This is a genomic window from Cereibacter sediminicola, from assembly GCF_007668225.1.
Taxonomy (GTDB): domain Bacteria; phylum Pseudomonadota; class Alphaproteobacteria; order Rhodobacterales; family Rhodobacteraceae; genus Cereibacter_A; species Cereibacter_A azotoformans.
Genome location: NZ_VDEK01000030.1, coordinates 1 through 51,500 on the forward strand (window position 1 = coordinate 1; position 51,500 = coordinate 51,500).

Annotated in this window: 44 protein-coding genes and 1 pseudogene; 9 read left to right on the plus strand and 36 right to left on the minus strand. The window is 70.8% G+C overall.

The features are described 5' to 3' along the window. Nucleotides 1–252 precede the first annotated feature (252 nt). The 3 genes from FG154_RS16205 to FG154_RS16215 are packed head-to-tail and all read right to left on the minus strand — an operon-like array spanning nucleotide 253 to nucleotide 3,959. On the minus strand, nucleotides 253–1,248 hold the full coding sequence (locus FG154_RS16205) for a glycosyltransferase family 2 protein (protein WP_145110151.1): 996 nt from the start codon (nucleotides 1,246–1,248) through the stop codon (nucleotides 253–255). Beyond that, nucleotides 1,245–2,693 (minus strand): O-antigen ligase family protein, encoded by a 1,449-nt coding sequence (locus FG154_RS16210; RefSeq protein ID WP_145110154.1) that lies wholly within the window; start codon nucleotides 2,691–2,693, stop codon nucleotides 1,245–1,247. The genes FG154_RS16205 and FG154_RS16210 overlap by 4 nt, the downstream gene beginning before the upstream one ends. 21 nt (nucleotides 2,694–2,714) lie before the next feature. Continuing rightward, nucleotides 2,715–3,959: a right-handed parallel beta-helix repeat-containing protein gene (locus tag FG154_RS16215; protein WP_186312404.1), complete on the minus strand. Its 1,245-nt coding sequence runs from the start codon at nucleotides 3,957–3,959 to the stop codon at nucleotides 2,715–2,717. 141 nt (nucleotides 3,960–4,100) lie between these two features. On the opposite strand from FG154_RS16215, the gene FG154_RS16220 reads away from it, so the two are divergent. Continuing rightward, nucleotides 4,101–4,607 (plus strand): acyltransferase, encoded by a 507-nt coding sequence (locus FG154_RS16220; protein WP_145110160.1) that lies wholly within the window; start codon nucleotides 4,101–4,103, stop codon nucleotides 4,605–4,607. After that, nucleotides 4,579–5,331 carry an SGNH/GDSL hydrolase family protein gene (locus tag FG154_RS16225; protein WP_145110163.1) on the plus strand — a complete coding sequence of 251 codons (753 nt, stop codon included), beginning with the start codon at nucleotides 4,579–4,581 and terminating at the stop codon, nucleotides 5,329–5,331. Before FG154_RS16220 ends, FG154_RS16225 begins: the two co-directional genes overlap by 29 nt. Here FG154_RS16225 and FG154_RS16230 read toward each other — a convergent pair. The 5 genes and pseudogenes from FG154_RS16230 to FG154_RS16250 all read right to left on the minus strand — a co-directional run bounded on the left by FG154_RS16230 (nucleotide 5,252) and on the right by FG154_RS16250 (nucleotide 10,051). Continuing rightward, nucleotides 5,252–6,562, minus strand: a complete 1,311-nt coding sequence (locus tag FG154_RS16230; protein WP_145110167.1) for a glycosyltransferase family 4 protein — start codon at nucleotides 6,560–6,562, stop codon at nucleotides 5,252–5,254. The genes FG154_RS16225 and FG154_RS16230 overlap by 80 nt on opposite strands. Continuing rightward, the gene (locus FG154_RS16235) at nucleotides 6,559–7,848 is read right to left on the minus strand and encodes a nucleotide sugar dehydrogenase (protein ID WP_145110170.1); all 1,290 of its coding nucleotides are present in this window, start codon (nucleotides 7,846–7,848) and stop codon (nucleotides 6,559–6,561) included. The genes FG154_RS16230 and FG154_RS16235 overlap by 4 nt, the downstream gene beginning before the upstream one ends. Before the next feature lie 234 nt (nucleotides 7,849–8,082). Then, nucleotides 8,083–8,502: pseudogene (locus FG154_RS16240) on the minus strand (sulfate ABC transporter substrate-binding protein); the annotation flags it as partial. 138 nt (nucleotides 8,503–8,640) lie between these two features. Beyond that, nucleotides 8,641–8,883, minus strand: a complete 243-nt coding sequence (locus FG154_RS16245) for a hypothetical protein (protein WP_117345208.1) — start codon at nucleotides 8,881–8,883, stop codon at nucleotides 8,641–8,643. A 226-nt stretch (nucleotides 8,884–9,109) separates the two neighbouring features. Beyond that, the gene (locus tag FG154_RS16250) at nucleotides 9,110–10,051 is read right to left on the minus strand and encodes a calcium-binding protein (protein ID WP_145110173.1); all 942 of its coding nucleotides are present in this window, start codon (nucleotides 10,049–10,051) and stop codon (nucleotides 9,110–9,112) included. Between the two features lie 350 nt (nucleotides 10,052–10,401). On the opposite strand from FG154_RS16250, the gene FG154_RS16255 reads away from it, so the two are divergent. Beyond that, nucleotides 10,402–10,743 (plus strand): carboxymuconolactone decarboxylase family protein, encoded by a 342-nt coding sequence (locus tag FG154_RS16255; RefSeq protein WP_108221915.1) that lies wholly within the window; start codon nucleotides 10,402–10,404, stop codon nucleotides 10,741–10,743. A 149-nt stretch (nucleotides 10,744–10,892) separates the two neighbouring features. On the opposite strand, the gene FG154_RS16260 is transcribed toward FG154_RS16255, so the two are convergent. The 3 genes from FG154_RS16260 to FG154_RS16270 all read right to left on the minus strand — a co-directional run bounded on the left by FG154_RS16260 (nucleotide 10,893) and on the right by FG154_RS16270 (nucleotide 12,836). Next, the gene (locus FG154_RS16260; RefSeq protein ID WP_145110176.1) at nucleotides 10,893–11,480 is read right to left on the minus strand and encodes an exopolysaccharide biosynthesis protein; all 588 of its coding nucleotides are present in this window, start codon (nucleotides 11,478–11,480) and stop codon (nucleotides 10,893–10,895) included. Between the two features lie 162 nt (nucleotides 11,481–11,642). Beyond that, nucleotides 11,643–12,509, minus strand: coding sequence for a glycoside hydrolase family 16 protein (locus tag FG154_RS16265; RefSeq protein ID WP_145110179.1), 867 nt, complete (start codon nucleotides 12,507–12,509; stop codon nucleotides 11,643–11,645). Between the two features lie 66 nt (nucleotides 12,510–12,575). Then, a complete protein-coding gene (locus FG154_RS16270; protein WP_145110182.1) occupies nucleotides 12,576–12,836 on the minus strand; it encodes a spike base protein, RCAP_Rcc01079 family in 261 nt (86 codons plus the stop codon). Nucleotides 12,837–13,191: 355 nt separating this feature from the next. Here FG154_RS16270 and FG154_RS16275 point away from each other — a divergent pair, with 355 nt between their 5' ends. Genes FG154_RS16275 through FG154_RS16290 form a run of 4 tightly spaced genes read left to right on the plus strand, consistent with a single transcriptional unit; the run spans nucleotide 13,192 to nucleotide 15,672 of the window. Continuing rightward, complete coding sequence (locus FG154_RS16275) at nucleotides 13,192–14,034, plus strand: flagellin N-terminal helical domain-containing protein (protein ID WP_145110185.1); 843 nt, start codon at nucleotides 13,192–13,194, stop codon at nucleotides 14,032–14,034. A 59-nt stretch (nucleotides 14,035–14,093) separates the two neighbouring features. Then, nucleotides 14,094–14,486: a flagellar biosynthesis regulator FlaF gene (flaF, locus tag FG154_RS16280; RefSeq protein ID WP_425456855.1), complete on the plus strand. Its 393-nt coding sequence runs from the start codon at nucleotides 14,094–14,096 to the stop codon at nucleotides 14,484–14,486. Beyond that, complete coding sequence (gene flbT, locus FG154_RS16285) at nucleotides 14,483–14,890, plus strand: flagellar biosynthesis repressor FlbT (RefSeq protein ID WP_145110187.1); 408 nt, start codon at nucleotides 14,483–14,485, stop codon at nucleotides 14,888–14,890. Before flaF ends, flbT begins: the two co-directional genes overlap by 4 nt. Continuing rightward, nucleotides 14,887–15,672: a DUF1217 domain-containing protein gene (locus FG154_RS16290; RefSeq protein ID WP_145110190.1), complete on the plus strand. Its 786-nt coding sequence runs from the start codon at nucleotides 14,887–14,889 to the stop codon at nucleotides 15,670–15,672. The genes flbT and FG154_RS16290 overlap by 4 nt, the downstream gene beginning before the upstream one ends. A gap of 187 nt (nucleotides 15,673–15,859) precedes the next feature. On the opposite strand, the gene FG154_RS16295 is transcribed toward FG154_RS16290, so the two are convergent. The 5 genes from FG154_RS16295 to FG154_RS16315 all read right to left on the minus strand — a co-directional run bounded on the left by FG154_RS16295 (nucleotide 15,860) and on the right by FG154_RS16315 (nucleotide 21,166). Beyond that, nucleotides 15,860–16,114, minus strand: coding sequence for a hypothetical protein (locus FG154_RS16295; RefSeq protein ID WP_145110193.1), 255 nt, complete (start codon nucleotides 16,112–16,114; stop codon nucleotides 15,860–15,862). Nucleotides 16,115–16,243: 129 nt separating this feature from the next. Then, nucleotides 16,244–18,475, minus strand: a complete 2,232-nt coding sequence (locus FG154_RS16300; RefSeq protein ID WP_145110196.1) for a nitric oxide reductase activation protein NorD — start codon at nucleotides 18,473–18,475, stop codon at nucleotides 16,244–16,246. Nucleotides 18,476–18,484: 9 nt separating this feature from the next. Next, entirely contained in the window at nucleotides 18,485–19,288 is an 804-nt protein-coding gene (locus FG154_RS16305; RefSeq protein ID WP_145110199.1) for a CbbQ/NirQ/NorQ/GpvN family protein, read from the minus strand. Nucleotides 19,289–19,372: 84 nt separating this feature from the next. Beyond that, entirely contained in the window at nucleotides 19,373–19,726 is a 354-nt protein-coding gene (locus tag FG154_RS16310; RefSeq protein WP_145110201.1) for a ribulose bisphosphate carboxylase small subunit, read from the minus strand. An 18-nt stretch (nucleotides 19,727–19,744) separates the two neighbouring features. Then, on the minus strand, nucleotides 19,745–21,166 hold the full coding sequence (locus FG154_RS16315) for a form I ribulose bisphosphate carboxylase large subunit (RefSeq protein ID WP_145110204.1): 1,422 nt from the start codon (nucleotides 21,164–21,166) through the stop codon (nucleotides 19,745–19,747). Nucleotides 21,167–21,265: 99 nt separating this feature from the next. Here FG154_RS16315 and FG154_RS16320 point away from each other — a divergent pair, with 99 nt between their 5' ends. Beyond that, complete coding sequence (locus FG154_RS16320) at nucleotides 21,266–22,174, plus strand: LysR family transcriptional regulator (protein WP_145110207.1); 909 nt, start codon at nucleotides 21,266–21,268, stop codon at nucleotides 22,172–22,174. On the opposite strand, the gene FG154_RS16325 is transcribed toward FG154_RS16320, so the two are convergent. After that, nucleotides 22,153–23,115: a sodium-dependent bicarbonate transport family permease gene (locus FG154_RS16325; protein WP_145110210.1), complete on the minus strand. Its 963-nt coding sequence runs from the start codon at nucleotides 23,113–23,115 to the stop codon at nucleotides 22,153–22,155. The genes FG154_RS16320 and FG154_RS16325 overlap by 22 nt on opposite strands. Before the next feature lie 96 nt (nucleotides 23,116–23,211). Here FG154_RS16325 and FG154_RS16330 point away from each other — a divergent pair, with 96 nt between their 5' ends. Further along, entirely contained in the window at nucleotides 23,212–24,141 is a 930-nt protein-coding gene (locus FG154_RS16330; RefSeq protein ID WP_186312407.1) for a hydrogen peroxide-inducible genes activator, read from the plus strand. Between the two features lie 36 nt (nucleotides 24,142–24,177). Here FG154_RS16330 and FG154_RS16335 read toward each other — a convergent pair whose 3' ends face one another. From FG154_RS16335 to FG154_RS16425, 19 genes are all read right to left on the minus strand, one after another. Further along, entirely contained in the window at nucleotides 24,178–24,651 is a 474-nt protein-coding gene (locus FG154_RS16335) for a GNAT family N-acetyltransferase (RefSeq protein WP_145110216.1), read from the minus strand. Nucleotides 24,652–24,870: 219 nt separating this feature from the next. Then, nucleotides 24,871–26,532: a formylglycine-generating enzyme family protein gene (locus FG154_RS16340; protein WP_145110219.1), complete on the minus strand. Its 1,662-nt coding sequence runs from the start codon at nucleotides 26,530–26,532 to the stop codon at nucleotides 24,871–24,873. Continuing rightward, entirely contained in the window at nucleotides 26,529–27,728 is a 1,200-nt protein-coding gene (locus FG154_RS16345; protein WP_145110222.1) for an ABC transporter permease family protein, read from the minus strand. The genes FG154_RS16340 and FG154_RS16345 overlap by 4 nt, the downstream gene beginning before the upstream one ends. Then, a complete protein-coding gene (locus FG154_RS16350; RefSeq protein ID WP_145110225.1) occupies nucleotides 27,725–28,459 on the minus strand; it encodes an ATP-binding cassette domain-containing protein in 735 nt (244 codons plus the stop codon). The genes FG154_RS16345 and FG154_RS16350 overlap by 4 nt, the downstream gene beginning before the upstream one ends. A 4-nt stretch (nucleotides 28,460–28,463) precedes the next feature. After that, nucleotides 28,464–30,368: a vWA domain-containing protein gene (locus FG154_RS16355; RefSeq protein WP_145110228.1), complete on the minus strand. Its 1,905-nt coding sequence runs from the start codon at nucleotides 30,366–30,368 to the stop codon at nucleotides 28,464–28,466. Beyond that, entirely contained in the window at nucleotides 30,365–31,426 is a 1,062-nt protein-coding gene (locus FG154_RS16360) for a hypothetical protein (protein WP_145110230.1), read from the minus strand. Before FG154_RS16360 ends, FG154_RS16355 begins: the two co-directional genes overlap by 4 nt. After that, nucleotides 31,423–34,095 carry a virulence factor SrfC family protein gene (locus FG154_RS16365; RefSeq protein WP_145110233.1) on the minus strand — a complete coding sequence of 891 codons (2,673 nt, stop codon included), beginning with the start codon at nucleotides 34,093–34,095 and terminating at the stop codon, nucleotides 31,423–31,425. Before FG154_RS16365 ends, FG154_RS16360 begins: the two co-directional genes overlap by 4 nt. A gap of 13 nt (nucleotides 34,096–34,108) precedes the next feature. Beyond that, the gene (locus FG154_RS16370) at nucleotides 34,109–37,195 is read right to left on the minus strand and encodes a virulence factor SrfB (RefSeq protein WP_145110236.1); all 3,087 of its coding nucleotides are present in this window, start codon (nucleotides 37,193–37,195) and stop codon (nucleotides 34,109–34,111) included. Further along, complete coding sequence (locus FG154_RS16375; RefSeq protein ID WP_145110240.1) at nucleotides 37,192–38,466, minus strand: hypothetical protein; 1,275 nt, start codon at nucleotides 38,464–38,466, stop codon at nucleotides 37,192–37,194. The genes FG154_RS16370 and FG154_RS16375 overlap by 4 nt, the downstream gene beginning before the upstream one ends. 8 nt (nucleotides 38,467–38,474) lie before the next feature. Then, nucleotides 38,475–40,370 carry a S1 family peptidase gene (locus FG154_RS16380; protein WP_145110243.1) on the minus strand — a complete coding sequence of 632 codons (1,896 nt, stop codon included), beginning with the start codon at nucleotides 40,368–40,370 and terminating at the stop codon, nucleotides 38,475–38,477. 1 nt (nucleotide 40,371) lies between these two features. After that, nucleotides 40,372–41,073: a hypothetical protein gene (locus FG154_RS16385; protein WP_145110246.1), complete on the minus strand. Its 702-nt coding sequence runs from the start codon at nucleotides 41,071–41,073 to the stop codon at nucleotides 40,372–40,374. A gap of 215 nt (nucleotides 41,074–41,288) precedes the next feature. After that, nucleotides 41,289–42,725 carry a peptidoglycan-binding domain-containing protein gene (locus tag FG154_RS16390; RefSeq protein ID WP_145110249.1) on the minus strand — a complete coding sequence of 479 codons (1,437 nt, stop codon included), beginning with the start codon at nucleotides 42,723–42,725 and terminating at the stop codon, nucleotides 41,289–41,291. Nucleotides 42,726–42,977: 252 nt separating this feature from the next. Further along, nucleotides 42,978–45,449 carry a glycosyltransferase family 2 protein gene (locus FG154_RS16395; protein WP_246100350.1) on the minus strand — a complete coding sequence of 824 codons (2,472 nt, stop codon included), beginning with the start codon at nucleotides 45,447–45,449 and terminating at the stop codon, nucleotides 42,978–42,980. 57 nt (nucleotides 45,450–45,506) lie between these two features. Next, the gene (locus FG154_RS16400; RefSeq protein WP_145110253.1) at nucleotides 45,507–45,971 is read right to left on the minus strand and encodes a GtrA family protein; all 465 of its coding nucleotides are present in this window, start codon (nucleotides 45,969–45,971) and stop codon (nucleotides 45,507–45,509) included. Then, nucleotides 45,971–47,140 carry an FAD-dependent oxidoreductase gene (locus FG154_RS16405; protein WP_145110255.1) on the minus strand — a complete coding sequence of 390 codons (1,170 nt, stop codon included), beginning with the start codon at nucleotides 47,138–47,140 and terminating at the stop codon, nucleotides 45,971–45,973. The genes FG154_RS16400 and FG154_RS16405 overlap by 1 nt, the downstream gene beginning before the upstream one ends. Further along, nucleotides 47,137–48,156 (minus strand): hypothetical protein, encoded by a 1,020-nt coding sequence (locus FG154_RS16410; RefSeq protein WP_145110257.1) that lies wholly within the window; start codon nucleotides 48,154–48,156, stop codon nucleotides 47,137–47,139. Before FG154_RS16410 ends, FG154_RS16405 begins: the two co-directional genes overlap by 4 nt. Continuing rightward, entirely contained in the window at nucleotides 48,153–49,007 is an 855-nt protein-coding gene (locus FG154_RS16415; RefSeq protein WP_145110259.1) for a sugar phosphate isomerase/epimerase family protein, read from the minus strand. The genes FG154_RS16410 and FG154_RS16415 overlap by 4 nt, the downstream gene beginning before the upstream one ends. Beyond that, the gene (locus FG154_RS16420) at nucleotides 49,004–49,957 is read right to left on the minus strand and encodes an SDR family oxidoreductase (RefSeq protein ID WP_145110261.1); all 954 of its coding nucleotides are present in this window, start codon (nucleotides 49,955–49,957) and stop codon (nucleotides 49,004–49,006) included. Before FG154_RS16420 ends, FG154_RS16415 begins: the two co-directional genes overlap by 4 nt. A gap of 55 nt (nucleotides 49,958–50,012) precedes the next feature. After that, on the minus strand, nucleotides 50,013–50,861 hold the full coding sequence (locus FG154_RS16425) for a hypothetical protein (RefSeq protein WP_186312409.1): 849 nt from the start codon (nucleotides 50,859–50,861) through the stop codon (nucleotides 50,013–50,015). Nucleotides 50,862–51,500: the final 639 nt, after the last annotated feature.

The window sequence follows — 51,500 nt, forward strand, 5'->3', positions numbered from 1 at the left end:
CGTAGCATAAGGAAACGACCTCACCCCGGGCAGGCGGCCACAACCGGGTGGTTACGATCGTTCTGCTCGGGCGGACGGGGACGGTGCTTCATGCAGCGGGCCGAAATGGCAGGGTTCCGGGCCGAGTCCTACGAAATCCTGCAGGCCATGGCGACTGAAACCTCGGGTTTATCGCCTTGGATCAACCGCTTCGCCGTTGTTCAGGCCGGACGGTGTAGGCGATACCGCAAGCCGCGCCGCCCGATGAGCGCGTCACCCGGATTCAGCCATGGCTCGGGGCGGATCCTTGTATCCCTCGAGGAAATCATGACGCTGCGACCAGACCTCGGCCCAATGGGCGGCTCGGGCGCGCTGGCGCCCGGTCAGGCGCGCCACGATGCCGAAGACCAGCGCCCGGCTGCCGGCCCAGAAGGCGAGCATGGCGCGGCCGAAGGGCACCTGCCAGGCTGGCCAGTGCTGCTCCATCAGCGTCATGCGCCCCTTCGCGCTCAGGACGTACTTGTGCGCCCGGGTTCGCGAGGCGGCGCCGACGAGGTGCATGATCTCGGCATCCGGGGTGATCATCGGCCGGTATCCAAGCTTCCGCGCCCGCAGGCAGAGGTCCGCCTCCTCGCCGTACATGAAATATTTCGGATCGAAGCCGCCCAGTTCCTCCCAGAGCGTCCGGCGGATCATCAGGAAGGAACCTTGCACGATATCGACCTCGCGCACGCTGTCGCGCTTCCAGTCCGCCATGGCCTCGGGGTTGAACAGGGTGCCGCCGGCAAAGACACCGGACAGGCCGGTTCCCTTGCAGAAGGCCGACCAGGGCGTGATGCGCCGCCAGCAGGAGGCGATGTTGAGCGAGCCGTCGGGAAACACCGTCCGCCCGCCGGTAATCCCGGCCCGGGGATTGGCCTTCGAGAAGGCCAGCAGGTTGTCGATGGCCCCGGCGTGGCATTCGGTATCGGGGTTGAGCAGCAGCAGCCATTCGGTGCGGGCTGCGGCGGCCACGACATTGTTGGCCTTGGCAAAGCCGAGGTTCTCGCGCGAGGCGATCACCTCGACCTGGGGGAAGGCGCGGATGATGGCCTCCGCGGACCCGTCGGAGGAAGCGTTGTCGAGCACCACGGTGCGGAAGCGGGTGGCGCGTGTCGTGTCGTGGAGCGTCTCGATGGCCTTCAGCGTCAGCTCGCGCGTGTTGTAGCTGACAATGATGACGGTCAGTTCGGGGGTGTCCGGTGCGAGGGGAAGGCTGCCTGCGGTCACGTGTCTGTCCTCGTGTGGCTGATCGGCCGGACCGGGCCGGTCCTGAGGGGATCGTCCGTTCGCAATCGGGTGTAGGCCGTCGCGCGCCGCCCCGGTTCCGCGCGGGGCGTTCCGGGTGGGAAGCGGGTGAAACGGAGGCTCCGGTCGGGGACCTCCGGCTCCGGGGAGGCTCCGGCGTCGGCCGCCGTGTCGGCCAGCCAGAAACCCGCCCCGAGCAGCAACAGGACGAACATCTGCAATTCGCCCCAGAGCGCCACGGTCGAGGCGCTCATGCACAGGCCGATGAGCGACAGCGTCCAGGCCAGGCGCATGCGGTCGAGTTCCCGATCACCGCAAAGCCCGGGCCGGTTCACGGCGAGGAAGGCGTAGAGGATGGCGCCGACCATCAGGAACAGCGCGGGCAGGCCGTGGACCATGGTCATGTAGAGCCAGTGGTTGTCGATGCTGGCCGTCATCCAGGGCAGGCGCGGCCAGTAGTTGTAGCCGTTGCCGAAGATCGGCGTCCGCATGATCTGTGCGCTGCCATAGTCCCAGATCAGCGTGCGGTAGTAGGCCGTCTGGGCGTTGAACGCGAGCCGTCCGCTGATCGCGGCGAAGGCGTTCTTGGTGGAGGCCAGTTCCAGCGCGATGTACAACAGGCCGCCCGAGGCCAGCAGGACGCGCCAGGGAGGCCCGACCTTCTGCGCGATCCGGTACCATGCGAGCACCCCCAGCTGCAAAAGCACGGCGAGCACGGCCCCGCTGGAGACGGACAGGAAGGTGGCAAGCCCGATCAGACCGGTGCCGACGACCCGCGCGGCCCCTCCCAGCCTCGGCCCGACACCCAACGCATAGGGCACGATGATCAGGGCCCCCATGAGCCCGTAGTGGATCGGGTGCGAAAAGACGAACTGGGCCCGGAACAGGCCCATGCGGGCCTCGTAGTCGTTGGCCTCGAAGGTGGTGAAGGGCGTGTGTTCGGCCACCATCCTGAGGAGGATCGGATCGTCCCGGAGGGCCTCGTACAGCGCGAAGGGAACGCTGATCATCGACATCAGCGCCCAGAACTTCACGAAGGAGACAAAGTCCTCGCGGTCGAGGATGAAGAGACGCCCGGCCAGGTAGCCCGCCAGCGTCAGCAGGGTCTGCTGGCCGGTGAAGGCCACGAAACGTTCCGGGTTGTTGATCAGGATCGACAGCCCCTGCCAGACGATGAACAGGAAGAAGAACAGGTCCGGCATCCGCCAGGGCACGACGCGCGTGAAGAACTGCTGCAGCAGGGCCGGGAACAGGAGCATCATCAGGATCAGCGAGGGCGTGAGCCGGATGCTGGCGACCTCGAAGGAGATGGGGATCAGCAGCGCGACGATGATGAGCCTGACGAGGAATTTTCGCCGGGCGGGGGCAAAGGCCTTGCCCGGCGCAAGGCCCGGCCTTTCGGAACGTGTCTCGGGGATGCTGTTCATGATCGCGGGAAACCGGCGGCGCTACGGGGTACGGGACAATTGCGGCGCGCCGATCCCCGTGCCGTCGAGCGGGCCGCCGGCGCGGTAGCGGAAGGCCGCGAGGTTCGACGGGTCCCGCGTCAGCCCGTCCTCGAAGACCTCGGCATAGACCCCCGGCTTCGTGCGGGTCTCGTCCTGGATGACGAGGTTGCCGGTCACGGCCCAGTCCGGCTTCCGGGCGGCGGGAAATCCATGGGCCGCGTTGCGCTCGATCGTGACCTCGCGGCTGCGGGAGGCGACGGTGATCCGCGGCGAAGCCAGGATGTCCGAGAACCCCTTCCCCTCGGAGACGCGATTGCGGATCAGGGTGTTGTTGCGGATCGTCAGCCCGTCGCTTTCGCCGATGGTGATGCCATGCAGGTGGCCGTTGATGATCACGTTGTTCTCGATCAGCACATCTCTGAAAAACATTTCCTCTCCCGCCTTGCCGAGGTCGACCGGATCGTTGCGGAAGAAGATGCTCTGGGTGTGGTGCCCGTGCCCCGCGTTGAGGATGTTGTCGCGGATCGTCACGCCCACCGAGGGTTTCGTGGTGTTGGTCGAGAACAGCTGGATGAAATCGGCATGGTCCCCCGAGTCCACCGACCTGTCGAAATCATGGAAGTGATTGTTCTCGATCCGCACATCACGGACCTGCGCGAGGTTCATGCCGTCCTTGCGCAGACCGTGTATCCTGTTCCCGGCGAACAGGATGTTGTCGCTGCGGAAGATCGACACCCCGACCCAGAACCTGCGGATATCGCTGTTGCGGATGGTGAGCCCCGTCATGTCCTCGGCGATCAGCGCCTGCCCGCCGGGAAAACCGTCGTCGATCGGCGAGGCGCTGCGATAGAGGTCGCCGTCGAAGATGACCTGGTCCAGCACCACGTTGCGCGAGCGGTAGAGGCGGAAGGGAGCGATCCAGAGCGGCGCGTCATCGCCGCGAAAGACATGGTCGAAGACCAGATGTTCCAGCGTCACGTCGGCGCTGTCGGCAATGGTCGCCGCCCGGAAGCGCGGCGGATCCGTCTCGTCCGCGGCCATGATCCGCAACGGTCGGTCGTGCCTGACCACCTGGAGCCGGTCATAGACCCCGGCGGCCAGACGGATCGTCGGGATGCCGGAGGCGATGGCCTGGTCCAGTTCCGCCTGTGAGCCGACCCTCCCGTCCGGGCCCGCCCATGCCATTCCGGACAGGCCGACCATCAGGATCTTGCCCGGAAGCGTGCGGATCAAGGGCCTCGACATCCGGCGGATCATGATGCCGCCCGTGGCGGGACTGGCGCGGCGAAGGCAAGGTCTTGCGAAATCGGCGACTTGCTTTAAGCACATTGTCGAGTTTCTGCACCCGCAAAATTCCGTGTCATTGATAGTTGAAGCAGAGTCGCCATGCCAGATGAAGTTGCAGCGGGGCTGAAGAAAGCCCGGCGCAGGGGGCTCAATCGCTTTGCCGGCCTGCGAAACGGGCTCGTCGCGCTCCGGCGGGTGTTCCTGACGCGGGTCTGGAAGATGGATCTGCATCCGACCATGCAGATGTCCCTGTCGGCCAGGTTCGACCGGACCTTTCCCATCGGTGTGCATGTCGGGGCCCATTCCTACGTCGCCTTCGAGGCGCGCATCCTGACGCACGACCGGACGCGGGGCCTCTACCTGCACACGCGCATCGGCGAGAACTGCTTCATCGGGGGGCGGTCGATGATCCTTCCGGGGATCGAGATCGGGGACAATTCCATCGTGGCCGCGGGCGCCATCGTCACCAAGTCCGTGCCGCCGCGCAGCATCGTGGCGGGCAACCCGGCGGTGATCGTGCGCTCCGGCATCGAGGTCGGCCCCTATGGCCGCTTCCTGACGGCCGACGCCACCGAAGATGCGCTGGCGTCCTCGGGCCGGACGTGACGTCCTGCGGACCGGCGCCGTCCTTCTGGCGCTCGTCGCCGGCGGTCTTGCCGCCTGGAGCCTGGTCCCCGGACGTCCGGCCCCCGCCCCGCAGGATCGCCTGATCGCGCTGCATCTGCCTGCGGACCGCCCGTTGCGGCTGACCATCCTCGGCACCAGCCTGTCGCACGGCGAGCCCTGGACGGAACGGCTCGGGACGGCGCTCGCCGCCTGCCGCGGGCAAGGCGCCGACATCGCGGTCATCGCCCGGCCGGGGTCCGGCGTGGACTGGGGCCTGACGCAGGTTGCCGCCGTCGCGGCCACCCGCCCCGACGTCCTGCTGATCGAGTTTGCCATCAATGACGCCGACCTGTGGGACGGGACGGGGCTTGCGGCGTCGCGGGCGCGACATGCGGCGCTGCTGCGGCAGCTGCGCACGGCCTCGCCCGGCACCGCGGTCTTCCTGATGACGATGAGCCCCGCCCAGGGGCTGCGCGGGGCCCTGCGGCCGCGGCTCGGGGCGCATTACCGCCAGTATGTCCGCATGGCCGAAGAGATGGGCGCCGGGGTCATCGACCTCCATCCCCGCTGGCTTGCCCGGCCGCGCGCCGAACGTGGTCTCGGCGCGGACGGGCTGCACCCGGATCCGCAGGTGGCGGCACAGGTCATCGTGCCGGCGGTGGCCGGACTGCTGACCCGGGCCGCGGGGCTGCCCGGGTGCCCCCCTGCGCCTGTTTCTCCATGACGCGGACATAGGCCGCGATCAGCGCCTCCACCTGAAAGGCCCAGCTCAGTTCCGTCTCGATCCGCTCGCGGCCGATGCGGCCCATCTCGGCGCAGCGGGCGGGATCGTCGATCAGCGACAGGATCTTCCCGGCCATGTCCGACGTGTCGTTGGGCCGCGCATAAAGCGAGGCCCCTTGAGCCGAATAGCGCCCCTCGGTCACGTCGAACTGCACGATCGGCTTGGAAAACGCCATGTATTCCAGGATCTTGTTCATGGTTGACTTGTCGTTCATCGGGTTCACCCGATCCGGGTTCACACAGACATCCGCCGAGGAAAGCACCGAGAACAGCTCCTCGTCGGGCGCCCGTCCGGTGAAGGTCACATGATCCGACAGCCCCAGGTCGGCGGTCATCCGCTTGAGCTCCGCCATCGCCGGACCGCCGCCCACCAGCACGAACTGCACGTCCCGGCCGCGGTCAAGGACGATCTCGCGCGCGGCCTCCAGCAGCAGGTCGATGCCCTCCTGGTCGCCCATGACGCCGACATAGCCCACCATGTGCGCCCGCCCGTTGCGCCATTTCGGATCGGGCGGCATCAGGCGCAGCTTTTCCAGGTTCGGGCCCGAGCGTACGACAAAGACATCCTCGGGCGCCTTGCCGCCCCGCGTCAGGGCGATCTGGCGGTAGGACTGGTTGGTGGAGATCACCACCTGCGCGGCACGGAAGGTCCGCCGCTCCAGCCAGACCATCAGCTTCCAGAAAAAGCCCCGCTTGCCGAACTTGGCCTCGTAGAGCTCGGGGTTGATGTCATGGTGATCGAAGATGAAGCGCGTGCCGTGGAACCACTTGAAGGGCAGCGCGACCAGGAACAGCAGGTCGGGCGGATTGCAGGCCTGGATCGTGTCGAAGCCCCGCTCGCGCCGGATCCTCGACGCCAGCCGCATCTGGTGCCAGAGCGCGGCCGAATATTCCAAGAGGTAGCCGGCGGCCCCCCTCGCATCCAGCGGCAGCGGGTGGCGGTGGATGTGGATCCCCTCGATCTCCTCGTAGGGCCGTTCATACCCCTTGCCGGTGGGGCAGATCACCGAAACCTCTGCTCCGGCGGCGTGCAGGGTCAGGCTTTCGTGCCAGACCCGTCGGTCGAAGGGCAGGGGCAGGTTCTCGACCAGGATCAGCACCTTGCGCCCCGCCAGCGGGCGCGTCTCGCGCAGGCGCGCAAGGATGTCGGAGGCGCTCCCGGCCCCGGTCATTCGGCTTCCCTCACGGCGTCCAGCCGGCCCAGGTCGACGATCTGCGTCCCCCTGGGCAGGGACAGCAGCCGGACGGTCCTGTTGGTGGCGATCACCCGGTCATAGCCGCCGGCCTCGGCGGTGTCCCGGCCGACCAGCAGGCGGCTCAGCTGCGGCAGCTGGCTGTAGGCGTAGCCCAGGTTGGCGCCGATCAGCTTGCGGGCATCCACCGCCGGATCGAAGATGTCGAGCCGGTAGCCCGCCGTCAGAAGCTTGCGCGCCAGGTCGACGTTCGGGCTTTCGCGCAGGTCGTCGGTGTCGGCCTTGAAGGCCAGGCCCGCCATCAGCACCCGCGCGCCGGGGGCCAGCCCTGCGGTGGCGTGCAGGAACAGGCGGTGCTTGTGCGCCTCGTTCGAGCGCAGCAGGCTGTCCACCAGCGGCGTCGTGGTGCCGATGTCGCCGGCGATGTGCTGCAGCGCCCGCACGTCCTTGGGCAGGCAGGAGCCGCCAAAGGCGCCGCCGGGGCGCATGTAGCAGGCCGAGATGTTCAGCTTGGTGTCCGAGACGAAGATCCGGTGCATCTCGGCGGGCGGCACGCCCAGGTCAAGGCAGACGCGGCCGAGTTCGTTGGCATAGGCCACCTTGACCGCGTGCCAGCTGTTGTCGGCAAACTTGGTGAACTCCGCCGTGCGGAAGGCGACATGGAAGGTGGGGGCCTCGATGTTGGCATGCAGCGCCTCCATGTTGGCCGAGGGCTGGCCGTCACGGGTGCCGATCACGATCTTCGGCGGGGCGAAGTAGTCCTCCACCGCCGATCCCTCGCGCAGGAACTCGGGGTTGTAGACGATCTCGACCTTGCTGGCCCAGTCGGCGCCGGTCTCGCTTTCGAACAGGGGGATCACCAGCTCCTCGATCGTGCCGGGACGGAAGGTCGAGCGGTAGGCGACGGTCAGGATCCTGTCGCGCGGCGCCCCTGCGACCGCTTCGGCGATCTGCCGGGTCACGTCGGCGATGTAGCGCATGTTGTGCGAGCCGTCCGGGGCGGAGGGCGTGCCGACACAGACGATGGCGATGTCGGCGTCATCGAGATGGTCGCCGATGTCCGTCGCCGCATGCAGGCGGCCCGCCGCCAGCGCCTCCGCCATCATTGCGTCGATCCCCGGTTCGATGATGGGTGCCCTGCCCGCCAGGAGGGAGGCGACCTTGTCCTGGCTCACGTCGATGCCGGTGACCCTGTGGCCTTCGCTGGCAATGCAGCAGGCGGCGGTCAGGCCGACATATCCAATTCCGAAGATAACGATATGCATAAGGAGGCTGTCCCGTGGAATTTCGTGTGTTCTCAAGATTCCTGCGGCGCTTCGCAACAGCGGGAAAACACCCGGTTCGCTTCGGGTGGAGGATCCTCTGCATTGTTGTAAAAACCTCGCAGTCGCCTTGCCTTTGCCTCCGGGCTAAAAAAAGACGGCTTCCGGATTCATTGATTTCGGGCGCTCTGGAATTCAGGCTTCGCAACCTGGCCAAAGGGCATCCCTCTCCGGCTGACCGAGGCCCGGCACCGGCACATGGGCGAAGAGATCCTGCAGGAAGGCCCTGGGATCCCGACCGTTCTTCTCGGCCCAGGTTCAGGCGGCGAGGTAGTTCCAGCGCGCCCCGCCACTGGTCTTGGGGTTGGGGGTGATGACCTGCACGCCGTCGGCCACCAGATCGCCCCAGTCGGCGATGCCCCTGGGATTGCCCTCGCGCACAAGGAACACGATGGTCGAGGTGTAGGGCGAGGAATTGTGCGGCAGCCGGCCCTGCCAGTCGGCCGGGATCCTGCCCGACCTGGCCGCGATCGCGTCGATGTCCGAAGCCAGCGCCAGCGTCACCACCTGCGCGCCCGGCCCGTCGATCACTGCGCGGGCCTGCGCGCCGGAACCGCCGTGGCTTCGGCGAGGACCATGAGGGCCTTCAGCGCATATTTCATCTTTTGCGTGATCATGCGCCCAAGCTAGGGGCCGGGCGGGGCCATCACAAGAAAGATCCGGCGGGCCACCGTCTTGCGGGCCGAGGGGCAGGGGAAGGGGCGCTCGCGCTGCGCCCGCCGGGCGGCGCCCGGTTCAGGCCTGACGCTTGGCCTGGCTGCGGAACAGGGCGAGGGCGCGGTAGATGTTGCGCCGGGCCTCGGCCATGCGGCGGGGGCCGGGGGCGGTGGACTGCGGCTCGGTATGCTGCCAGTGGCCGCCGATCCGGGCTGTCCAGTGATCGCCGTGATCCTCGAAGTGAAAGGGCACGATGCCGTCCACCGTGCCTTGTGCCTGCACCGGGCCGTTCCGGGTCGTGATGTCGAATTCAAGTGCCATGGTCTGCTTTCTCTTGGCGGCGCTTGCCGCATTGTTGGGCGGCAATCCGCCGCCATGCTTCATCGAATGAAGGGAATGTTCGCTCGGCTCCCGCAGCGGGGCCGACAGGCCGATCCGGGGGAGACCTGACAGGATATAGGGCCCGGATCCGCCACTTCAACCGGCGGGGCACAAGGCGGCCGGCGCCGGAGGGTGCCTCCGCCCCCGGCGCGCGGCGGCAGGGATTTCAGAGCAGGAAGTCGCTCGCGGTCAGCCGGTCCACGTTGGCCACGAGGATCTCGAAATCCGCCCGCCCGTCGCCGGTCACGTCGGCCCGCACCAGGATGTCCGGTCCCGTATCCACGCACCAGACCGACCAGGCGCGCGCCGTGCCGCCGCTGAAGGTGAAGGCCTGGTCGCCCGACGCGGGACGGGCATCGATCGGGCGCAGGTCGATGTCGTCGATCCCCGGGATGAAATTGCGGATCGTGTCATGGTCCTTGCCCGGCCGACTGTCCGCCACCGAGCGGAACAGGAAGACGTCGCGCGCCCGGTCGGCTCCGCCCAGCAGCAGGTCGCGCCCGGCGCCGCCGCAGATCAGGTCGGCTCCGGTGCCGCCGTCGATCCGGTCATGGCCCGCCTCGCCGTAAAGCCGGTCGTTTCCCGACCCGCCGTCGATCCGGTCCTGGCCCGCCCCGCCGAAGAGACGGTCGTGCCCGCCGCGGCCGAGGATCGTGTCGTCGCCGCCGTGGCCGCGGACGAGATCGGCCATGTTGGACAGGTCGAACCGGTCGTTGCCGGCCAGAAGCGAGCGCAGGATCGCCATGTCGTCCGTGGTCGAGCGGGTCAGACCGGCCTGGTAGAGCGAAACGGCCGACACCGAGGCCCGTTCGATGCCCCAGGTCGTTTCATAGTAGCCGTCCGAGAGGACCGCCTCGACATAGCCCGTCACCGTTCCCCCGGTGATGTGGCCCGTCACGGAGGAATAGCCGATCGACCGGCCGCCGAAGAGGCTGCCGTAATCCTCGCCGCCGTAGGACCAGCCGGCCGCGAAGATGTCCGTATAGGTGATGCCGTTGAAGGTCTCGTTGATGTTGTCGAAAAATTCGGCGCCGAAGCCGAAGCGGTAAATCCGGTTGAGGTCGAGCTGATCCATGTTCAGCCCGACGTTCGCGAAAATGTCTGCCATTCACTGCCTTCCTGCGGCCGGCTGTCGGCCTGGAACATCCTGCCCGCCCCGAACCCCTTCGTCGATCGGGCAGGGCCTACCTTCGTCCGGCATCTGGACGGGTGCGTGTCGAAGTTGCGTCGCCTTTGTGGCGCGCCCGCGGCGTCCGTGCACGATCTTGCCGAACGGCGCTCCCGTCCCGGGTGGGACATCCTGGCCCCGGCCCTGCGTGACATGGTCACTGACGCGGCGGCGGCGGCCTGTCTATGAGAGCCAGCCCCGGTGCCCTCCCGGAGGGGAGGCTCGCTCGGCCTCCGGGGGCGACCGAGCCGCCACTCCCGCCGGAGCGGGACAAGGAAAGACCAGGACCGATGAGCTACAAACAGAAGATCGACGACATCCGCGACGAGCTGCGCGCGCTCTACAAGGCCGCCCCCGAGCAGACCCGGGGCTTCGGCGCCCTCTCGAAGGCGGTCAAGGAGAGCGGCGTCCTCGGCCACAAGGAGAAGGAATTCGTGGCGCTCGGCATGGCGCTGGTGCAGCGCTGCGAGCCCTGCATCGTTCTCCATGTCGAGGCGCTGATGAAGGCCGGCGCCAGCCGCGAGGAACTGGGCGACGTGCTGGCCATGGCGATCCAGATGAGCGGCGGGCCCGGCATGATGTATGCCGCCAAGGCCCTCGCCTGCTGGGACGAGCTGGCCGCCGCCGGCTGACCCGCCGTGCCGCCCCGCAACCCGGCCGCCCTCCGCGCTGGCCGGCCGGCCAGCGGCCCGCGCCGGTCCTGCGGGATCGGCCGGTCCATGAAGGGTAGCCTGGCGCGGCGTCCGTGACCGGGTGGCGGCGCCTGCCGCCCCCGGAGCCCTCAGATGCCGAACCCCACCTGCCAGATCAGGAAGGGCACCGCCGAGAGCGGGATCAGCGAGACGAGCACGAGCGCCCCGTCCCGCGTCAGCAGGCCGGCCGCAAAGAGGGCGATGGCGGCCGAGGCGACCGAGCCCGAGGCGGGGATCACCTCCATGAAGGGCATGACGAGCGTCAGCACCAGGATGCAGGCCAGCGGCAGGAACAGCCAGGGCCGGTGCACGAGGAAGGCAAGCCGCTTGCCGATGAAGCGCTCGGTGAAGCGCAGCGGCTTGCGCAGCCACGAGATCCCCTTGCAGAGCATCCGGCTCGACACCCGCCGCCGGGTGATGAAGCCGGGCAGCCAGGCGCTCTTGCGTCCGACGATCATCTGCACGGTCAGGATGAAGACCACGACCGCCACGAAGGTGGTGATGCCCGGAATGGCGCTCGCCGGCGAGGTGGAGATCAGCGAGAAGACCAGCATCAGCGAGGCGAAGGAGCGGTCGCCCAGCCGGTCGACGATCTCCTGCACGGCGACATCCTCGTCATGGACCGCCCCCTCCAGCTCGTCCAGAACGTCGCTCAGCGCCCTCGTGGGTTCGGCCATGTGCATCCTCCGGCTCCCCGCAGCAACGGCCCCGGACCGGACGGGGTTCCTGCGCCGCGCGCACCCGCCGCGCGCACCCTGACGGAACCGGCGGCGGGTTCATGGCGAAGGGCCACCGGACGCGCCGCAGGGCCGGCCTGGGGCCCTGCGGCTGCGGAGAGATCAGGCCAGAAGCGCATGGACCCGCATCGCGGCGCCACCGGCATAGTCCGCGGCGGTCCAGCCGGCCCAGGCGGCGTGATGCTCGACCGAGCAGAGGATCTGCATCTTCGCCTCCATCTCCCACGAGGCGCCGGGCACGTCGGCCGCGGTGAAGCGCGCGACCTGCGCCCCGTCGATCCAGAAGGTGACCGCCTCCGCGTCATAGGCGAACTCGTAGCGGTGGATGCCGGCGGCGAGCGGAACATGGACCTTCGGCGACGAGACCGTGCCGCCGCCGGTCTTCGGCATGTGGATGCCGATCGCCCAGACCGTCGCGCCGTCCTTCCGGATCAGCTCGAAGTCGAACTCGCGCGCGTTCGAGGCATAGGTGAAGAAGGCGCAGACCGCCCCCTCGTCCACCACCTCGAGGATCGCGCCCCACGTGCCGCTGGCCTTGGCCTTGTTGACCTGGATCACGCCCGACCGCGGCGGGGTGCCGTCGCGGTGTTTCAGCAGCGCCGAGCCGTCCGTCTCCCAGTCGATCAGCGAGGGATCGCCCATCGTGCCCACGCCGCCAAGCCAGGTCGTCATGATCAGCTCGTCCAGCGACCAGTTGGCCGCATCGCCCCGGGCGCGGCGGAAGTCGCCCGTGCGCCGGTAGCCCTCCGGCAGTTCGAGGGCGGGCGGCGCGGGCGGGGGCTCCACCGGCAGGACCACGCTGCCCAGGGCCAGGGCCATCGCCGAGAGCTTGTCCTCGACGCACACCATCCGCGCGGTGAGCGGCGCGAGATCCGCCGCGCCTCCGGGGGCGGGGACGGCCGCCTCGAGCGCGGCGATGCGGCTGCCGAAGCCGTCGATGATGGGTTGCAGATCAGGGTCATAGGCCATGAAACGTCTCTCCTTTCCTGTGGGGTGGCCCGGCAGGAGGCCGGGCCCTCGGGGTGATCGCCCGCCTCAGATCCATCCGGTGATGTCGGTCGCGGTCGTGCCGGTGGCGCGGATGCGGCAGGCCAGAAGCGCGTAGGTTCCCGCCGGCAGCGGCCCCGTCGTGTGGATCTGCCCGTCCCAGCCCACGAAGCTGAGCCGTCCCTCGCCGCCCAGCGTCACCGCGCGGATGGCCGAGGGCAGATCGCTTCCGTCCGACGGGGTGATGACCAGGGCGCCCGAGGCAGGCGCGGTGAGGCCGGCATGGTGGAACTTGAAGGGCTCTTTCATCGCGATCTCCTGGTCAGCGCGGAAGGCTCCGACGGGCGCAGACCCGGCGGGACGGCCCGCATGTGACCACGGGGCCGCTAAGACCTGCTGAAGCGGGCGCGCGCTGCCCGTTCCGGCCCTCTGCCGCGGCGCACCGATCCCGGATCATTTTCGGCAAATCGCGCACAGAGACCGGCCCGCCCCGAGGTGGGCGTTAGCGGATCCTTCACCCGCAGCCGGCAAGCCTCACAGGGCGCATCTCCCGAGGCGGCGTGGTGGCGGCGGGGCCGTGAACCACGGGGTCAGAACGACTCGACGTGCCGCAGCCCGCGGCGAAACCCAACGACGCCGAGCGTCCATTCGAAAGGTGACAGCAATGTCCAGCATCCTGACCAACACCAGCGCCATGGTCGCGCTGCAGACCCTGAAAAGCATCAACAGCGGCCTCGCGAAGACGCAGGACGAGATTTCAACCGGCAAGAGCATCGGCTCCGCGAAGGACGGTGCGGCCATCTGGTCGGTCTCGAAGGTGATGCAGGCCGACGTTGCTATGTTCGAAGCCGTTTCCGAAAGCCTCGGCGTCGGCGAAGCGACCACCAAGGTTGCGCTCTCCGGCATCGAGCAGTTGACCAAAACGCTGAACGAAATCGAGAAGCTTGTCGTTGCGGCAACGAGCGAAGGGGCGGATACGACAGCGATCGAGTCACAAATCACGTCGCTCAAAGAAAAGATGGACAGCGTCGTCGCGGGCTCTCAAGTCAATGGCATCAACCTGCTCAACGAAAACCCAAATGGGACTGACGCCACTTACAACGTGGTTTCTTCTGTAACGCGTGCGTCCCCCAGTGCTGCCGCATCGCTTGAACACATTACGATCACTGGCACGGATCTGGAGGCGGACGTCACGGGCATAACCTTCACAGGCGTCGCCGACACGACGGATGCTGCCGCCACACTGGGCGAGATCGAAACGATGCGCACGGCTATCCTGACTGCTGGCGCCACGCTTGGCGCCGCAGCCGCGCAGATTGCCGACCAGAAGGACTTCGTGTCCAAGGTTGCGGACGGGATCAAGGTCGGCATCAGCGTCATGACGGACACAGACATGGAGGCCGCCTCGGCCAGGCTGCAGGCGCTGCAGGTCCAGCAGCAGCTGGCCACCCAATCACTCTCGATCGCCAACCAGGCGCCGCAGAACATTCTCTCGCTGTTCCGCTAAGTCCGGCGGGCCGGGGCGAAACGCTCCGGCCCCTCCGGTAGGGCAAGACGCTCCCAGACATGGAAGGACAGAACGTGAATGCTTCCACGATGGCCCGGAACGCCTATGGCGCGGGTCAGGGTTCGGCGCGAACGCCGCGATCCACCGAATATGCGCTGCTGGCGAAGATCACCGCCCGGCTGAAGGAGGCGGACAAGCCCGACCCGCTCGCCTTTCCCGCCCTCGCGGCCGCGATCGAGCAGAACCGCAAGCTCTGGCTCCAGTTCGCGATGGATGTGGCCCATCCCGACAACGGCCTGCCGCGCGACCTGCGCGCCCGGATCTTCTATCTCTACGAGATCGTCCAGCAGCACTCATCCAAGGTGCTCGCGCGCTCGGCCGACATCGACCTGCTCATCGACATCAACACCGCCGTGATGCGCGGCCTTGCGGGGCAGGGGGGCGGATCATGAGCGGCCTCGTCCTGAGACTGGGCCCGGGCGAGCGGGTGATGATCAACGGCGCGGTGATCGAGAACGGCGACCGCCGCTCGCGCATCACCGTCATGACGCCCAACTCGGTCATCCTGCGCCAGCGCGACGCCATCCGCCCCGAAGAGGCGAACACGCCCGTCCGCCGGATCTGCTACATGGCCCAGCTCGTCCTGTCGGGCGACGCCACCTTCGAGGACATGAAGCCCCAACTGCTGCGCGGGATCGAGCAGCTGAGCCAGGTGCTGACGGATGCGGACAGCCGCGCCCAGCTGAGTGTGGCGACGGCGGCGGTGCTCGCCGGCCAGCACTACCAGATCCTCAAGGCGCTGCGGAGCCTTCTGCCCCGCGAGGCGCGCCTTCTTGCTGTGGCGGGCGCGCGATGAGCGTCCAGCCGGTCCTCCCGCTGTCGGGCTACGCCGGCTGGCGCTTCCTCGAGCGCACGATGGAGCGTCAGCGCGAGGTCCACGACCAGAGCCAGCAGGTGCGGAAGGACGTGGCCTATTTCGCCGAGAAGATCGGCACCGTCCGCACCGCCGAGGATCTTGTCTCGGACTACCGGCTGCTCAAGGTCGCGCTCGGCGCCTTCGGCCTCGAGGAGGCGATCGACGGCAAGGCCCTGATCCGCAAGGTCCTGACCGACGGGTCGGGCGACAAGGGGGCGCTGGCCAACCGGCTCTCGGACAAGAGGTGGCTCGCGCTGACAAAGACCTTCGGCTTCGAAGGCGGCGGGGCGGGGACCACGGCCGAGGGCTTCGCCGACCGGATCGCCGCACAGTACCGGGCGCGCAGTTTCGAGAGCGCGGTGGGCGAGCTGGACGGGAACATGGGCCTCGCCCTCACCCTCGACCGCGAGATGGCCACCCTCGCCGCCGGCGACACGAGCGAGACTGCCAAGTGGTACAGCGTCCTGGGCTCGACCTCGATGCGCGCTGTCTTCGACGGCGCCTTCGGCTTGCCGAAGGCCTTTGCCGCCCTCGACCTCGACCGGCAGCTCGAGGTCTACAGGAACAAGGCCGAGGCGATGTTCGGCAGCAATTCGGTCTCGCAGTTCGCGGATGCCGATGTGCGGGACAAGCTGATCAAGACCTTCCTGATCCGTGCCGAGCTGGGCACGTCGGTCAGTTCCAGCCCCGGCCAGATCGCCCTGACCCTGCTGGGCGGCTGAAATCGCCGGACCAGGGCGCCTCGAGATGCCGTTCACGTCGGCCAGCACCCGCACCGCCTCGGGCGATCCGGCCAGCAGCGACTGCGGCACCACGGATCTCGACCACCTGCCCGCGGCGTTGGTGGCATAGGTGAGCGCGCCCACCAGCGTCTCGCCGGCCGCACCGCTGTAGAGGCGCGGGATCCCGTCAGGGCCAATGTTGATGTTGTATTCCGTCCCGCCGGTGAAACCCCTGGTAGCCGGTGCTGCGGTCGATGTCGGTGTCGAGCCAGATCGTCGTGCCCTGGCCGATCGGCACACCGTCGGTCGAGAGGGAGAAGACGAAGCTGTCGCCCGCCAGATTGCCATGGAGCGCGTGATTCGATCCGTCGGTGGCGGCTGTGCCGAGCTGCTTTTCGCTTGTCCAGTCGTCCAGCGATCCGTTCAGACTGTAAGTCACCACGATGCTCTCACGGGGCATGAGGCCCGGATCCCGAAGCCTCGGCGGGCCTGCGCCGTCCGGCCCGCCGGGGGCCGGGCCGGTCTTCCTGGCCGTCGGATGATCGGGTGCCGGGGAAGCGCCGCGGCTCTTTCAGCGGGCGAGCCCGGCGTAGAGCCTCGGCAGGCGCTCGGGCAGGCGGTCGATGCGGTCGAGGATCTGGTAGCCGCGCGGGCCGAAGATCTGCGCGACATAGGTGTCGGCCTGCGGGTCGAGCGTCAGGCAGAAGGGCTGCACGCCCTGCCGTGTCACCTCGTCCACCGCGGCGCGGGCGTCGTGGCGCAGGTGGGCGGGGTCGCGCACGTCGATGTCGGCGGGCGCGCCGTCGGTCAGCACCAGAAGCAGCTTGCGCGCCGCCCGCTGCTGGCCGAGGTGCCAGCCCGCGTGGCGGATCGCGGCGCCCATGCGGGTGGAGAGCCGCCCCTCCATCCCCGCCAGCCGCGCCCTGCCCATCGGCCCCCAGCTGTCGCCGAAGTCCTTGAACCGCTGGTAGAAGACATTGTGCCGCCCGTCCGAGCAGAAGCCGTGCAGCGCGAAGGGATCGCCCACGCGATGGACGGCCTCGGCCAGGAGCACCGTCGCCTCGCGGGTGACGTCGATCAGGCGGCCCCCGGCGGCCAAGGGATCGTTGGTGGATTCGGACAGATCCAGCAGCAGCATCACCGCCACGTCGCGCGTGCTGCGGACCTGCCGCATCATCACCCGCGGGTCGGGCTGGCGGCCCAGCCGCATGTCGAGCCGCGCCGCGATGGCGGCGTTCAGGTCGAGGTCGTCGCCCTCTTCCAGCCGGCGCAGGCGCTGCACGCCCTGCGGCTGCATCGCCTCGAGCACCCGGCGCATCCGCGAGAGGATCGGACGGTTCTCGGTCAGGATCGCCTCGGCCACCTGCGGATCGCCCGGCTTCGGGCGCTTTTCCAGCACGGTCGCCCAGTCGGGGCGGTAGAGGCCGATGCGGTGGTCGAACTCGGGGTAGGTGCGGGGCGGCGAGACCGGCTCGCGCCCCTCGCGGGCGTTGAAGCTGGTGCCGGCGTCGTCGAAGAACTCGCTGGCGCAGACCCAGACCTCCTGCGCATCCTCGCCGGCGGTCTCGACCTCGACCTCGTTCACCATCTCGGAGACCGAGACGTAAAGCCGCCGCTGTTCGGGCGCGGGGCTCATGTCCCATTCGGCCTCGTCCGTCTCCCACAGCGCGCGGTTGTCGTCGCGGTAGGGGGCGGCGACCGGCGGGGCTAGGGTGCCCAGACGCTCGGCGAGCGCAAGGCCCAGGCTGCGCGACGTGGCCTCGGACGGGTCCGCCCCGGCCCAGGCCGCGTGGGCCCAGAGGGCGTGGGGGTCGGTGGCCACCTCATCCAGCAGCAGCGCGCGGGCGATGCGGTCTAACGGTCCGTCGCCGGTATGGAACCGCGCCCAGAGGTCGCGCAGGCGGGGAAAGCGCGCAATGGCCAGCGCCTCGGCGCGGGCATCCTCGAACAGGCCGATGCAGGCGCGCTGGAGGGGCGAGAGGCCGTCCATTCCGGTCGGCCCGCGCCGGGCCACCAGATGCGCCGCGGCATGGGCGGCGGCCGCGCGGTAGAGGTCAAGGCCCGCCACCCCCTGCCAGTCGTCCCAGGCGTCGGGCAGATGCAGGGTGCCGCCCTCGATGAAGGGCCTGAGCCCCTCGCGCGCCTCATAGTCGCCCGACGTCGGGCGCATCGCGAAATCGCGGCCCCAGAGCGCGCGGAGGTAGGCGCCGATCCGGCGGTGGATGTCGACAAACAGCACCCCCTTGCGCTCGCGTTGCAGGACCGCCTTCGCCTCGGCGCTTTCCAGCGCGAAGTAGCGGGCCTGTTCGGCATAGTTGGTGCGGTGCGCCTCGGCCCCCCACAGCGCCCAGCGACGCAGGCCCCCCAGCGTCAGCACGCCCAGAAGCTCGTCAAGATGCCCGAGCATCGGCCGCAGCCCCCGCGGCGCCTGCGCGAGCAGCACGTTCAGGAAACCGAGATAGGCGCGGAACAGGTCCGCATCGCCCAGCCGCCGGGCGGCCAAGGGTGCCGTCGCCAGCACCTGCGCGATCACCGCGCCCGAGGTGCGCGAGGCAAGGCCCAGGCACTCCTGCGCCAGATCGGGCAGCACATCCTCGCCCAGTTCGCGGGCAAGCGGGGGTGCGGCCTCGATCCAGGCGCAGACCAGCTCCTCTCCGCGCCCGATCCGGGTCAGCGCCGCCGCGCCCTCGCGCCAGACCTCGAGGCCGCGGGGCGAGAGGCGGCGGGCGGCCTCGGGCGCCAGATCGGCCAGGCACGCGCGGGCGGTCGGGGAGAGGTCGTCGATCGGGGCGAGGAGGGTCATGGCATCCCCCTAGAAATAGGTGGTCACGGCCGCGTCGAGCGCGTCGCGCATGTCGGGATCGTCGGTGATCGGCCGCACCAGCGCCATCCGGCAGGCGGCAACCGGCGCCACGCCGCGGGCAATCAGATGGCCCGCATGAACCAGCATCCGGGTCGAGATCCCCTCATCGAGCCCGTGGCCCTTCAGGTTGCGCGCGCGTTCCGCGATCGCGACCAGCTTGTCGGCCAGCGCGAGGTCCACCCCCGCCTCGTGGGCCACGATCTCCACTTCCACGCCATGCTCGGGCCAGGTGAAATCCAGCGCGCCGAACCGCTGCTTCGTGGATTGCTTCAGGTCCTTCATCAGGCTCTGGTAGCCGGGGTTGTAGCTGATCACGAGCTGGAAGTCGGGATGCGCGCGCAGGAGTTCGCCCTTCTTCTCCAGAGGCAGCACGCGGCGGTTGTCGGTCAGCGGGTGGATCACCACGGTCGTGTCCTGCCGCGCCTCGACCACCTCATCCAGGTAGCAGATCGCGCCGTGACGGGCGGCGAAGGTCAAGGGCCCGTCCTGCCAGCGCGTGCCGTCGGCATCCAGAAGGAACCGGCCCACGAGATCCGAGGCCGTCATGTCCTCGTTGCAGGCGACGGTGACGAGCGGCTTGCCCAGCCGCCAGGCCATGTGCTCGACGAAGCGGGTCTTGCCGCAGCCGGTGGGGCCTTTCAGCATGACGGGCATCCGGGCGGCGTGGGCGGCCTCGAACAGCGCGATCTCGTCCGCGACAGGGCGATACCAGGGCTCGGCCGCGATGCGGAACGGGTGGGTGATGGCGTCCATGATGACCTCGGGGGAAGGGGCCCGCCGCGGGGAGGACGCGGCGGGCAAGCGGCCCGCCACCGCAAGGGGTGGCGAGCGGCGGTCTCAGACGGCGGCGCCGCGATAGACGACCATGTTGGCGCCCTGACTCTGGGTGAAGTTGTCGTAGCCGATCAGGCGGACGTGGTTCTCGGGGTTCGCCTCGTGGCAGGCCTTCAGCTCGCCCAGGATCGTGTCCACATCCGTTTCGCCGAACATCGGCAGCTTCCACATGTACCAGTAGGTGCCCGAGGCGAACTCCGGCTCGGTGTGCTCGATGGCCGGGTTCCAGCCGTTCTTCACGATCCATTCGACCTGCCGGCGGATCTCGTCCTCGGTCATCGGCGGCAGATAGGAGAAGGTGCCCATCTTGCGGCTTGCGGGGTCGGACAGCCGCGACTTGTAATCCTGAACGCTCATTTTCCTGTCTCCTCTGCCTCAGCGGTGCTGCACGTCGAGCTTGTCGACGGTGTCGAACTCGAACCGGATTTCCTTCCAGGTCTCCATCGCCATGCGCAGCTCGGGGCTGGTCTGGGCGGCCCTGGTCAGGATCTCCTTGCCTTCCTTCTCGAGGTTGCGGCCGTCGTTGCGGGCCTGCACGCAGGCCTCGAGTGCCACGCGGTTGGCGCAGGCGCCGGCCGCGTTGCCCCAGGGGTGGCCGAGCGTGCCGCCGCCGAACTGCAGGACCGAGTCATTGCCGAAGATCGAGACCAGCGCCGGCATGTGCCAGACATGGATGCCGCCCGAGGCCACCGGGAACAGGCCCGGCTGCGGCCCCCAGTCCTGTTCGAAGAAGATCCCGCGCGAACGGTCGGCCTTGATGAAGCGGTCGCGCAGCAGGTTGATCCAGCCGATCGTGGCCTCGCGGTCGCCTTCCAGCTTGCCGACGACGGTGCCGGAATGGAGGTGATCGCCGCCCATCAGCCGCAGGATCTTGGCCAGCACCCGGAAGTTGATGCCGTGGTTCGGGTTGCGGTCCATCACCGCATGCATGGCGCGGTGGACATGCAGCAGCATCCCGTTCTTGCGGCACCAGCGCGAGAGGCTCGTGTGCGCCGACCAGCCCACCGTCAGATAGTCCGACATGATGATCGGCGTGCCGATCTCTTTCGCGAACTCGGCGCGTTCGTAGATCTCTTCCATCGTGCCGGCGGTCACGTTCATGTAGTGACCCTTGCGCTCGCCGGTCTCGGCCTCGGCCTTCTCGATCGCCTCCTGGCAGAACAGGAAGCGGTCGCGCCAGCGCAGGAAGGGCTGCGAGTTGACGTTCTCGTCGTCCTTGGTGAAGTCGAGCCCCCCGCGCAGGCACTCATAGACCGCGCGGCCGTAGTTCTTGGCCGACAGGCCCAGCTTCGGCTTGATCGTGCAGCCCAGAAGCGGGCGGCCATACTTGTCCAGGAGGTCGCGTTCGACCTTCATCCCGTGCGGCGCGCCGGGGCAGGTCATCACGAACCACAGCGGGAAGCGCACGTCTTCCAGCCGCAGGGCGCGCACCGCCTTGAAGCCGAAGACGTTGCCGACGAGCGAGGTGAAGACGTTGACGACCGAGCCTTCCTCGAACAGGTCCATCGGATAGGCGATGAAGGCGTAGAAGGCCTCGTCGCTGCCCGGCACGTCCTCGATCGCGTAGGCCCGGCCCTTGTAATAGTCGAGGTCGGTCAGAAGGTCGGTCCAGACCGTCGTCCAGGTGGCGGTGGAGCTTTCGGCGGCGACGGCGGCGGCGGCCTCCTCGCGGCTCACGCCCGGCTGCGGCACCACCTTGAAGACGGCGAGGATGTCGCTGTCCTTCACCTGATACTGCGGCTCCCAGTAGATGGAGCGATAGTCCTTCACTCCGGCGTCATAGGTCTTGGCGGCCATGATGGTCCTCGTTGTCCCTTGGTCGGGGACGGTATGGCGCCTTGCAGGACTAAACCAAACTGAATAGTTTTAAGTATCAGAACAGGTAAAAGGTTATTCATGCGCTGCACGCTGCGCCAGTTGCAGGTCTTCGCCTCGGTCGCGCACCACGCCAGCTACACCCGCGCGGCCGAGGAACTGCACCTGACCCAGCCCGCCGTCTTCGCGCAGGTCAAGCAGCTGGAAGAGGCGCTGGGGACCGCGCTGATCGAGCGGATCGGCAAGCGGCTGCACCTGACCGAGGCGGGCCGCGCGGTGGTCGCCACGGCGCGCGAGACGCTGGAGGGGATCGAGCGGCTCGAGATGCAGCTGGCCGACCTTCAGGGCTTGCGGCGCGGGCGGCTGAAGATCGCCATCGTCTCGACCGTGCAGTATTTTCTGCCGCGGCTCCTGGGCGAGTTCTGCACGCTGAACCCCGGCATCGAGGTGGCGCTGACCGTCACCAACCGCCAGACGGTGATCGCGCGGCTGGCTGCGAACGAGGACGATCTCTGCATCCTCGGCCAGCCGCCCGAGGGGCTCGACGTGGTGGCGACCCCCGTCGCGCGGAACCCGATCCTGCTGCTCGCGCCGGCCGATCACCCGCTGGCCGGGGCGCGGGCCGTGCCCTTCGCGGAACTGGCCGAGGCGCCCTTCATCCTGCGCGAGCCCGGCTCGGGCACCCGCGCCGCCGCGGAACGGTTCTTCGCCGACTGCGGCGTCCGACCGCGGGTGCGGATGGAGCTGGGCTCGAACGAGGCGATCAAGGAGGCGGTGGCGGCGGGGCTCGGGCTCGCGATCCTGTCGCAGGACACGATGGCGGTCGAGGCGGCGACGCGCCGGCTGGTGGCGCTGGACGTGCAGGGCTTTCCGCTGATGCGGGTGTGGAACGTGGCCTATCCCCGCGGCAAGCACCTCTCGGTGGCGGCCGCGGCCTTCCTGGCCCATCTGACGCAAGGCGCGCCCTCTCAGATCGCGAGCCACAGGTAAAGCGGCAGGCCCAGCGTCAGGTTGAAGGGGAAGGTCACGCCCAGCGACATGGTCAGGTAGATCCCCGGCTCGGCCTCGGGAAGCGCCATCCGCATCGCCGCCGGCACCGCGATGTAGGAGGCCGAGGCCGCCAGCACCGTCAGCAGGAAGAGGCTGCCCCCCGACAGGCCGATCAGCGCCCCCAGCCCCAGCGCCAGCGCGGCCCCGGCCAGCGGGATCAGCACGCCCACCGCCAGAAGGCCCGGCGTCAGCAGGTGCCGGTTGCCGGTCAGGCTGCGCCCCGCCGTCACGCCCATGTCGAGCAGGAACAGGCACAGGATGCCGGTGAAGGGCGTCACGATGAAGGGGGCGATCATCTCCATCCCCCGGCCGCCGGTCAGGGCGCCGATGGCGAAGGCGCCCACCAGCAGCACGATCGAGCCGTTGGCCAGCAGCTCGCGCCCGAGCCGGATCGGCCGCGCCGCGGCCCCGCCGCCGCGATGGGCCAGCCACAGCGCCGAGACGATCGCCGGGGCCTCCATCGCGGCGGCGACGGCCACCATGTAGCCGTCATGGGCGATGCCGGCCACATCGAGCAGGCTGGTCGCCGTCACGAAGGTCACGATCGAGATCGAGCCGTAGTGCCCTGCCACCGCCGCCGCATTCAGCCGGTCGAGCCGCGTCATCGCCCGCAGCAGCGCGAAGGCCACGAAGGGGATCGCCAGCGACAGCGCCATCCCCGCCAGCAGCGCCAGGAACAGGTCGGCGCTGACGCCATGGGCCGCGAGGCTGACCCCGCCCTTGAAGCCGATCGCCAGCAGCAGATAGATCGACATGAACTTCGCCGCCCCCGCGGGGATCGACAGGTCGCTGCGGGCAAGGGCCGCGATCAGGCCGAGTACGAAGAACAGGATCGTCGGCACCAGAAGATTGCCGGTCAGGATGTCGAGGGCGGATGGCACGAGGGGCTCCTTGCAAGGGTCGCCGCCCGATGCACCACCCGCTTGCATAAGCCCAATACATCGTTTCTACTCCTCCCATAGTTCAAGGCTATGGACATGCGCCCCACCCTGCGCCAGCTGGAATATATCGTGGCCGTGGCCCGCCTTGGCCGCTTCGGTCTGGCGGCCGAGGCGCTGGCCGTCAGCCAGCCGAGCCTTTCGGCCCAGATCGCCGAGGTCGAGGCCGATCTGGGCACGCGGCTCTTCCAGCGCGGGCGCTCGGGCGTGCAGCCCACCGCGGCGGGCGCCGAGGTGATCCGCCGCGCCCAGAAGATCCTGCGCGAGGTCGAGGATCTGCGCGCCAGCGTCACCCACGGCCTGCCCTTCGGCGGGCGGCTGCGGCTGGGGGTGCTGCCCTCGATCGGGCCCTACCTGCTGCCGGGGGCGATCGCCTCGATCCACCGCCAGCACCCCGACCTGCGGGTGGCCGTGCGCGAGGAGAACACGCACGGCCTGGAACAGGGCCTGCGCGCGGGCCGCTTCGACCTGATCGTCTCGACGCCCGAGGATCATCCCAACACGCGCCAGATCCATCTCTTCGGCGAGCGGCTGTGGATCGCGGTGGCGCGGGACGATCCCTTGGCGGCGTCGGAGGGGCCGGTGGCGGCCGCCGATCTGCGCGGGCGGATGTTCCTGACGCTCGACCGCGGGCACCGGCTGTCGCGGATCGTCCACGCGCTGGCCTCAAGCTGCGGCGGGATCGTGTCGGACGATTACGAGGGGACGAGCCTCGATTCCGTGCGCCTGATGGCGGCCTCGGGGGCCGGCATCGCGATCCTGCCCGAGCTTTACGCCCGCGAGCAGGCCGCGCTGCGCCGCGACGTCGCCCTGCGGCTTCTGCGCGCCGAGGGCGCCAGCCGCGACATCGCCCTGATCCGGCCGATCGGCGGGGATGAGGCGGGGCCGGATCTGGTCCAGGCCGCCCTGCATCAGGCGGTCGCGGCGCTTGGGCTGGCGGGCGAGGCCCCCGGGTCCGGTCCCGCCTGATCCCGGCCGACGGGCCCTTCCGCACCCTTGGCGGGGTCAGAGGCTGCGGGTCATGAAGAGGCTGTTCGGATCCTCCCGATAGCCCTCGAACGGGCCGCAGGGCGCAAAGCCCGCGCGGGCATAGAGCGTCCGCGCCGGAGCGAAGGCCGGCTCCACCCCGGTTTCGAGGCTCATGCGCGCGAAGCCCGCCGCGCGCGCCTCGGCCAGCAGATGCGCGAGCAGGCGCGCGGCCAGCCCCTGGCCCCGCGTCTCGGCCAGGACATGCATGGACTTGATCTCGGCGTGGGTCGCGTCGATCGCCTTGAAGGCGCCCATGCCGACAAGCAGGCCCGCGCGGCGCATGCCGTAGAAGCGGACGCCGGGCACCGCGAGGTCGGCGGGATCAAGCGCATGGACGCTCTCGGGGGGCGAGGTGGCCCACATGAGCGTGAGGTGACGCTCGAAGAGCGGCGCGAAGGCGGGATCGGTCGGATCGTCGCGGCGGATGTCGAGATTGGCGTCGGTTGGCATGGGCGGCCTCGGAGGAGGGGGCAGGGGCCTTCCCGATGGCACGGAATCCGCGGCGGGCCAAGGGAGGGCCGGGGATCTGCCCCCCCGCGGCTGGCGCCCGGCAGAAAAGCACGGCCGGGGACATGTCCTCTTGCGGCCGAGGGGGACGCGAGGCCCGCCCCACGAACGGCCGGGGGCCGCCCGGCGCCTGCGGGAGGGGCGGGCAGGGGGAAACGCGCCCTAGCGTTCCAGCGCCAGGGCCAGGAGGTCGGCCTCGACCATGTCCGGCCGGACGGCAAAACGGGCGAGATCCTCGTTCAGCGCCTCCAGCCCCGACAGGATCCCGGTCTGCCCCGAGGCCGCAAGCTCCTGCTGGAGCAGGCCGAAGGCCGCCTCCACCACCTCACCCTCGATCTCCGACGAGAGGGTCTCGAGCGCGCTGCGGTAGGACAGAAGATAGGTGTGCTGCAGGTCGCGCAGCATCCTCAGCTGCCGGTTCACCCGCTCGGCCCCTGCGATGAGCGCCTCGCGCTGCGCCCCGTCGCTCACCCGGATCTGGTCCACCATGGCGCGGACATTGCCGGTCTGGCGGTCGATCTCGCGCGCGCCGTCGGCCAGGGCCGCGATGAAGACCGCGCCGCTCAGCAGCGTGGATTTCGCCGATTCCCGGAAGGCCGCCGCCGCCGCATCGCGCGCCAGCCGGAATTCGAGCTGGAGGTCGGTCAGGGCCGACTGCCGGCGCGGGTCGGCCTCTTCCTCGATCAGCGCCGAGAGCGTGACCAGCGGGTCCGAGGCCTCCGCCGCCGGCGCCTCGGCCAGGTCGAGCCAGCGGCTGCGGATCGCGCGCAGGCGGGCGTCGGATGCGGTGACATCGCGCGTCAGCACAAGGCGCAGCCCGAAGGTGGCCCCGGCCAGCGCCTTGCCGTCGGCGGCGCGGTAGAGCGGATATTCCCGCCGCTGCGCGGAATAGAGCTCTTCGGGGGCCGAGAGCACCGAACCGCCCCGGGTGACGAGCCCCCCCGCCTGCCCGTGCGGGCGCCCGACCGCATTCAGCCGGAAGGGTTCGAGCATCAGCTCCTCGGCATTGCCGTAGATGTCATGGAGCCCCAGCGGGTTCGGCTTGCGCAGCCCGACGGGCAGCACCTCGCCCCGCGCCGAGCCCTGCGCCATCGCATGATCGGCAATCTGGCCTTCGGAGAAGTAGCGCCGCGAGGCGAACTGCGTGGCGTCGGTCGCGGCCCCGCCGCGGGCGGCATATTCCCACTCGGTCTCGGTCGGCAGGCGCAGGAAGGCCAGCCCCTCCGCCTCGGGGGGCAGCGCCTCCGGGGCCTCGGCCAGCAGCCATTCGCTGTAGCGCTGCGAGAGCGTCACCGCATCGAACCACGACAGCCCGGCCGCCGCGGTCCGGTCCATCCGGCCGGGCGGGGCGCAGTCGAAGGCCAGCGCCCGCTGCTGCGCGCGCGTCACCTCGTAGCGGCCGATGTAGTAGAAGGTGGCCTCGTCCGAGGCGAAGGGCCCGCGCAGATGCTCGGTGCGCAGATAGTCGGAATAGCCGGTCTCGGGCTGCGACTGGCCGAGGCGCAGGCGGCGGTCGTCGAGCGGATCGGCGGCCTCGACCGGCACGACCACCTTCTGGAAGGCCATCGCCCCGCCGCAGGGCATGGGCAGGATCAGGTCGGCCGGACGCTCGGCCGCGCCGGGATCATACTGCTCCACCGGCCAGTCCGTGGCACGGGCGGGGCCGGCCAAGGCCAGCGCCGCCGCGAGCAGGGGGCCCGCAAGGGCGGAGAGCCGCGCCGCCCAACCCGGCCGTCCTCCGGGGTGGCCCCCGGGGCGGTCCGCGGGGCGGAAGGCGCCACCGCGGGGCGCCGGGGCGCCCGGATCGGGGGCGGGGATCCTCATGGCGCCTCGCGCAGCACGACGGCCGGGTCGGTGCGCAGCGCCGCCCGCGCGGCCGCCAGCGCCGAAGCCGTCACGAGGATCACCACCCCGCCCGCGATGGCCAGCCCCTGCCCGGGCGCCAGCCGCACGAGGCCGCCCTCCTCGGTCAGGCCGCTGGCGAAGAGACGCTCGGCCACCGCCCCCGCCACCGCAAAGAGCGCAAAGGAGACCGCGAGGCCCAGAAGGGCCGTCACCAGCGCCTGCACCATCGGAATGAGCCCCAGCGCCGCCGGCGGCAGGCCGATCAGGCCAAGGCCCGCCAGCATGTGCCGCTTGCGCGCCACCTCGGCCCAGAAGCCGAAGACGAGCGCCGCCGCCAGCCCCGTCCCCGCCACCGCCGCCGTCAGGGCAAGCGCGAGGCCGAGGTTCCGCCCGAGGCCCAGCACCCCCGTCACCCGGGCCGTCTGCGCCTCGGTCGCCACGCCGAACCGCGCCTCCATCCGCGCCTGCAGCGGCGCCAGCGCCTCGAGCGAGGCGGCGTAGGCGCGCATCCCCTCGTAATCGGCGACCCGCCCCGCAAGCGGGCGGCCCGTCGCGATCCCGTGTTCGGGCAGGGCATATTCGTCGTAGAAGGCCTCGATCAGGTCGAGCGTCCCGAGATCGGCCAGCACCGCCCGCCCCGCGGCGCGCGCCTCGGGCAGGATCATCCCGACCCGGCGGGCCAGGACCAGCTGGCGCGGCCTCTCGGGCGCCTGGGTCACCAGCTCGACCGCATCCCCCGGCCCGAGGCCGAGCTGCGCGGCCAGCGGCGCCGAGACCGCGATCTCGTCCGCCCCGAGGCCCGGCAGCGGCGCCAGCATCGGATCGCCCGCCCCCGTCGGCACCGCAACCGCCTCGCGCACCGCGGGCTGTCCCGCGGGCCGGACGTTGACATAGTCGAAGAGGCTCCGGGTCTTCAGCGTGACAAAGGCGGTCTCGGGCCAGCCGCGGACCTCCTCGGCATCCGCCGGGGTGAAGGCGGAATTGCCGCGCGTGTCGATCTGCAGCGCCGCCGGATTGCGCAGGAGCTGGCCCAGCAGCGCCTCATAGACGCCGTTGCGCACCCCGAACAGCACGAGGAGCGGCACGAGGACGCCCGCCATCACGGCGATGTTGCAGACCAGCCGCGCCCAGTCCCGCCACAGGTCGCGCAGCGCAAGGCCGAGGATCAGCCTCATGCCGCGGCCTCCGCCCCGGTCCGCAGCGTCGAGACCACATGGCCGTCCCGCGCCTCGGGGACCAGCCGGTGCCGCGTCAGGGCAAAGCGGTCGAGCAGGTCGTGATCGTGCGACGAGACCAGCACCGCCGCCCCCGTCGCCGCCGCGGTCCCGATCAGCAGCGCCATCGCCTCGGCCGCGGCCTCGGGGTCGAGCGCGGCGGTCGGCTCGTCGGCGATGACGATCCTCGGGCCGTGGGCCAGGGCGCGGGCGATCGAGACCCGCTGGCGCTGGCCGATCGACAGGCGGTCGGGCCGCAGCCCCGCCACCGGGCCCAGCCCCAGCCGCGCGATCAGCGCCGCCGCCCGCGCCGCATCCTCGCTCCCGCTGATCCGCTGGCCGAGCGCCACATTCTGCGCCACCGTGAGGAAAGGCATCAGCCCGCCGCTCTGGGGGACAAAGCCGAAGAGGCGGCCGCGCGCCGCCGCCAGCCGGCTCCGGCCGCCCCGCGCCGACCAGAGCGGCACGAGATCGCGGGCCTCGGCGCCCGTGCCGACCAGGAGGCGGCCGCCCGCCTCGGGCCGGCGCAGGAGGCCCAGCAGCTCGAGCAGCATGGTCTTGCCCGTGCCGCTCGCCCCGGTCAGCCCCGCCGCCTCGCCCGGCTCGAGCGCCAGTTCCGGCACCCGCAGCGTGAAGCGCCGCTCGCCGTCGGCCAGGGTCACGCCCAGATCGCGGGTCAGCAGCACCGGCATCGGATCAGGGAAGCACGTCGAAGGGCATGGCAAAGACCGTCTCGCCATCCGGGGCGCCCTCGTGAAGCGCGGTCCAGACCGAGCTGTCATAGAGCCACTTGCGGTATTGCGTGAGCTTCTGGCGCATGCCGTCGATCACCGGGCGGCGCAGCATCGCGCTCTGCGCCCAGGTCTCGCGGTCCATCTGCAGAAGCTGGCTGCGGTAGGGCAGCCGCTCGAGATATTCGAGCGCGCCGCCCAGCGTCCCGGCCGAGGCATCCACCACCATGTCCGGGTTCTGCGCCATCCCCGCCAGCACCTGCTGCACCTGCGAGAAGAAGCTGTCGGCGTCCTCGTCGCCCCGCGTGCTCTCGGCCAGCCGCAGCAGGTTGTCGAGCAGCTCGGCCATCGTGGCCATCTCGTTCTTGGTGATCAGCAGCCGCGGCTCGATGGCGCGGGCCTGGGGCCGTTCGGCGGCCTTCTCGGTCACCCAGCCCTCGATCACGTCGGGCGCCTGCGTGCCCTCGCGCTGGCCCAGCCAGGCCAGCCGCATGGCCCGGCCCAGCTCGACCAGATCCTCGCCCGCCTCGTCCGCGCTCAGCACGGAGGCCTCGCCGCGCGCGGCGCGCACATGGTCGGTCAGCGCGGTCACGAGCGTCGTCACCGTGGCCTCGAACTCGTCCTCCGAGCCGCCCTCGATGGGGAAGTAGAACTGGCGCTGCCCGAAGCGCGAGAGCTTGCGGTACTGTTCGGCGGCATATTCGTGGTTGCCCGCCCCCGAGGCGGTCTTCAGATGCAGCGTCATGATCACGATGCCCCGCCCCTCGGCGTCGCGCTGGATCTCGGCCGGGCCGATCTGCGAGCGCGCGTTGGGATCGCGCGGGTCCTTGGGCCCGGCATCGGTCACGAGGATGATGTAGCGCCCGTCGAACGGATCGCGCCCGTCCTGATCCCAGTCGATGCTGTCCACCGCATCCTCGACCCCCGCCAGGCTGTCCTCGTTGAAGCCCGGAGAGCTGGCCTCGGCCACGTTCGTCGCCTCGGAAATCGACTGGAGCACCGGCGCCTGCGCAAAGCGCCGGGCAAGCGGCGTCAGCAGCTTCGTGCGGTATTCCAGCCCGGGCACCGCGGCGGTGTTGTCGCGGAAGGCCACCACGCCGAAGTTGATGCGCGCGCCGGTCTCGGTCCCGTTCAGGTCGTTCACGACGCGCGACAGCGCGCGCTGCGTCCGCTCGATGAAGGGGCCCATGGATTTCGTCGTGTCGAGCACGAAGACCACGCCGGCGTCGAACTCACCCGCAGGCCCCTCGCGGGTGGCGGCGGGCAGCTCGTCCTCGAGCGGGACCGAGGCCACCTTCATCAGCAGGTTGGGCTCGTAGTTCAGCGGATGCAGCTCCTCGGAAAAGTCGAGGATCGGCATCAGGTAGAGATCGTCGCGGATGTTGACGAAATTCGCCGGTTCGATCGAGACCACCCCGTCGGAGGGCGCCAGCAGGCCGGTGTCGGCCTTCTCGATCAGCTGCGGCTGGAGATCCTGCAGCGCCTCGTGCTCCATCATCCAGCGCAGCTTCTCGGGGCTCTCGAAGATCAGGCTGCGGCGGCGGTCGGCGGGATTGGTGAAGGCGGCGACGATGTTCTGCTTCCACTCGACCACGCGCGCGCTCTCGACCCAGCCCGCGGGGGCCGCGTGCGCCGAGGGGCCGACCTGCAGCCAGCCCTCCTGCCGGGCAAAGACATACAGCGGCTGGAAGGCCGGATAGCGCCGGATCTCGGCCCCGCCGGGCGCATCCTGCAGCGGGGCGCCGGGGCGGGTCAGGACGCGCTGATAGACCGTCTGCATCCCCTCCATCGTGAGGGGGCGCGCGGGCTGCGCCACCGCGCCCGACGGCAGGGCGAGCGCGAGAAGCAGGAGGACAAGGCGGAGGGTCATTGCGGGCAATACTCCGAATGCGCGGCCAGCGAGAGCGTGTCGGCGGCGAGGGCCAGGCGGCGGCAGAGCTGCGCAAGCCGCCCGGCCGCCGCCGTGGCCCCCGCATCCTGCGCCCGCGCGTAATATTCCGCGGCACTGGAGGGCATGTCGCCCAGCGTCAGGCCCACGCCCCGCTCCAGCAGGCCGTCCTCGGCGCCGCTGTCGTAAAGCTCGCCGAAGAGGAGCAGCGCGTCGGGGTCTCCGCGGTCGGCGGCATTCTCCATCAGCGCCAGCGCCGTCTCGGGCCGGACCGCGCCCTGGCAGCCCTCGAAGCGCGCCAGCGCCTCGGAGAAGGGGGCCCCGTCCAGCGCCCTCAGCGCCTCGGCGGTGCAGGGATCGGCGGCGGGATCGGGCGCCCCCACCGGGGCGGGGGCAGGAGCAGGGGCAGGAGCGGGGGCCGCCACGACCGTCGTGGGCTCTCCCTCGCCCGAGGTCAGGAACCAGCCGAGCCCCGCGGCGAGCGCCAGCACCAGCAGGAGCCCCGCCAGGATCGCCCCGCGCCGGGATGGGCCCGGCTGCGGGGCCGGCCCGGCAGGGGGGGCGGGCTCGGCCGGTGCGGGCCCGGCGACCGGCGCGGACACGGCCGCCGCCCCGGGCGCGGGGGCGGCCTCGGGCGCGGGGCGGCGGCCCACGAGATGTGCGGCCTCCGGCGCGGCCTCGGTCCGGGCGACCTGCAGCCCCCCGAGCACCGCCGCCCCCGGCAGCGGCACCACCTCGTCGGGCCAGCTCACCTCGTAGCTCCGCGGCCCGACATGCAGGCGGAGGGCGGCATATTCCTCGATCTGGTTCACGATCTCGGGGCCGACCACGATCCGCGCGCGTCCCTCGCCGCGCTCCACCGGATAGGGGCCGAAGTCGCCGCGCGTGGCATGCCAGCCCTGGCGGCCGAGGAACCGCTCGGAGAAGGCGTCGAAGACGGCGACGAGGACGCTGTCGCCCGCCACCTCGGCCTCGGGCAGGTCGAGCTGGGCATAGCCGCCGCTGGGCCGCCGCGGATCGGGCCGGATCGTCAGGCTCATGGATGACCGCCTTCCCCTGTCATGGCGGCAAGGATACCGCCCAGCCGCATGTTCTGCGCCACATTGACCGCACCCGAGCCGCCGTCCTGCGCATTCTCGACCACCATCGCATCGAGCGCGAAGACCCAGTCGGTCCACAGATCCTCGGCCGCTGCCCGCGGCAGGGGCGGCAGCCCGTCGGCGTCCTCGCCCCTCGGACGGATGGTGAAGACCGCCCGCGCGTGCCCCTCGCCCAGGTCGATCCGCGGCCGCGTCTCCTCGGGCCGGTCCGAAAAACCGAGCGTGGTGACAAAGCCGTTGATCCGCTCGGCGCAGACGATCGAGGCGGGCTCGGCCTGCTTGTCCACCGTATGGCCGAAGTTCATCGCGCGCAGCTGGTCCTTGATCCGCTCGACCACGCCGCAGCGGCGCAGCGCATGGGTGAGTTCGGCGTTCAGGTTGGTCACGCTCGCCTGGGTCAGGCCGAAATGGCCGATCGTGTCGAGATCGTCGCGGAACCGCTTCAGCCCCTCGACCCAGACCTCGACCGAGGATTCCGCCTGGAAGGCCTCGGGGGTCATGGTGCGGATGTTGCCGAGGGGGCTGGCCTGCGCCTCGGGGGCGGGCTCGGGCCGCGGGGCGGCGCCGTTCGGCCGGCCGGGGCGCGGCGGCGGGCGCAGCGGGCCGGCGGCGGCGCGTGGCTGGGCCGCCACGCTTGCGGCCGAGGAGACCGCGCTGCTGATCCGGATCGAGCTTGGCACGCGGCTGATGCGGTCCTGCACCTGGTCCTGATCGACCATCAGCGCGGCCAGAACCGCGCCGAACCGATGGCGCTGCAGCGCGATCTCGAGCCCGTCGATGATCTCGGCCGCCGCGGCGCGCTTCTCCTCGATCCGCTGGCCGATGTCGTCCGAGACATGATGCGGGCGCAGCTGGCCGGCCAGATCCTCGGCGAGCTTCTCGATCTGCGCCCCGATCTGGGCCACCTTGCTCTCGGCGGTGCAGACCCGGGTCAGCTCCTCGATCAGATAGCCCACGCCGCCGTCGTTGAGGGTCAGCGCCGCGTCCCAGGCGCGCTCGGGCTCCTTGAAATGGGCCTGCACCGCGGGCGTGGCGAGGCAGCCCTCCTTCAGCTCGGCCACCCTCTCCGCCTTCTCGGGCCGGATGCGCAGCTCGGCGTTGCGCTCGTCATAGTCGAGCAGCCCCTCGACGAAATAGTTCGGGTTGCGCAGCCAGAAGCAGTTGCGGAACGGCACGCCCGGCGTCCATTCATGCACCCACGAGCTTTTCAGCTTGCCGAAGGCCTCCAGCAGCGAGGCCTTCATCCGCCGCTCGAACCGCTCGGAGGGAGAGCCGCCCGAGGCGCTCTCGCCCAGGTGCTTGTCGAACTTGGTCATCACGAAGAACAGGATGCAGCCGGTCTGCGCGCGCTGACGGGGCGTGGCGCCATGGGTCAGCGCCACCCAGTTCTCGACCAGCGGCGGCAGGTCCAGCGTCTCCATGTTGCTGTCCGGCACGCAGAGCAGCATCGAGGTGATCTCCTGGTTGGCCACATAGCGGTCGAAGAGATAGGCCACCTTGCCCCGCAGCAGCATCTGCGTGACCGTCTCGGCCGGCGTCTGCAGCGTCCGGGACAGGGGCTGCTCGAAGCGGTTCCGCGCGCCGGGAAAGTCGAGCAGGTCGGTCTGGGCAAAGAGCGGCGAGGGCTCCTCGAGCATCGGGAACACCAGCTCGGCCGCCAGCGCGCAGACCACGGCGCGGCTCAGGTGGGCCACCTTGCCGCCGGGGGTGCGCAGCGCGAGCCGGTCCTCCTCCCCGGCAAAGAGGCCGTGCAGCGTCTTGACGTCGATGATCGAGCGGTCGCGCGGCACGAGGGCCGAAAGCGGGGCATGGACGATCTCGGCATGGTCGATCTCGGCCAGGGCGCGGGCGAGCTGCACATAGAGGTCGGTCAGCGGCTGGTAGCCGCCCCAGAGGATCGACAGGAAGGCGCCGCGCTCGGGGATCGGAAGGCGCGGCGCGATCGCGGCGGCCTCCTCGTAAAAGCCCTTGAGCGCCGCGGCATAGGCCGACCTGCCGAAGGTGTTCTCGACATATTCGGCGATCTCGAACATCTCCTCGTAGCTCAGCCCCGGCACCTCGGCCGGGCCCGCCCGGCCTTCGAAGGCCGCCACATGGGCGCCGAGCGCCGCGGGCTCGGGCGGCAGTTCGGACTGGTCGCCGTCCTTGTAGAAGCTGTTGATGATGGTGCGGGCGATGTCGGCCTCGCTCAGCAGCACGAGCTGGATCGGATAGCCCTCGGGGGTGGGCGCCTTCGACATGGTGAAGCGGGTGACGAGGCCGGTGCTCTCGCCGTCGCCGGCCGGGTTGATCTCGCTGATGTAGTCGAGCTGCCCGCCGGGCCCGCCGAAATCGGCCGCGAGCCGCCCGTCGCGGGGCCGGGCCAGCACCGAGACGAGGAAGGACTTGCCGGCCTGCGAGGGACCGAAGACGCTGATGCTCATCCGCGTGCGGGCCGAGCGCGCCAGCCGCTGCGCCCGCCGCGCGCCGCGTCGCAGGGCCTGCACGAGCGGCTTGCGGTCGGGCCCGACCGTCTCGGCATTCGCCTCGTCCGTCACCCAGGCCAGCGCGTCGCGGGCGCCTTGCGCCACCCTGTCGCACCGGGCTCCCAGCTGTTCCTGCGTCGTCATCGTCCTGCGCTCCTCAGTACTGGAAGACCCCGGTGTCGATCCAGTATTCGTCGTCGAACCCCAGCGTGTGCAGCTTGAGGCACAGGTCGGAGGTCTTCATGCCGTCCCCGGCGCCGTCCTCCACCTCGGTGATCCTCAGGAACTCGCGCTGCGCCTCGCGCCGCAGCCGGTCCTCCGAGGTTTCGGCCTCGCCGTCGTCGAACTCGGCCTTCTCGAAGGTCACGAGGATGGGCGAGGGCCGCCGCTGCGCGGCCGCGTTGGCATAGTCGAGCCGGAACAGCGGCGTCGTCGTCCAGCGTTCGAGCGGAAGCTGGCGCGAGCCGATGTGGATCGGGGCGAACATCCGCACCAGCGCGGTCTGCTGCGTGCCGGGCCGGGCCGCGTCGAGATCGAGGTCCGAGAACATGATGCGCTCGTCCCGGATCTGGCCGTTGCTGTCCATCTCGCCGACGAAGCGCGCGGTCGAGCGCATGCGGAAGGCCCCGGTCGAGACCTTGAAGTTCGGGATCCGGCTTTCCGACAGGGCGATGAGCATCCCCCCCACCGCCACCGTGCTCTTGGGGTCGCCGATCCTCTGGGTGATCGGGTCGCGGAACGGATACCAGCGGCCGGTCTTGTAGCGGTGCATCGAGACCAGCCGGTGGGGCGGCACCACCAGCATCTCCTCGACGATGGCGCGCACCGCGGGCAGCCGCGAGGGGCGGCCCGTCAGCAGCACCACATCCACGCCCAGATGGTCGATCACCTCGGCCATGTTGCCCAGCACCTTCTGGAACACCTCGCGGGCAATGGCGTCCACATCCTCGCGCGAGACCGTCAGCACCACGTCGGCCAGGCTCCAGCCCTCGGCGCCCAGATCGCGCGCCGCCCCCTCGAGATAGCCGAGGATCTCCTGCGAGACCGCGCCCGAAGCCCCCGGCGCCCCCGCCGGCCGCAGCGCCGCCCCCACCTCGAGGTCGAAGCGGTCGAATTCGTCGGCGGTCTCGCAATGGGCGAGGATCGCGACCGAAAGCGGCATCAGCACCCGCAGCGCGAACTGGCGGCGCTTCTGCACCACCTGCTGGTCCTGCCCGCCGATGTCGCCGGCAAAGAGCTCGCGCACCTTCTCGCCGACATAGCGCCCGCCCGCCGCCTCGATCGAGGCCTGCAGCCGCGGCAGGATGATGGCCGAGATCACCCGCTGCACCAGATCGTCGCCCGCCACGCGAAAGCCCTCGCGGAAGGTCTGCTCGGGATGCAGCACCCGGTTGGCCTCGCCCCAGTAGGTGCAGATCATCAGGTCGGTGGTGCCGCCGCCGATGTCGATGCAGGCCAGCCGCAGGCTCGGCGCGGGTTCGGCCGCGCCCGCCCGCCGCCGCGGATGGCCCTTGAGCTGCAGGAAGGCGTTGATGTTGCCGTCGAACTTCTGCGTCAACTCGCTGTAGAGATAGACAAGCTGCGTGCAGCTCGCCTCGTCCCATTCCACGATCAGCTCGGGCCTTCGCGAGATGCTCGTCTCGGTGTCGGCCACGCCCAGCGTGCTCCAGACCAGCCGGAGCGCCCCCTCGGCGCGCGAGCGGATGATGGCCTGCTCCTGCACGGAGGTGGCGGTGGGCAGGGTCAGGATGATCCGGTTCAGCCGCCGCGGCAGGTCCGACTGCGCCCGCCGCGACCGCGAGGCCGGGTCGTTCACCTGCACCAGCGCATGGCTGATGATCTCGGCCAGCATGAAGCCGAAGAGCGCCGAGCGCGAGAAGCGCGGCCGGATCGCGCGGGCCGGCGCGGTCCGGCCGCGCGGGCGCAGGCGGCGGCTCTCCTCGTAGCGCACCTGTTCGAGCACGTCGCCCGCCTCGTTCAGCTGGCGCATGGCCGCGCGCACCGACTTGGGCAGGTTGTTGGGATCGTGGTGGTTGTGGAAGCGCCAGTCCTGCTGGCGCGCCTCGTCGTCCCAGATGTAGCGCTTGGGCGAGGAGAGGCCCGAGGAGGTCTCGGTGCCCTCCTCGCCCTGGATCAGCCGCAGCGCCTCGGGGCCCACCCGGACGAAACCCGGCCAGACGAAGGCGTTGCGCCGGCCCGAGCGGCTGGCGAAGTGATCCTCGCCGAACTTCAGCTCGGCAAATTCCACGCGGCTCTCGAACAGGCCGGAATAATGCAGCTCGGGGCGCGAGAGGTCGCGGATCTCGAGCGGGAAGGAGCGCACCAGATCCACCCGCCCCTCGCCGGGAAAGCGCTCGATCAGGATGCCGCAGGTGCGCGAGTTGCCCACGTCGAGCACCAGATCCACATCGACCGGCGTCACCGCGTCGCGCTCGGAGACGGTGTTGACGAAGCGCATCCGCGGCACCCGGACGGCGTGGTCGATGGTCTGCAGATAGGCCAGGTAGCGCGCCCAGTGCTCGAACTGGTGCGGCAGGCTGTCCTCGGTGACGGTGCGGCCCGGCCGCTCGGCGCGCTTGAAGGCGAGGAACAGCTCCTTCAGCCAGTCCGAGGCCCAGAGCTGCAGGTCGATCATCGTGCCGTCGTCGCCCTCCTCGAGCCGGCGCAGGAACCAGTCCATCACCGCCGGATCCGAGACGAAGCGGAAGTCGCGCGGCTTCTCGGCGTCGGCGCGCTCGGGGGCGACATAGTGGCGGCTCTGGTCCTGGGCGACGAGGGTGGTGTCGAGGGCCAGCTGCACCCGGTGGGTGAAGCCGGTCTCGGGATCGGGCTCGGCCAGCTCCACCGTGCGCATCCGCGCCCAGCTCGAGGGGCCCGGATCGAACCGCTCCTCGCCCCCCGGCCCGCGCTCGCTCTTGATGCGCAGCACCGGCACCGGCACCCACTTGGCCAGGAAGGGCTCGAGCGCGGCGGTGGGGCGGATGGAATATTCGTCGTCGTCGGGACGGGCGTCGGATTCGATCGGCGCGTCCTGCTCCTCGCGGCCGCTGAGCGGGATCAGCATCCGCTCGCTCCGGTCGGGCCCGGCGCTGACCGTGCGCTCGATGAAGCGCAGCGGGCGCAGCGTCAGCGCATCCATGCGAAAGCCGAAATCGAGGATCTGGATGCCCGAGAAGGGCACCAGCGTGATCTCGTCGTGCCAATTGACCAGAAGGCGGAGGCGTTCTTTCCTGTCGGCGATCATTGCGTTCCTGCAAAGCTGTAGGTCATCGACCAGGCGTCTCCGGTGCCCTGCACGGCGCCTTCCTCCATCCTGACCTCGTCGCCGTCCCGGATCATCAGCCGGAAGGGCTGGCGCGCGGCCTCGCCGTTGCGGGCATAGAGCCGGACGGTGATCCGGTAGCTGCCGGGGGCGGGCGCGCCGTAGAAGACATTCTCGATCGGGTCGCGCACCGACTGCCGCGCATCCATGTTGCTGTCCACGTCGAGCCTGCCGCCGCAGGCCTCCCGCCCGCCGAACCAGATCTTCGGCCCCGAGGGACACTCCACCGAGAGGTCGAGATCGGCCCGGCTGTCCCAGGCCAGCGAGAAGGAGAGCCGCCCGCGCTGCGCCCCCGCCCGGTCCAGCCGGTTCTGCAGCGCCGGATCGACGGGGGCGGGGGCCGGGGCCGGCGCGGAGGCCGGGGCGAGCGGCTGGCAGGCGTTGTCGGCGATGCCGATCGACTGTTCGATCCGCGCGATCTGATCCTCGAGTTCGGCCTTGCGGGCGGCGGCGGCCGAGGCCTCGGCCGACGGGGCGGGACAGAAGCCGGCCCCCGGAAGGCCGCGCAGCGCGCAGGCGGGCAGCAGGAGCCAGATCATCAGGGCCAGCATGAGCGCCAGCAGCAGCCAGCCCAGCCGGACCAGCCAGAAGAGCGCGGCGGGCGTCCCGTCCGGCCCCGCCGCCGCCGTGGCCGCCGCCGCAGAGACGGCCGCCCCTGCGCCCGCCCCAGCCCCCTCGGCGGTCGCAGGCACCGCCGCCGCCGCCGCGGCCGCGGCCCCGCCGGTCAGCCGGCCCCGGACGCTGCCGCGCTCGTCCCGCGTCCAGGCCCAGTTCACCAGCACGGGCTGCGGCGGCGCCCCCTCGCGGTGCTGCACATGGATGAAGCCCTCGTCGGGCACGCGCATCGCGTTCGAGAGCGCCTCGGACAGGCGCAGATCCTCGGGCCGGCCGCTTGCCCCCAGCCGCTCGGCCAGCGCCTCGACATCGGCCGACAGCGCCGCAAGCCGCGCCCGCGCCGCCGCCTGCGCCGCGTCGTCGAGCTCGAGCAGCCGCGCGGCCCGCCCCGGCACCGGCGCATACCAGTCGTAGCGGTCGCCCTGGTCGGTCGGCACCGGCTCGGCCAGGAGCGCGGCATGGTCGGGCCCCAGCGCCTCCCTCAGCGTGTCCGACACCAGCTCGTAGGAGCGCTGCTCGCGCATCCCCAGCGCGCTGAGACCGGCGGAAGAGGTGGTGACGAGGAAGGCTTCGAACATGGCGCCCCCTAGTCCGCACGGGGCGGCAGGGCGCCGAAATCCGGCAGCCGCGGCGCGTCCCCGCCGGGGGCGGCGCCCGGCTCCGGCCCGGCCTCGACCGGCGTGACCTGCTCGGCCGGCACGCCGGGGCGCAGCACCTCGGGCCGGCAGTCCGTCCCGGTGATCGAGGGGCTCGCCCCTGCCGCGCGCAGGAACCCGATCACGTCGGGCGCCGAGAGGGCGAAGTTCAGGTTCCGCAGCGCGCCCTGCCGCACGAAGGTGTTCATCCCCACGACCCGCCCGCACATGTCCACCAGCGGCCCGCCCGAGTTGCCCTGCGAGATCGGCGCGGAATGGACCACCGCCCGGATCTCAGCCGAGACCGCCTGCTCGGTGTTCACCGTGCCGTCGGTGACCGTCAGGTCCGGCACCGCCGAGATGTCGCCCGAGGTCAGGGCCGCAAAGGCCGTGTCGGTCGCCAGCACGTCGCCGGGATAGCCGGCCGCGATCACGCTCTGCAGCTTCAGCGAGCCCGCCGGCCGAAGCAGCGTGAAGTGGCGCGCCGAGACGCCGGGCACGCGCAGCAGCGCGAAATCCGAGCCCGTCTGCTCGAAGGGCCCGTCGGCGCGCAAAAGCTGCGTCGGGCGCAGCGTGCCGAGGCTGCGGTTGGTGACGAAGATGCTGTCGGGCGCGGCGCCGCTGACCACATGGAAGTTGGTCATCACCAGATCCGGCGCCACGAAGAAGCCCGAGCCGGTGGCGACCCCGCCGGGGCCGCGCGCCACGACCATCACCGTGCGGCTCTCGATCACGTCGAGCAGCGAGGCGCCCGCGACGGCGGTGCTGCCGGGGTCCCCGGGGTCGAGGTCGGGCACCTGCACCCGCGCGGGATCGGGCGGCAGGACCGGGGTCGGATCGGCCTCGGCGCGCTGGCCGGGCCGATCGGCGGGGCTGCCCGGCACGGGCGGCAGCAGCCCCTCGATCGTCCGGCCGCCGGGCATGATCAGCGTGCCGTCGGCCCGGCACTGCGCCCCGTCGAGCGCGGCCTGCAGCGCCACGCGCCGCGCCTCGAGCGCGGCATTGATCTCGGCGGCGATCTCGGCGGCGCGCGCATCCTCGACGACCGCGGCCATCCGGGGCGGGAACAGCCGGTTGCCGGGGATCAGCAGCCAGATCACCGCCCCCCCCACCAGCAGCAGCAGCACGAGCAGCGGGGCCCACTCCCAGGCGCGCAGCCGGCGCGGCGGCGGCGCCTCGTCCGGCGGAGGGACGGGGGCGGGCGGCTCGGGCGGGGGCGCGTCCCCGGCCGCAGCGGCGGCCCCGATCCCGGCCCCCGCCCCGACCGCGGCCCCCGCGGCCGCCAGCGGGGAAGGGCCCGCCGCATCGGCGCGTTGCCGGCGCTCGTCCTCGGTCAGCGGCGGCGCCTTGGAGAGCGGCAGGAAGCGGCCGAGCGTGCGGTTGTAATGGGCGCTGCGGCTGGCCTGGGAGCGGTCCGCCCCCGCCGGCAGCATCCCCCAGTTGATCAGCACCGGCTGGCCATCGACCACCCAGACATCGCCGCGCGCACTGCCCGCCAGATGCAGCGCAGCCCCGATCAGCGTGCCGTCCTCGCTGTCGGCCAGCAGCTCGCGCACCGGGCGGAGCAGATCCGACAGCTGCGCCGCCACCCGCGCCTGCTCGGCCTCGTCAAGCTCGGACAGCGGGCGCCCCTCGCCCGCATGGGCCGAATACCAGGAGATGCTGGCCGGGGCCGCGTCGTTGCCGCGGTTGATCAGCGGCTCGGCGAAGAGATCGGCGGCGCGCTGCGAGATCCGCGCCGCCAGCGCCGCCCGCAGCGCGCCATGGGCCTCGAGCGCCAGACCGCCGCCCCAGGGCAGGCACTGCGAAAGCTCGATCTGCGACTTGGTGAGGAAATGGTCGGCCATGTCACGGCTCTCCTGGGCTGCGGCGCAGCCGCACCGGAACGGTGCGCCCCGCTTCGGGCTGGTGGGACGAACAGTCCGCCGCCCCGTCGGGCAGGAGGCTGCAGGTGATGATCCTGCGGAAGATGGCCGTCTGGTCGCTGCAGCCGAGATTGCCGGATTCCTCGAGAACCAGCCGCCCGCCGCCGTCGAACCGCCCGCCGATCGGCCCCTCGCAGGTCGAGCCGCTCGTCGCCCGCATCGTGGCGCGTCCCTGGCCCGCGCCGTCAAAGCACATGTTCCACTCGGTGTAGTCGGTGACGGCGCCGGTCTCCATGTCCTGCACCCGGTAGTCGGAATCGAGCGCCCAGCACCCGTCGAGCATCCCCACGTCGCGCGCCCGCCAGGCCTCGGCATCGATGGCCGGGGCGGGGGGCTCCGCCCGCGCGGGGGGCGGAGGCTCGGGCGTCTCGTGGACGGCCTCGCAGCGCAGGCGCGACAGGGCCTGCTCGGCCACGCGGATCTCGGCGCGCAGCAGGTCCTGGTCGCGGCGCAGCGCCTCGAGCCGGGCGGCCGCCTCGCGCGCGGCGGGGTCGGGGCAGCCGGCCGCGAGCCAGCCCGGAAGGAGGGGCAGCCGGGCGCCGCAGGATTGCAGGGCCAGAAGGCCCGCGAAAGCCGCACCACCGATCAGGCAAAGCGCAAGGACGAGCACGAGGAGGCGCGGCATTTCAAGATCTCGTCGGGAATGTCGTGAAGCGGAAAGAAAATGTCAGCTGAGCGTAAGGGGCATGTCCTGCGGCGGTCAATCCTTCAGACCCCCGGAGATGCAGCAGGATTTCACGACCCCTCCCGTGGCCCCGGCGCGGCCGTGCCGCACCGGCAGGCCGGGCGGAGGGGCCTGCCGGAGATCGGGGCCGCGGTCGGCCTCCGGCCGGGGCGGGCTCAGTTGCCCTGCGTCGGGAAGCTGGGCAGCTGCATCGAGGCGTTGACCGGCTGCGCCGCCCCGCCGCCCATCGCGGCGAGCGCCTCGCGCATCACGCTCACCCGCTGGGCGCTCTGGGCGGGAAGGAAGGCCGGGGGATGCCCCTGCTCGAGCGCGCCGAGCCCCATGTCGTACCATTCGGCCGCACGGGCCTGGTTCTGGTCGGGGCCGAACCCCTTGCGCAGGTGATGGCCGAGGATCTCGGAATAGGGCTGGTGGCCGGCCGCCACCATCAGCATGGCCGAGGCGACCGCCATGTCGGCATTGTCGGTCTTGTAGCCGGTGCCGAGGCAGATCTCGCCGATGTTGGTCATGTCCTGCGGCGCGGCGCCGAGCGTTCCGGCGAAGGCCGCGGCCTTTGGCGCCAGGCTGGCGGCGGCCTCGCCCTCGAGGGCGCCGGTCTGGCTGGCCATGGTGCGGATCAGCCCCTCGCACTGGCCCTGGATCTCGGCATCGCCGACGCCCGCCATCTGCGCCAGGATCTGCTGCGAGCGCGACATCGCGTCGCCGCGCGCCGCGCAGAACTGCTCGTCGAGGGCCTGCGCCGGATCGGTGATGCGGCCGGGCACCGCCATGCCCCCGTTGGCGTCGCTGAGCAGCTCGGCCGAGCGGCAATGGTCGGCCATCGAGGCGCTGATGCCCGCGGCGGCGGTCACCGGCAGCCGCGGCAGCGAGGGCAGGGCATCCGGGGCCCCGCTCACCACCGGAAGGTCGCCCGTGGCCTGCGGCGGCACGGGCGGCAGGGGCGGCGGGGCCGGAACGTTCGCGCCGTAGGGCGGCTGGCCGGTGCCGTAGGCCTGCTGGTTCGGCATGCCGGGCGCGCCATAGCCCTGCGGGTTGGGATATCCCTGCGGGTTGGGCAGGGCGGGATTGGCATAGCCCGGCGGGCGGTACTGCTCGCCGCGGGCCTCGGCGGCGAAGGCCTTGATCAGCCCCCGGTTGCCCTCGGCGGCCACGACATGGCCGTAGGCCGCCCCGCCCCCGGCCTGGGCGCGGTTGTAGGCGTTCCAGAGGGAATCGCGCTCATACTGGCTGAGTTGCCCCGTGGCGGGATAGCCCATGTAGCTCTGATAGCCGCTGATCGCCTCGCGGGTGCGCCGGCCCATCCGTCCGTCGGCCGAGCCCGCGGGGAAGCCGAAATAGTTCAGCGCATTCTGGTCGGTGCGCACCGTCGGATCCGCCGCCGGAGCCTGCGTCCGGCTGCCTCCACCGCCTCCTCCGCCGCCGCTGCGGGGCGCCGCCTGCGTCTGCCGGCCGCCAAGGCAGTTGGTGAGGCCGCACAGGATCATGCCCCCGACAATCGCCTTGCCGAAGTCGGAATCCGCCCGTGCGGCCTGGGGCAGCGGAAGGGCGAGGCTGCCGGCAACGGCAGCGGCGACGGAAAGCCGGAATTTCATGGCAGCGGGTCCTTACTATGGAAAGATAAAATATTCGGGCAGTGGTCCGGAACATTACCTCAGGTTCCCCGGTCTCCGGGAACGGAAAATCCGCAGCCCCCAGCCTTTTCAGGATTTGTTCCCGCGCATCCGAAACAATTCCGGTCTTTGCAGCCATTGCGCCCCGTCATTGCACCGTCCGCGGGCCTGCCTGATTCGGGCATCGGGGCTGCCGGCCGCCGCCTTGATGCGGAAACCGCGCCGCCGCGCGCCTCAGTCCGGGGCGCGGCAGCGGTAGGCCAGGGTGTAGCCGAGATCGCGCGACGAGCCGGAGCGGTACATCTCGGTGCAGGGTCCGAAGGCCGCGGCCAGCGGCTCGAGCGACGCGGCCACGCGCCCGAGGTCAGGATCGTAGATGAGCGTCTCGAGCAGCCAGATCTCGCGGTGCGCCGCGATCTCGCGGGGATAGTCGGTGGCCATGTCCGAGGTCCTGGACCGCTTGCGGAAATCATGGTCGAAGGCGTTGGGGCCATAGCCGATCTGCGTCCCGAACCCGGGCGCGACATAGAGCATGTTCGGCTGCGCCGTCGGGGCCACATAGATCAGCGGCTCGGGCTCGGCCGCGTGGGCGGCGATCACCGCGACGGCCTCGCTCAGCTGCTGCTTTTCCTGATGAAAGCCTGCCAGCATCGCGACGCCCCCCTGCAGGACCACGAACCCCGCCACCAGCCGCCTCGTCCCGGCCGGACGGGCCATCCCCGCCGCTCCCGCGATCCAGGCGAGGACGGACAGGAGGCCCGTGGCCAGCAGGATGGCGAGGATGGGCTGCATCAGGATGAAATGCCGGCTGTAGAGCACCGGGTAGAAGCCGGCGTGGCTCAGCACCGGCAGGCCGATCAGCAGCGCCAGGCCGAAGGCCGGCAGCAGCAGCCCCCGGCGCAGCGGCATCAGGATCCCGATCGCGAGCAGGAGGGCCGTGACCACGGCCACCGGACGCGCGGCGTGATATTCGCTGGCAAAGCGGTAGAACGGGTCGAACATCCCCAGCATGATCCGCGCGAAGGACGAGACCGTGATGCCCTCGCCGTCGTCGATGAAGGGCAGCCGCAGGTAGCCCAGGTCATAGACGAACGCGAAGTGACGGAACTGCGCCACCGTCACCGGCTTCGTCACGCCCAGGTGCCAGGCGCCCGCCGCCGCCAGCAGGCCCGCGAAGAGGAGGCCGAGGCGGCGGGCCCCTTGGGTGCGCAGCCGGCCCTCGACGAGAAGCTGCAGGGCCGCCGCCGCCGCGAGGGCCGCGAAGAGGACGGGCGCGGCAAAGGAAAAGAGCAGCAGGCCAAGGCCCGCCCCCGCCAGCAGCGCAAGGCCCGCCCCGTCCGGGCGCCGCACCGCCCGCAGGGTGGCGGCCAGCATCAGGCAGGTGGCCAGGGTCTCGAAGGCATATTGCTTGATCTCGATCCCGTAGCGCACGCCGAAGGGCGAGAGGAACATGAGCGCCAGCGCCACCGGCGCCACCAGCGCCCCGCCCGCCCGCCGCAGCGTCAGCGCCAGCACCGCCGCCGCCCCGAGGCTGCCCGCCAGGCTGAGCAGCCGCAGCCCGGTGACCGCATGCTCGCCCGCCAGCGTCATCACGCCGCTTGCGAGGATCAGGTAGCCCGGAGGCGCGGCCTGGGCGAAGTAGGGCAGGTGCTGGAAGGCGGCCGCGAAGGAGGGCAGGGGCAGGTTCGCCATCAGCATCCCCTCGTCGTGCCAGATGTCGGGCGCATCGAGGATGCCGGCCAGCCGCGAGGCCAGGATCAGCAGGAAGACGAGCGGCAGGACCCAGGGCCAGAACCGCGGCACCGGCCCGGCATCGCCCCCGGCCTCCGGCGCGCCGATCCCGGCCAGCCCGCGCGCGGCCGGCGGGTGGTAGCCGCCGAGCGCGCTGCGGAACAGCTCGCCCATCAGCGCGATCTTGGCGCCGGTGCTGCCCATCTTGGTGGGCGTGGGCCCCGAGGCCGGATAGGCGCGGCGCACCGGCACCTCGGTCACGCGGTAGCCAAGCTGGCCCGCGCGCGCGGACAGGTAGAACAGCAGGCTGTAGTCGCGGAAACAGTCTCGGAACGGGGCCACGCGCGGATCGGCCAGGTAGCGCCGCGAATAGGCGCGGAAGCCGTTGGTCGTGTCCGTCAGCCGGTTGCCCGAGGCCAGCGACAGCAGCGGCGCATGCAGCAGCCGCCCGCCGATCTTGCGGTCGAGCGGCGTGTTGATCGCCGCGCCGCCCTTGCGGTAGCGCGAGCCCTGGACATAGTCGAAGCCCGCCTCGAGCGCCTCGATGAAGCGGGGCAGCGCCTCGAGCCCGTCCTTGCCGTTGCCATCCACCGTCAGGATGCCGTCATAGCCCTCGGCCAGGCCCCAGGCATAGGCCATGCGCAGCTGCGCGCTCAGCCGGCCCGGACCGCGCTTCGTCAGCAGCGCCCGCACCCCGCAGTCCCGCAGGAAGCCCGCCTCCAGCGAGCCGTCGGTCGAGCCGCCGTCGGCGATCGCCACGTCGAGCGGGATCCGCAGGGCGTGAAGCTGCCGCAGCTGGCTCTGGATCCGCTCGCCCTCGTTGATGACCGGGATCACCAGCAGGTAGCGCGTGGCCCGGGGGGCGAAGATGGCGCTGTCGAAAGCCGGAAGCTCGGCCCCCGGCCACAGCTCCTGCCCGGTTTCCGGCCCCGGCCTTGCGGGATCGGCGTCCTTCATGCGGCTCACCTGGTTCATGTGGGTTTCCTCGGAAAGTGCGGACCTGCCGGCCGGATCGGTGCGCATCGGATGCGGTCACCGGATGTCGGGAAGGGGGCCGCAGGGGGGCGGCGTCCCTCGGGTCTGAAAGACGAAATGCTTGCTGGTCAGATAGTTGACGATGAAGGAGACGGCTGTGCCCGCCAGAAGGGCCGGCAGTTCCTGCCCCTCGGCGGCAAAGAGGAACCGGCTGGCCAGCGCGACCGTCGCCACCCGCGCCAGAAGCGTGAGGCCGAGCCCCAGCCCGTAGCGCAGCAGGCGCGCCGCATGGGACGCCACCCGCCGCCGCTCGGGCGCCCGCGGCCCCGCGGCCCGAAAGGTCCAGCTGTGGTGCAGGACGTAGTTCAGCGCCGCCCCGGTGGCGAAGCCGCAGGTGGCCGCCAGCGGCAGGCTCAGCCCCGCCAGGACCGCCAGCCCCCAGGCCACCGCGAGATCGGCCCCGAGCCCCAGCACCGCGACGAGGCCGAAGCGGATCAGCTCGGCCGGAAGCCGCGCCGCCATCACGCCACCCCCCGCGTGCCGCGTGCCGCCGGCGGGCCGACGAAGGTCTCGGTCGCGCCGGCCCAGTCCGGCCGGGTCAGCCGCACGAGGTCGAAGAGGTCGTAGATGTTGTCGATCTTGCCGCCGAGGATCGAGATCACCCGCGAGCCCGCGGGCTGCTGCTGGTAGAGGATCGGCCGGCCGTCGTCCTGCTCGTTCTTCACCAGCACCGTCTTGACGTCGAAGATCGACTTCACCCAGGTGCTTTCGGCCAGGCAGGGCAGGTAACGCTGCCCGTCGAGGATCATGTGGCGGTGCCGGCTCTGCGGCTCGGTGGCGGCGAAGGTCTCGTAGGCCGAGCGGCCGCTCGTCGCGTCGGTCCAGCTCATCTGCGGCGTGTAGCGGACATGGGTCAGCGAATGCAGCCCCTCGGCGGGATAGGGCATCACCGAGAAGAAGGGCCCGTCCATCACCGTGATCCCGAACCGCTCGAGCTGGGCCGGGGGCCGCACGAGGGCGATCTCCGTCAGCTCGTGCTTGAGGCTGGCCTCGGGCAGGCCGGCCGGGCGCAGGAGGCTGTTGATCTGGGCATAGGTCACGTTGAAGACATGCCGGGCGAAGAGCTCCGCCCCCGAGGAGAGCCGCACGACCACGCCCTCGGCCTGCTCCTCGAGCTGCACGGCGGCGGTCGAGAGCCGCACGTCCAGCCCCAGCGCATCGAGCTGCCCCCCCAGGCGCCGGGCCAGCACCGAATGGTCGAAGGCCATCTCGGTGCAGGCGAAGGCCGCCTCGATGGTGGCCGGATCGAACAAGGCCGCCTGCGACCGGGTGGCGGGGGCGATGGGCGCGCCCATGTCGGCGAACATCCGGTGGAACCGCTTGGCGCTGACCTTCGAGCGGCGCCGCGCGATCGCATAGAGCATCTGGAAGTCGGACCGCACCGCCTCGGGGAAATCCTCGGCGAAGCGGCGGTGCAGCACCATCGACTTGGCCGCCGTCAGGGCCGAGCGCGGATAGTGGAAGCCGGTATGAACCCGCGCCTGGTTGACCCGCGAGGCGCGGTCCATCAACCGGTCCCCCGCCTCGACCAGCACGATCCGATCGGTGACCGAGCGCAGGAAGAGCGCGAGGCAGCAGCCGTAAAAGCCGCCGCCGATCACCAGACAGTCGATGTCGGGGGTGCGGCTCATGCAGTCTTCCGCTCCAGGCGCGGCAGGCCCGGCAGCGCGAGAGGCTCTCGGCCGGCCGTCCCGTCGGCCACCTCGACATTGAGTTCGGTCATCACCTGCCCGAACAGGTCCACCGAGCTGCGCTCGTCGAGGATGTCCTCGCCAAGGCCGCCCGACTGGCCCTCGATCATCTTCTGCAGGCCGAGCGAGAGGCCGAAGATCGCCACCGACAGGAAGGTGGCCGTCAGGCTGAGGGCAAGCGTCAGGGTGAACCAGCCCGGCTGCACGTCGCGGAAGGTGAGCCAGACCACCAGCGCATAAAGCGCAAGCGCGAGCGAGGCGAGGGCCACGGCCAGCGACAGCAGCCCCACCAGCGCCAGAACGCGCGGCGCCGTGCTGACCAGCAGCTTCTGCACCAGCCCCAGCTTGCGCCCGAGCCCGCAGAGCGGGCAGGGCCGCAGCATCCCCGCCGCCTTCTGCCACAGCACCGGCAGCGCCGGGTCCGCCGGGGGAAAGCGCAGCGCGAGCTGCGGGTCGGGATGGGCCAGCAGCCGGTTCAGCAGCGTGCGCGGATAGGCCGCCGTCAGCATGTTGCGGGTGCTGGTGCGAAAGCCCGCGCTGTGCCCCAGCGCCTCGAGCAGCGGGTTCAGCAGGCTGCGCGTGCGGCGCTGCCCGATCACGATGGCGCCGGTGGCCGCGGCCGTCTCGATCATCGCCGGCATGTCCAGCTCGGACCGTTCCTCGATGGCGGCCACCACCACCACATCCCCGATCGCCTCGGCCGCCGCCGCCACGCGCTGGCGGTAGAAGGGCGTGCCGTGGCGCACCTTCAGCAGCCGGATGTTGGCCACGCACGCCATCAGCGCCTCGCAGGCCTCGGCCCGGTCGGCCGGGACGGTCAGCAGCACCTCCCAGTAGCGGAACCGCGCCGAGATCGCGGCGCAGAGCCGCTGCAGGTCCGCCGCCGCCGCCTCGCTGGCCGGAAAGTCGGCGATGCAGACCGAGACGAAGATATCCTCACGCCGGACGGGGATCATGCCGCACCTGCCTTTCCTTCCGCCATGCCGGCCGCCCGCAGGAGCCGGCCGATCGCTGCCTCCAGAACCGCCGGACCGGGATCCGGCGGCGGCTTCATCTCGATGGAATGCCAGCCGGCGTATCCCTTGCGGGCGAGGGCCGCCAAGGCGTTGGCGGCGGCCCCGGCGCTGGCCGGCGCAGGCGCGAGGTCCGGCTCGCTGACATGGACATGGCTGATGGGCGCCCTCACCGCCGCCACCGCCCCGGCGAGGCCCGCGAAGGCCCCGTTCATGTGCATGGCCCCGAGATCCAGGATCAGCGTCACCGCCGGATGGCCGAGCCGCGTCACGAAGGCGTCGGCCTCTTCGAGCGTATTCAGGAAATTCGTGCCGTAGGCCGCGGGATTGAACTCGATCCCCAGCCGCGTCCCCGCCTCTCGGGCCGCCTCGCCCAGCTCGGCGAAGGTTTCAAGCGCCACCGCCTCGGCCTCGGCCGCGTCCATGTCCGCGGGGATCACCCGCTGGCGCGGCGAGCCGAAGACGAGGTTCGGGATCCCGAGCCGCCCCGCCAGCGTGATCGCCGCCCCGAGCCCCTCGCGGAACCGCGCGCGTTCCCCGGCCTCGCCGAAGAGCGCCGCCCCCTCCACCCCGAAGAGCAGCGACTGCATCGAGACCAGCTCCAGCCCCGCCGCTTGCGTCTCGGCCAGCGCCGCCGCCAGCTCGGCCTCGGAGGGCGCGAAGGGGCGGGCGCTGCCGGAAAGGAACAGGCCGGGCGCGATCTCGAGCCCGCGGATGCCGTGGGCGGCCAGGAGCCGGTAGATGCGGAGCCTCTCGGCCGGGGGCCAGGCGATGTTCGAGACGGCGAGCTTCATGCCAGGGCCCTTTCCCCGGCGAAGAAGGTTTGCAGCCCCGCGAGCACCTCCTCGGCCGTGGCGATGTAGGGCCCCGCGCGCCCCCAGAGCGCGGCGTGGCGGGTGCGCATGTCCTCGCGGTGGATCCGCGCCGGGCCGGCCGGCATCTCGCGCCCGGTCAGGGCCGCGTGGATGCGCCCCGCCTCGAGCGGCTCGGGGGCGAGGTGGATCGTCTCGAGCCCCGCCCCAAGGCTCAGGCCGATATCGGACCAGAGCCGCTCCATGTCGTAATACTGGAAGCGCGTCGCGGGATGGGTGAACCGCACGGCCGAGAAGCCGAGCGCCGTCACCGCCTCGTCATAGGCGGCCCGCTGGCCGCTGGCCGCCAGGGCCGCGCGGTCGATGACCATGAGATCCGTCTCCGGGTCCGGCCGGTAGAAGCGGGCGAGCCCCGGCCGCAGCCCCGCCGGCAGCCGCCCGGCCAGCTCGTCGAGCCGGGCCGGCGGCAGCATGGTCGGCATCGGGTTCAGGATGTCGAACAGGAAGTTCTTCCGCAGCCCGCGGCCGAACAGCGCCGGTAGCCGCACGATCAGGCAGCGGTCGAACCTCTCGGCGCAGAACTCCTCGAGCATCCGCCGGTGGCGGCCATAGGCGAGCGCCGTCTGGAAGCGGTCGGTGCCCTCGTCGTCCTGCCCGTCGAACTCGGCCAGCACCGCGATCGACGAGATCAGCACGCAAAGTCCGGCCCGGATCGGGGCCAGCCGGGCCATCAGGCCGCGGATCGCGGCCTCGTCCCTGTCGGGACAGCGGTTGGCGGTGAACATCGAGCCGGGGGCCGCCGCGCAGACAAGGGTGCCGAACCGCCCGCCCGCCGCCTCGGCGATGTTGGCGCTGTTGAAGAGGGCGCCGAACCCGTGCTGGCGCAGCAGGTGGCTTCCGACAAAGCCGGTGTATCCGATCAGCGCATCCATCTGTCTTCACCCTGCGGCGCGCGGCGCCTGTCGGAGGAAAAGGCGGAGGGGCGGCTCATGGCCGGACCTCCGGCGCGGGCTCGTAGCGGCGGAGCGGATGCCCCGCCCGGTCGAGGATCTCGATCGAGGCGATGCGGGGCAGGCCCGGAGCGGGCCGCAGCGCCTTCCGGCGCAGGACGCGGCCATCGATCGCAAGCGCCAGCGCGACGCCCACGTTGAAGACATGTCCCGTCGCTTCGAGAAGCGGATAAAGGGCGCAGGCCACCAGCAGGCCGCCGAGGCTGACAGGGTCGCGCTGCCCGCACAGCAGGCGGAATGCGGCCCACGATCCGAATACAAGGCACAATTGCGACAGCGAATGCGGCCAATAGACGGCGCCGTGACTGACGAGGAATTCGCGCAGGCACAGACAGGCGATCGCCATTGCGACGAAGATCAGCCAGCCCGCGCCCTCGCGTTCCACCGGATTGCGGATCTCCCGCAGGGCAAGGGCCCGCATGACCCCGCCGACACCGAGGACAACCCCCAGCCCGACGAGGGCGTTGAACAGTGCCGGATTGAGAAAGGTCACCTTCGGCGAGAGCGCCTCCAGCCCATACATCGGGGCCAGGAAGGCGAGCGGCGGAAAGGAGGTGTAGATGTAGCTTCCGCCCGAGGTGGGGGCGGTCGATCCCCGGCGGACCGGATTGCCGGGCGCCGGATCGAGCGTCACCGTCGGCCGGAAGCGATGCGCCGATGGCGGGGATGTCTCCAGCGCCTCGATGGTCCAGAGCGTGTGACAGGTCGCCTCGAGACCCTGCGCCCCCCTGTGTTCCAGAAAGAACTCGGCGCGCAGCAGCAGGGAAAGGGCGAAGGCGAGGCCGACCGCCAGCAGGGCGAGGCCGGGACGGCCAACCCGTGTCACGACGGTCCCGCCTGCTCGGACCAGGGCCGGCCGGACAGCCCTCGCTGCCGGAACCGCGCAGGATCGCTTGTGGGACAGGATGACACGGCAGGGTCCATCCGACATTCGGGAAAAGTCATTGAGGAAGAACAGTTTATCAATCCGACAGGAAAACCGGACGCAGGGCGACACTCGAACATGGCGGAACCGCAATAAAGAATATCCGACATCCACATTCATGTCGGAGCGGGAAATAATGAATCGATCCTTCGCTCAGGCAATGGATTCGTCAATGAAAATGGCAATTCCACTCCCCCATTAATTCGATGAGTGGTTAATACTTTTTGGGGGATCTGATTGCAGCCTTGCCCCTCGAGACTCCGCACCGGAGGGTCATCGCCTTTGCCAGCGCGGGCAACATCCTGAGAAAGCCGGAAAGGGGCTCGTCATCCCGACCCGGCTCGATCGGGCCCCCTCGACCTGTCGCACCCGCCGCGTCGGGCGCGCGGCGGCGCCATGCGGTGGCCGGGCCGACCTGCGCCGATGGCGCGAGCCCCTCCCGGGGACGGTCCTTCAGGAGTTCAGCCTGAACAACGCGATCAGGCGGCGGCCGCGTGACTGTAGCCGCGAGCGTGCTCCTGCCGGATCATCGCCAGAACG

Coding starts and splice junctions, on each gene's coding strand:
- FG154_RS16210 (WP_145110154.1), bottom strand. CDS start 2,693: ATGAACAGCATCCCCGAGACACGTTCCGAAAGGCCGGGCCTTGCGCCG.
- FG154_RS16215 (WP_186312404.1), bottom strand. CDS start 3,959: ATGTCGAGGCCCTTGATCCGCACGCTTCCGGGCAAGATCCTGATGGTC.
- FG154_RS16220 (WP_145110160.1), top strand. CDS start 4,101: ATGCCAGATGAAGTTGCAGCGGGGCTGAAGAAAGCCCGGCGCAGGGGG.
- FG154_RS16225 (WP_145110163.1), top strand. CDS start 4,579: ATGCGCTGGCGTCCTCGGGCCGGACGTGACGTCCTGCGGACCGGCGCC.
- FG154_RS16230 (WP_145110167.1), bottom strand. CDS start 6,562: ATGACCGGGGCCGGGAGCGCCTCCGACATCCTTGCGCGCCTGCGCGAG.
- FG154_RS16235 (WP_145110170.1), bottom strand. CDS start 7,848: ATGCATATCGTTATCTTCGGAATTGGATATGTCGGCCTGACCGCCGCC.
- FG154_RS16245 (WP_117345208.1), bottom strand. CDS start 8,883: ATGGCACTTGAATTCGACATCACGACCCGGAACGGCCCGGTGCAGGCA.
- FG154_RS16250 (WP_145110173.1), bottom strand. CDS start 10,051: ATGGCAGACATTTTCGCGAACGTCGGGCTGAACATGGATCAGCTCGAC.
- FG154_RS16255 (WP_108221915.1), top strand. CDS start 10,402: ATGAGCTACAAACAGAAGATCGACGACATCCGCGACGAGCTGCGCGCG.
- FG154_RS16260 (WP_145110176.1), bottom strand. CDS start 11,480: ATGGCCGAACCCACGAGGGCGCTGAGCGACGTTCTGGACGAGCTGGAG.
- FG154_RS16265 (WP_145110179.1), bottom strand. CDS start 12,509: ATGGCCTATGACCCTGATCTGCAACCCATCATCGACGGCTTCGGCAGC.
- FG154_RS16270 (WP_145110182.1), bottom strand. CDS start 12,836: ATGAAAGAGCCCTTCAAGTTCCACCATGCCGGCCTCACCGCGCCTGCC.
- FG154_RS16275 (WP_145110185.1), top strand. CDS start 13,192: ATGTCCAGCATCCTGACCAACACCAGCGCCATGGTCGCGCTGCAGACC.
- flaF (WP_425456855.1), top strand. CDS start 14,094: ATGGAAGGACAGAACGTGAATGCTTCCACGATGGCCCGGAACGCCTAT.
- flbT (WP_145110187.1), top strand. CDS start 14,483: ATGAGCGGCCTCGTCCTGAGACTGGGCCCGGGCGAGCGGGTGATGATC.
- FG154_RS16290 (WP_145110190.1), top strand. CDS start 14,887: ATGAGCGTCCAGCCGGTCCTCCCGCTGTCGGGCTACGCCGGCTGGCGC.
- FG154_RS16300 (WP_145110196.1), bottom strand. CDS start 18,475: ATGACCCTCCTCGCCCCGATCGACGACCTCTCCCCGACCGCCCGCGCG.
- FG154_RS16305 (WP_145110199.1), bottom strand. CDS start 19,288: ATGGACGCCATCACCCACCCGTTCCGCATCGCGGCCGAGCCCTGGTAT.
- FG154_RS16310 (WP_145110201.1), bottom strand. CDS start 19,726: ATGAGCGTTCAGGATTACAAGTCGCGGCTGTCCGACCCCGCAAGCCGC.
- FG154_RS16315 (WP_145110204.1), bottom strand. CDS start 21,166: ATGGCCGCCAAGACCTATGACGCCGGAGTGAAGGACTATCGCTCCATC.
- FG154_RS16320 (WP_145110207.1), top strand. CDS start 21,266: ATGCGCTGCACGCTGCGCCAGTTGCAGGTCTTCGCCTCGGTCGCGCAC.
- FG154_RS16330 (WP_186312407.1), top strand. CDS start 23,212: ATGCGCCCCACCCTGCGCCAGCTGGAATATATCGTGGCCGTGGCCCGC.
- FG154_RS16335 (WP_145110216.1), bottom strand. CDS start 24,651: ATGCCAACCGACGCCAATCTCGACATCCGCCGCGACGATCCGACCGAT.
- FG154_RS16340 (WP_145110219.1), bottom strand. CDS start 26,532: ATGAGGATCCCCGCCCCCGATCCGGGCGCCCCGGCGCCCCGCGGTGGC.
- FG154_RS16345 (WP_145110222.1), bottom strand. CDS start 27,728: ATGAGGCTGATCCTCGGCCTTGCGCTGCGCGACCTGTGGCGGGACTGG.
- FG154_RS16350 (WP_145110225.1), bottom strand. CDS start 28,459: ATGCCGGTGCTGCTGACCCGCGATCTGGGCGTGACCCTGGCCGACGGC.
- FG154_RS16355 (WP_145110228.1), bottom strand. CDS start 30,368: ATGACCCTCCGCCTTGTCCTCCTGCTTCTCGCGCTCGCCCTGCCGTCG.
- FG154_RS16360 (WP_145110230.1), bottom strand. CDS start 31,426: ATGAGCCTGACGATCCGGCCCGATCCGCGGCGGCCCAGCGGCGGCTAT.
- FG154_RS16365 (WP_145110233.1), bottom strand. CDS start 34,095: ATGACGACGCAGGAACAGCTGGGAGCCCGGTGCGACAGGGTGGCGCAA.
- FG154_RS16370 (WP_145110236.1), bottom strand. CDS start 37,195: ATGATCGCCGACAGGAAAGAACGCCTCCGCCTTCTGGTCAATTGGCAC.
- FG154_RS16375 (WP_145110240.1), bottom strand. CDS start 38,466: ATGTTCGAAGCCTTCCTCGTCACCACCTCTTCCGCCGGTCTCAGCGCG.
- FG154_RS16380 (WP_145110243.1), bottom strand. CDS start 40,370: ATGGCCGACCATTTCCTCACCAAGTCGCAGATCGAGCTTTCGCAGTGC.
- FG154_RS16385 (WP_145110246.1), bottom strand. CDS start 41,073: ATGCCGCGCCTCCTCGTGCTCGTCCTTGCGCTTTGCCTGATCGGTGGT.
- FG154_RS16390 (WP_145110249.1), bottom strand. CDS start 42,725: ATGAAATTCCGGCTTTCCGTCGCCGCTGCCGTTGCCGGCAGCCTCGCC.
- FG154_RS16395 (WP_246100350.1), bottom strand. CDS start 45,449: ATGAACCAGGTGAGCCGCATGAAGGACGCCGATCCCGCAAGGCCGGGG.
- FG154_RS16400 (WP_145110253.1), bottom strand. CDS start 45,971: ATGGCGGCGCGGCTTCCGGCCGAGCTGATCCGCTTCGGCCTCGTCGCG.
- FG154_RS16405 (WP_145110255.1), bottom strand. CDS start 47,140: ATGAGCCGCACCCCCGACATCGACTGTCTGGTGATCGGCGGCGGCTTT.
- FG154_RS16410 (WP_145110257.1), bottom strand. CDS start 48,156: ATGATCCCCGTCCGGCGTGAGGATATCTTCGTCTCGGTCTGCATCGCC.
- FG154_RS16415 (WP_145110259.1), bottom strand. CDS start 49,007: ATGAAGCTCGCCGTCTCGAACATCGCCTGGCCCCCGGCCGAGAGGCTC.
- FG154_RS16420 (WP_145110261.1), bottom strand. CDS start 49,957: ATGGATGCGCTGATCGGATACACCGGCTTTGTCGGAAGCCACCTGCTG.